General features: G+C 38.1%; 52 protein-coding genes and 1 riboswitch (1 of these 53 cut by a window edge). Of the genes, 37 read left to right on the top strand and 15 right to left on the bottom strand.

All coding sequences use genetic code 11. The features are described 5' to 3' along the window. On the bottom strand, positions 1-1039 hold the 5' portion of the coding sequence (locus BM015_RS13030) for a Gfo/Idh/MocA family protein (protein WP_090659081.1). 518 nt of this gene lie to the left of the window's left edge; the window shows 1039 of its 1557 coding nt (coding positions 1-1039); its start codon is at positions 1037-1039; its stop codon lies beyond the left edge, outside the window. A gap of 108 nt (positions 1040-1147) precedes the next feature. Beyond that, entirely contained in the window at positions 1148-2149 is a 1002-nt protein-coding gene (locus BM015_RS13035) for an alpha/beta hydrolase family protein (protein WP_090659083.1), read from the bottom strand. Between the two features lie 87 nt (positions 2150-2236). Here BM015_RS13035 and BM015_RS13040 point away from each other — a divergent pair, with 87 nt between their 5' ends. The 3 genes from BM015_RS13040 (at position 2237) to BM015_RS13050 (ending at position 4301) form a co-directional block, all read left to right on the top strand. After that, complete coding sequence (locus BM015_RS13040) at positions 2237-2827, top strand: peptidylprolyl isomerase (protein WP_090659085.1); 591 nt, start codon at positions 2237-2239, stop codon at positions 2825-2827. A gap of 42 nt (positions 2828-2869) precedes the next feature. Further along, positions 2870-3409: an NADPH-dependent FMN reductase gene (locus BM015_RS13045; protein WP_177191902.1), complete on the top strand. Its 540-nt coding sequence runs from the start codon at positions 2870-2872 to the stop codon at positions 3407-3409. 64 nt (positions 3410-3473) lie between these two features. Next, entirely contained in the window at positions 3474-4301 is an 828-nt protein-coding gene (locus tag BM015_RS13050) for an SMP-30/gluconolactonase/LRE family protein (protein ID WP_090659086.1), read from the top strand. An 84-nt stretch (positions 4302-4385) separates the two neighbouring features. Here BM015_RS13050 and BM015_RS13055 read toward each other — a convergent pair whose 3' ends face one another. Then, entirely contained in the window at positions 4386-4811 is a 426-nt protein-coding gene (locus BM015_RS13055) for a hypothetical protein (protein ID WP_090659088.1), read from the bottom strand. Positions 4812-5322: 511 nt separating this feature from the next. On the opposite strand from BM015_RS13055, the gene BM015_RS13060 reads away from it, so the two are divergent. From BM015_RS13060 to proC, 6 genes are all read left to right on the top strand, one after another. Next, positions 5323-6111, top strand: a complete 789-nt coding sequence (locus BM015_RS13060; protein ID WP_090659090.1) for a PhzF family phenazine biosynthesis protein — start codon at positions 5323-5325, stop codon at positions 6109-6111. A gap of 4 nt (positions 6112-6115) precedes the next feature. Further along, the gene (gene rnhA, locus BM015_RS13065) at positions 6116-6595 is read left to right on the top strand and encodes a ribonuclease HI (RefSeq protein ID WP_090659092.1); all 480 of its coding nucleotides are present in this window, start codon (positions 6116-6118) and stop codon (positions 6593-6595) included. Positions 6596-6683: 88 nt separating this feature from the next. After that, entirely contained in the window at positions 6684-7994 is a 1311-nt protein-coding gene (locus BM015_RS13070) for an aspartate kinase (RefSeq protein ID WP_245751409.1), read from the top strand. A gap of 135 nt (positions 7995-8129) precedes the next feature. After that, positions 8130-9149 (top strand): glutamine synthetase beta-grasp domain-containing protein, encoded by a 1020-nt coding sequence (locus tag BM015_RS13075; protein WP_090659096.1) that lies wholly within the window; start codon positions 8130-8132, stop codon positions 9147-9149. 147 nt (positions 9150-9296) lie between these two features. Beyond that, the gene (locus tag BM015_RS13080; RefSeq protein WP_090659099.1) at positions 9297-11489 is read left to right on the top strand and encodes a glutamine synthetase III family protein; all 2193 of its coding nucleotides are present in this window, start codon (positions 9297-9299) and stop codon (positions 11487-11489) included. A 159-nt stretch (positions 11490-11648) separates the two neighbouring features. Continuing rightward, positions 11649-12449 carry a pyrroline-5-carboxylate reductase gene (gene proC, locus BM015_RS13085; RefSeq protein WP_090659102.1) on the top strand — a complete coding sequence of 267 codons (801 nt, stop codon included), beginning with the start codon at positions 11649-11651 and terminating at the stop codon, positions 12447-12449. On the opposite strand, the gene BM015_RS13090 is transcribed toward proC, so the two are convergent. The 3 genes from BM015_RS13090 to BM015_RS13100 form a co-directional block, all read right to left on the bottom strand. After that, a complete protein-coding gene (locus tag BM015_RS13090; RefSeq protein ID WP_090659103.1) occupies positions 12450-13379 on the bottom strand; it encodes an NAD-dependent epimerase/dehydratase family protein in 930 nt (309 codons plus the stop codon). It abuts the gene before it with no gap. Between the two features lie 29 nt (positions 13380-13408). Continuing rightward, complete coding sequence (locus tag BM015_RS13095) at positions 13409-14794, bottom strand: patatin-like phospholipase family protein (protein WP_090659105.1); 1386 nt, start codon at positions 14792-14794, stop codon at positions 13409-13411. Positions 14795-14911: 117 nt separating this feature from the next. Further along, positions 14912-16075 (bottom strand): cystathionine gamma-synthase, encoded by a 1164-nt coding sequence (locus tag BM015_RS13100; RefSeq protein WP_090659107.1) that lies wholly within the window; start codon positions 16073-16075, stop codon positions 14912-14914. Positions 16076-16437: 362 nt separating this feature from the next. On the opposite strand from BM015_RS13100, the gene BM015_RS13105 reads away from it, so the two are divergent. Continuing rightward, on the top strand, positions 16438-16902 hold the full coding sequence (locus tag BM015_RS13105) for a hypothetical protein (RefSeq protein WP_143075859.1): 465 nt from the start codon (positions 16438-16440) through the stop codon (positions 16900-16902). A 77-nt stretch (positions 16903-16979) separates the two neighbouring features. Here BM015_RS13105 and BM015_RS13110 read toward each other — a convergent pair whose 3' ends face one another. The 6 genes from BM015_RS13110 to BM015_RS13135 form a co-directional block, all read right to left on the bottom strand. Beyond that, on the bottom strand, positions 16980-17567 hold the full coding sequence (locus tag BM015_RS13110) for an acyl carrier protein phosphodiesterase (protein ID WP_090659111.1): 588 nt from the start codon (positions 17565-17567) through the stop codon (positions 16980-16982). Position 17568: 1 nt separating this feature from the next. Next, the gene (locus tag BM015_RS13115; protein ID WP_090659113.1) at positions 17569-19002 is read right to left on the bottom strand and encodes an alpha/beta hydrolase family protein; all 1434 of its coding nucleotides are present in this window, start codon (positions 19000-19002) and stop codon (positions 17569-17571) included. A 2-nt stretch (positions 19003-19004) separates the two neighbouring features. Next, complete coding sequence (locus BM015_RS13120) at positions 19005-19664, bottom strand: SdpI family protein (protein WP_090659115.1); 660 nt, start codon at positions 19662-19664, stop codon at positions 19005-19007. 1 nt (position 19665) lies between these two features. Then, positions 19666-19932 carry an autorepressor SdpR family transcription factor gene (locus BM015_RS13125; RefSeq protein WP_090659118.1) on the bottom strand — a complete coding sequence of 89 codons (267 nt, stop codon included), beginning with the start codon at positions 19930-19932 and terminating at the stop codon, positions 19666-19668. Between the two features lie 135 nt (positions 19933-20067). Next, positions 20068-21045 (bottom strand): Gfo/Idh/MocA family protein, encoded by a 978-nt coding sequence (locus tag BM015_RS13130; RefSeq protein ID WP_090659120.1) that lies wholly within the window; start codon positions 21043-21045, stop codon positions 20068-20070. A gap of 22 nt (positions 21046-21067) precedes the next feature. Further along, positions 21068-22549, bottom strand: coding sequence for an alpha-amylase (locus BM015_RS13135; RefSeq protein ID WP_090659121.1), 1482 nt, complete (start codon positions 22547-22549; stop codon positions 21068-21070). A gap of 140 nt (positions 22550-22689) precedes the next feature. Between BM015_RS13135 and BM015_RS13140 the strand changes: the two genes are divergently transcribed. From BM015_RS13140 to BM015_RS13160, 5 genes are all read left to right on the top strand, one after another. After that, positions 22690-23154, top strand: a complete 465-nt coding sequence (locus BM015_RS13140; RefSeq protein ID WP_090659123.1) for a hypothetical protein — start codon at positions 22690-22692, stop codon at positions 23152-23154. 71 nt (positions 23155-23225) lie between these two features. Next, the gene (gene ku, locus BM015_RS13145; RefSeq protein ID WP_090659125.1) at positions 23226-23999 is read left to right on the top strand and encodes a non-homologous end joining protein Ku; all 774 of its coding nucleotides are present in this window, start codon (positions 23226-23228) and stop codon (positions 23997-23999) included. Between the two features lie 100 nt (positions 24000-24099). Then, a riboswitch (SAM riboswitch) is annotated at positions 24100-24213 on the top strand. Between the two features lie 427 nt (positions 24214-24640). Further along, entirely contained in the window at positions 24641-25948 is a 1308-nt protein-coding gene (locus BM015_RS13150) for an O-acetylhomoserine aminocarboxypropyltransferase/cysteine synthase family protein (protein WP_090659127.1), read from the top strand. A 118-nt stretch (positions 25949-26066) separates the two neighbouring features. Then, on the top strand, positions 26067-27113 hold the full coding sequence (locus BM015_RS13155; RefSeq protein ID WP_090659213.1) for a homoserine O-acetyltransferase family protein: 1047 nt from the start codon (positions 26067-26069) through the stop codon (positions 27111-27113). Between the two features lie 187 nt (positions 27114-27300). Continuing rightward, entirely contained in the window at positions 27301-28578 is a 1278-nt protein-coding gene (locus BM015_RS13160; RefSeq protein ID WP_090659129.1) for a homoserine dehydrogenase, read from the top strand. 12 nt (positions 28579-28590) lie between these two features. Here the strand turns inward: BM015_RS13160 and BM015_RS13165 are convergent, their stop codons facing one another. After that, positions 28591-30204, bottom strand: a complete 1614-nt coding sequence (locus BM015_RS13165) for an energy transducer TonB (RefSeq protein WP_177191903.1) — start codon at positions 30202-30204, stop codon at positions 28591-28593. Between the two features lie 471 nt (positions 30205-30675). On the opposite strand from BM015_RS13165, the gene dnaA reads away from it, so the two are divergent. Next, positions 30676-32121: a chromosomal replication initiator protein DnaA gene (dnaA, locus tag BM015_RS13170; protein WP_245751411.1), complete on the top strand. Its 1446-nt coding sequence runs from the start codon at positions 30676-30678 to the stop codon at positions 32119-32121. Between the two features lie 83 nt (positions 32122-32204). Here dnaA and BM015_RS13175 read toward each other — a convergent pair whose 3' ends face one another. Further along, on the bottom strand, positions 32205-32669 hold the full coding sequence (locus tag BM015_RS13175; protein ID WP_090659133.1) for a GNAT family N-acetyltransferase: 465 nt from the start codon (positions 32667-32669) through the stop codon (positions 32205-32207). Continuing rightward, positions 32656-33252, bottom strand: coding sequence for a pseudouridine synthase (locus BM015_RS13180; protein WP_090659135.1), 597 nt, complete (start codon positions 33250-33252; stop codon positions 32656-32658). Before BM015_RS13180 ends, BM015_RS13175 begins: the two co-directional genes overlap by 14 nt. A gap of 296 nt (positions 33253-33548) precedes the next feature. On the opposite strand from BM015_RS13180, the gene lpxD reads away from it, so the two are divergent. From lpxD to BM015_RS13285, 21 genes are all read left to right on the top strand, one after another. Beyond that, positions 33549-34517 (top strand): UDP-3-O-(3-hydroxymyristoyl)glucosamine N-acyltransferase, encoded by a 969-nt coding sequence (gene lpxD / locus BM015_RS13185; RefSeq protein ID WP_090659137.1) that lies wholly within the window; start codon positions 33549-33551, stop codon positions 34515-34517. A gap of 92 nt (positions 34518-34609) precedes the next feature. Next, on the top strand, positions 34610-34945 hold the full coding sequence (locus BM015_RS13190; RefSeq protein WP_090659141.1) for a hypothetical protein: 336 nt from the start codon (positions 34610-34612) through the stop codon (positions 34943-34945). Between the two features lie 69 nt (positions 34946-35014). Continuing rightward, positions 35015-37423: a TonB-dependent receptor gene (locus BM015_RS13195; protein WP_090659143.1), complete on the top strand. Its 2409-nt coding sequence runs from the start codon at positions 35015-35017 to the stop codon at positions 37421-37423. 148 nt (positions 37424-37571) lie between these two features. After that, positions 37572-39041 carry a RapZ C-terminal domain-containing protein gene (locus BM015_RS13200; protein ID WP_090659145.1) on the top strand — a complete coding sequence of 490 codons (1470 nt, stop codon included), beginning with the start codon at positions 37572-37574 and terminating at the stop codon, positions 39039-39041. Next, the gene (locus BM015_RS13205; protein WP_090659147.1) at positions 39038-39754 is read left to right on the top strand and encodes a nucleotidyltransferase family protein; all 717 of its coding nucleotides are present in this window, start codon (positions 39038-39040) and stop codon (positions 39752-39754) included. Before BM015_RS13200 ends, BM015_RS13205 begins: the two co-directional genes overlap by 4 nt. Before the next feature lie 199 nt (positions 39755-39953). Continuing rightward, on the top strand, positions 39954-42401 hold the full coding sequence (locus BM015_RS13210; RefSeq protein WP_090659149.1) for an SLBB domain-containing protein: 2448 nt from the start codon (positions 39954-39956) through the stop codon (positions 42399-42401). 31 nt (positions 42402-42432) lie between these two features. After that, entirely contained in the window at positions 42433-43479 is a 1047-nt protein-coding gene (locus tag BM015_RS13215; RefSeq protein ID WP_090659151.1) for a Wzz/FepE/Etk N-terminal domain-containing protein, read from the top strand. A 17-nt stretch (positions 43480-43496) separates the two neighbouring features. Then, positions 43497-44513: a UDP-N-acetylglucosamine 4,6-dehydratase (inverting) gene (gene pseB / locus BM015_RS13220; protein ID WP_090659153.1), complete on the top strand. Its 1017-nt coding sequence runs from the start codon at positions 43497-43499 to the stop codon at positions 44511-44513. Between the two features lie 5 nt (positions 44514-44518). Beyond that, positions 44519-45673: a UDP-4-amino-4,6-dideoxy-N-acetyl-beta-L-altrosamine transaminase gene (pseC, locus tag BM015_RS13225; RefSeq protein ID WP_090659155.1), complete on the top strand. Its 1155-nt coding sequence runs from the start codon at positions 44519-44521 to the stop codon at positions 45671-45673. Next, the gene (pseF, locus tag BM015_RS13230; protein WP_090659157.1) at positions 45670-46359 is read left to right on the top strand and encodes a pseudaminic acid cytidylyltransferase; all 690 of its coding nucleotides are present in this window, start codon (positions 45670-45672) and stop codon (positions 46357-46359) included. Before pseC ends, pseF begins: the two co-directional genes overlap by 4 nt. Before the next feature lie 72 nt (positions 46360-46431). Beyond that, entirely contained in the window at positions 46432-47262 is an 831-nt protein-coding gene (locus BM015_RS13235) for an HpcH/HpaI aldolase/citrate lyase family protein (protein ID WP_090659160.1), read from the top strand. Next, the gene (locus tag BM015_RS13240) at positions 47249-47719 is read left to right on the top strand and encodes a MaoC family dehydratase (RefSeq protein WP_090659162.1); all 471 of its coding nucleotides are present in this window, start codon (positions 47249-47251) and stop codon (positions 47717-47719) included. Before BM015_RS13235 ends, BM015_RS13240 begins: the two co-directional genes overlap by 14 nt. Next, the gene (locus BM015_RS13245; protein WP_218148496.1) at positions 47706-48599 is read left to right on the top strand and encodes an HpcH/HpaI aldolase/citrate lyase family protein; all 894 of its coding nucleotides are present in this window, start codon (positions 47706-47708) and stop codon (positions 48597-48599) included. The genes BM015_RS13240 and BM015_RS13245 overlap by 14 nt, the downstream gene beginning before the upstream one ends. After that, complete coding sequence (locus tag BM015_RS13250; protein WP_090659164.1) at positions 48596-49252, top strand: PglD-related sugar-binding protein; 657 nt, start codon at positions 48596-48598, stop codon at positions 49250-49252. Before BM015_RS13245 ends, BM015_RS13250 begins: the two co-directional genes overlap by 4 nt. Continuing rightward, entirely contained in the window at positions 49252-50277 is a 1026-nt protein-coding gene (locus BM015_RS13255) for a hypothetical protein (RefSeq protein ID WP_090659167.1), read from the top strand. Before BM015_RS13250 ends, BM015_RS13255 begins: the two co-directional genes overlap by 1 nt. 10 nt (positions 50278-50287) lie before the next feature. Then, positions 50288-51316 (top strand): pseudaminic acid synthase, encoded by a 1029-nt coding sequence (pseI, locus tag BM015_RS13260; protein ID WP_090659169.1) that lies wholly within the window; start codon positions 50288-50290, stop codon positions 51314-51316. 102 nt (positions 51317-51418) lie between these two features. Further along, entirely contained in the window at positions 51419-52498 is a 1080-nt protein-coding gene (locus BM015_RS13265) for a hypothetical protein (protein WP_090659171.1), read from the top strand. Between the two features lie 81 nt (positions 52499-52579). Beyond that, positions 52580-54052 (top strand): oligosaccharide flippase family protein, encoded by a 1473-nt coding sequence (locus tag BM015_RS13270; protein WP_090659173.1) that lies wholly within the window; start codon positions 52580-52582, stop codon positions 54050-54052. A gap of 34 nt (positions 54053-54086) precedes the next feature. Continuing rightward, positions 54087-54911 (top strand): hypothetical protein, encoded by an 825-nt coding sequence (locus BM015_RS13275; RefSeq protein WP_090659175.1) that lies wholly within the window; start codon positions 54087-54089, stop codon positions 54909-54911. A gap of 111 nt (positions 54912-55022) precedes the next feature. Then, positions 55023-55850 carry a hypothetical protein gene (locus BM015_RS13280; RefSeq protein WP_143075860.1) on the top strand — a complete coding sequence of 276 codons (828 nt, stop codon included), beginning with the start codon at positions 55023-55025 and terminating at the stop codon, positions 55848-55850. 28 nt (positions 55851-55878) lie between these two features. Beyond that, positions 55879-57618, top strand: a complete 1740-nt coding sequence (locus BM015_RS13285) for a DUF4091 domain-containing protein (RefSeq protein WP_090659180.1) — start codon at positions 55879-55881, stop codon at positions 57616-57618. Positions 57619-57671 lie beyond the last annotated feature (53 nt).

Genomic DNA, 57671 nt, shown 5'->3' on the forward strand with positions numbered 1-57671 from the left:
GATACGGCACAGCGCCATTGAATGCACATACATGGCTGCGGCATGGAATAACGGTTGTGGGCGATGTTAACTTCAATGCATTAAACACCGTCCATAAACTATAATGCCCCATATCAGCCATGGAGCCACCCCCGAAATCGTACCAGCCGCGAAATACCATGTGCGTATAATCATGGCTGTAATCACGCATGGCTTCAGGACCAAGCCAGAGGTCCCAGTTAAAGCCATCGGGTATAGGTTGTTTATCTTTTGGGAGATCAGGATACTGCGGCCACACAGGGCGGTTGGTCCAGTTATGCACTTCAGTAAGCGTGCCAATAGCGCCGGCATTTATCCATGCCATCACAGTCTCCATCGAGCCATTGGAATCCCAGGGTATGAAATGTGTAATTACATTGCTGTTGCGTGCCATTTCAATCACCTTCTTTCCTTCCACCAGCCTGTTTGAAATAGGCTTATGCATCAGCACATGCTTACCACGTTTTATGGCTGCCATTGCCAGTACGCCATGCAAATGATCGGGCGTCATTATCTTAACAGCATCAATATCTTTTTCTTTGTCAAGCAGTTCACGTGCATCTTCATAAGCAGTACAGGCATTGTATTTCCATTCACTGTGCACGTTAGCATAATAACTATCAACAATTGATTTCCCGTTTTCCCTTCCACCCGGAATAATGTTATCGCCGCCCGGCTCCCAATTGTTATTCTTTAATGTTCCCCTGATAGCATCCCGCAGGTAAGTAGTACCCCAGTCGCGGTAACCAACAGCATAACGGTTGGGGTCGCAAACGGCCGTTACCTGAATCTGCGGCACTTCAAGTAAAGGCAATAATTCCCTTATGCCCTGCGTGCCGATGCCGATGTAAGCAAGCGTTATTTTATCACTTGGGGCGATATATCCTTTGCCTAATACATGCCTTGGCACAATGGTGAAAGCAGTGGCGGCAGTGGCTGTGATTGAAACAAAATCGCGACGGCTAAGGGTTCTTTTTTTTGCAGCATTGTTCGTCGGATTTTCATGAATGTTCTTTTTCATATAGCTTGATTGACGTTAGAAGAGGCAATAAAATTAAAAGATAAGCTGAAGTAATTGCAGGAATAATTTCGGTTAAAGTATGTATCAGAATGCCACAACTATTTCGTTTCAGCCTCTCTCCTTTACCGTTTGCACAATCTCTTTTATTATTTTATCAACATGGAATATAATGCTGTTATGGGCGCATTTCAGTTCAATCTTATCGGGGTTGCCGTAAATATCATTTAATAAATACTGGCATTTTGTATCAACCGCTTCATCGTATAAACTAATAAACTGCTTTATATATTTTGCCTTGCAGTTATGGCCAAGATAATATTGATCTGTTATAGCCCATGCTTTATTCAATTGATCTTCATCAATGCCTTTTTCAATAAATGACCGCTTTATATATTTTGTAAAAATGCTTTGCCAGGTAAGCGTTCCAAGCTTTGCCGCCGTTATAATGGGGAAATAAAAATCAACGGCCTCAACATTTGTTGCAAGTCCTGCCTGGAAACCGCCACTGCTCATGCCTATTATACCAATATTGCGATATTGATTCCTGAAATGATGAATAAGAAACCTTATTTCGGCAACAAACTGCCGGAAATTCATAATGGTTAAAAAAATATGCGGGCTTATAAATAATTCACCTGAATAAAGATTGGCAGGCGTTCTTTGCTGGTGAAAAGGTTTTATTAAAAGGCAACTGTCAATGCCATTGCTTAAAAACTGCCGGCAGATTTTTGACTCAAAATCAAGGTTCTTTCTTGCCCATCCCGGTGCAAATAACAATAAAGTATCATTGCTTTTGCAGTTTGAGAACAGCTTAAAAAATGCAGTATTATTTTCGGGCCAGTTTGTTGCTGCAGGCGAAGGATAAGAAAAGAACGCTTCATTATTTGCTGCATGCAGCTTAGTAATGTTATCATCAGAAGGTGCATTGAGCGTTGTATAAAAAAGTTCAGGTTGATTGAAAAAAGGCTGAACGGAGTTATAAAATTCATCAATGCTGAATTGCCTGTTATCAAAAACATCCTGCGGCAGTGTAACAGAGCACTTTCTTTTTATTGTGAAATAATCATAAACCCGATCTGCCAGGGGATATAGTTTTGAAGCAATGCCCATTATTCGTTTGACAATTTTTTTGTTTGTTTTGATGCATATTATTTTAAGAACTTCGTCTTTATTGATTAAGCGAATAAATATGCAAGCATGTTGAATTGCAGGAACCTCCTGATTATTTTTATTGTTTTTATAGCAGCCTGCAAGAGCGCTGAAAATAAAAACCCTCATATTGAAATCTCAACAAAGTTCGGAGATATAGAAGTAGAGCTTTATCCTGAACAGGCGCCTGAAACGGTAAAAGCTTTTTTGCGCTATGTGGATTCAGGTTATTATACAAATTCAGCTTTTTATCGTGTATTAAGAGATGATGAGCAGCCAAGCAATGCGCCAAAATCTGAATTGATACAAGGCGGCTTATGGAAAACAAATTATAAGCTTTCAGCAGGCCTGCCAGGCATTAAGCATGAAACAACCACACAAACAAAAATTCTGCATAAGAATGGCGTTATATCAATGGCAAGGCTTGAGCCCGGAACAGCGAATACAGAATTTTTTATTTGCGTTGGCGATCAGCCGGGTTTCGATTATGGTGGCGCCAACAATGCAGACGGGCAGGGCTATGCCGCTTTTGGCAAAGTGGTGAAAGGCATGAATGTAGTATATAACATTTATGATGCACCGGAAAGCGATGGCGAGTTTGATCCGTTGATCTATATTTTTAAAATAAAAAGATTATAAAGATGCAACGCCTAATAACCATTGCATCTTTTCATTCATAAAATGTATATAAAGAAAAACATCTTTGCTATTATTGGCAGCGCCAGTAAAAATTCTTCCAATTTAAAACTCGTACAAAAAATTGCGGCGCTTACCGCTGATGAGTTTACTATAAATATTTTTGAAAACTTAGCAGCGTTACCGCATTTCAATCCCGAATTATCCATTGAAAACACACCTCAGGTAATTATTGATTTTCGCAATGCTGTTCAGCAGGCTAATGGCATTATCATCTGCACGCCTGAATATATTTTCAGCATCCCGTCAGGCTTAAAGAATGCTATTGAATGGTGCGTTTCTACAACTGTTTTCTCAAAAAAACCGGCAGGGTTAATTACGGCTTCCGCATCCGGGATAAAAGGGCACGAAGAGCTTAAATTAATTATGCGCACACTTGAAACAATTTTCCATAACGATACCACTTTGCTTATAAATGGTATAAAAGCAAAAGTTGATAACAATGGAAATATAAAAGATGAACAAACCAATACAGCTCTGCAAACTTTTACTAATGCCTTTATAAAGCTTGTTAACAATAATTAAGGGTAAAAATGCTTTGCCACATGGCTGAGCTATTATATTTTTATCGTTCAATAAAACAGCTATTATGAAAATCTTGTACACCGTAATCTTCTTTTGTTTTTGTTTGCTGAATACAACATTTGCGCAGCACAAGCTCACAAAGCTTTGGGAAACCGATTCTTCATTAAAAGTGCCGGAGAGCGTTTTGCTTGACAGGGATAATAAGGTTTTATACGTATCAAATATCGATGGCACTGATCCCTGGGGCGCAGATGGCAAAGGGTCTGTTGGAAAGGTTGGGCTTGATGGGAAAATAATTGCAGCAGACTGGGTAACCGGCTTAAACTCTCCCAAAGGCCTCGGTCTGCATAAAGGCAAATTATATGTTGCCGATCTGTCAAACATAGTTGTAATTGACACTAAAAAAGAGGCCATTGAAACCATCATAAAAGTTGACGGCGCAGGTGGCCTGAACGACATCTCCGTTGGAGACGATGGTGTGATTTGGGTATCGGATTCTAAAAATAAAAAAATATTCAGGGTTGAAAATGAGAAAGCAAGTGTTTATCTCGAAGACCTTAAGGGCCCCAATGGCGTGTTAATGCATAATAAAACGCTTTACATTTTAGATAACGGCGGTGCCTACAAAGTAAATGATGATAAAACACTAACCCTGCTTGCCGAGGGAATGGAAGGTGGAACTGATGGTATTGAAAATACTGGCGGCAGCGACTTTATTGTTTCTTGCTGGGCAGGCGCAATATGGTATGTTAGCCCCGGCAATAAACAGTTATTGCTTGATACCAGGGAAGAAAAAAAGAATACGGCAGATCTTACTTATGATGCAGACAGCAAGATTGTATATGTGCCAACTTTTTGGCGAAACAGCATAGCAGCTTACCAGCTCGACTAAATAAAACAGCCACGAATACACAGTTGAATTATTATCTATCCAATTGGTATTCGTGGCTGTTCACTTTTAATAACTCAGAAGTCCTTAGCTTATCAGCTTATCATGGCTAAAAAGATAGGGTATAAAAAAGGCTGCAAGGCATCCAATTATTACCTGCGTGCCCACTACCATAAATTTAAAATCTCCGGGAGCGCTGCCCATTATTGATTGCCGCGCCATAATTCCTAAAAAGAAAATGATCACCGTAACCAGCACTACCACCATCCTGTAAAAAGCAATTCCCTTCTTAAGATTGTGTACAAAAAGGTAAAACATCCAGCCGCATGCTATTAGCTGGCAGATGGAACCAAAGACAATCACGGTCACATCCAGGCCATTGAATTCATAAAATTGTGTAATGCTTCTGTAAGCAAGTACAAATAAAGTATTGGCAACACACGCAGTAAGGCCCGCAAACAAACCGCTCAGGATGCCGCGGGAAAAATCGGTTTGGGAATACTCGTAATTCATATAGCAAGTTTTAGATTAACAGTACAAGGTAGTAAACTTGCCGGGCAATTTCAAAAGGTTTTTTGCAGGTTAAAGAATGGCTTGATTATCAAAAAATAGCAAAGATTGATGGATGGTTTTTTAGCAGAAAACTGTTCGTTTTGCAGTAAACTACATTAGGTTATGAATCCGAAAAACATTTAAGGGCTTAAATTCGTTTATTTATATTCAGCAAAAAAAGGGTGACCGCATCCCGCTGGCCACCCTGATTTAACCCTGCTGCAAATCTTAAATATTGTGAGTTAATTACTGCGTGTTTTATAAATAGACCTTGTATTTTCCGCAAGGTTTAATCAGTTTAAAAAAAATTTTTTACCGGCCTGCTTCCTTCAAACCCATTTTGTTTTCTCTTATTTAGAATGCAATTTTGCCAAGAGCAAGAAAGCCTGTAATGATTTTGCCGGTAAAACATTTTTACCATACAGAGAAGTTTTTTATTGGACATCTATCTCGCTTATAAGAAAAATAACAGATGAAACTACCTATATATATTGTTGATGCTTTTACCGGCAAGCTGTTTGGCGGCAACCCGGCGGCTGTTTGCCCGTTGCAGGAATGGCTGCCTGAAACAGTAATGCAAAACCTTGCCGCTGAGAATAATCTTTCAGAAACCGCATTCATTGTTCAGGAAGGTGATCATTTTCGCATTCGTTGGTTTACACCTTCAACAGAAGTAAAACTTTGCGGCCACGCCACGCTGGCAAGCGCTCATATATTTTATACTGAACTCGGTTATTCAAAACCTGAAATACATTTTGAAAGTTTAAGTGGCTTATTAAAAGTAATGCACCAAGCTGAAAAAGTTTACACGCTTGATTTTCCTGCTAATCCCCCCGAACCAATTACTAAAATTCCGGAAGGCTTGTTTGAAGGGCTTAAAATTGAAAATGCAACAGTTTTTAAAACCTCATTTGATTATATGGTTTTAATGCCGGACCAGCGCAGCATAGAAAACCTGCAACCTGATTTCGCCAGCCTTGCCAAAGTAAAAGCCAGGGGCGTTGTTACAACGGCCAAAGGAGACGATGTAGATTTTGTATCGCGGTGTTTTTACCCGCAAAGCGGTATTAATGAAGATCCTGTTACCGGTTCTGCACATACAATCATGGTTCCTTATTGGTCAAAAGAATTGGGCAAAACAACATTATCTGCCGTCCAGCTTTCAAAACGAAAAGGTTTCCTTGAATGTGAATTGAAAGAAAACCGCGTGTTAATGAGCGGCCAGGCCGTTACGTATCTTAAAGGAGAATACACCATTTAGTATTATGCCCGAAAAACAATTAATTATTTATACTGATGGGGCCGCCAGGGGCAATCCTGGGCGAGGTGGCTACGGCGCTATTTTAATGTGGGGCAATAAACAAAAAGAGTTGTCTGCCGGTTACCGGCTTACCACTAATAACCGCATGGAATTGATGGCTGTTATCGTTGCCTTAAAGGCACTAACAAAGGAGGGGCTGAATATTCTTATTTATACCGACAGCCAGTATGTTTTAAATTCAGTTGAGAAAAAATGGCTTGATGGCTGGGTCAGGACCAATTTTAAAGGCGGCAAAAAAAATAAAGACCTCTGGATGGAATATTATCATCTCGCCAAAAAACATTCTATAAAATTTGTTTGGGTAAAAGGCCATGCCGATAATATCCACAATAACCGTTGCGATGAATTAGCTACTGCCGCTGCCGATGGCAACAACTTGCTTATTGATGAAGGCTATGAACAACTGCAAAACAAACTTCTGTAACAGTTTACCCATTAATTTTGCGCACTTTTAAAACCAGTTTATAAAAAAATGAACCTTACTATCAGGTTCAGGAGATGTTATGAAAATTATGAAATTCGGCGGTACCAGCGTAGGTACGCCACAGCGTATGAACCAGGTGCTTCAGCTAATTACGGCTGATGATAAACCTAAAATAGTTGTGCTGAGCGCTTTAAGCGGAACAACGAATGCCTTGGTTAATATTAGTAACGCTATTGCAGAAGGCTATCGCGGCGAAGCAGCTAAAAAAATTGAAGAACTGGAGGCGCATTACCGAAAGTTTGTTGATACGCTGGTTTCTACGGAAGAAGGAAAGAAGAAAGCGAACGCTATCGTTTCCGAGCATTTCGAGTTTTTAAATATTATTCTTAAAATATCGTTCAGCGAAGCTTTAAACAAAGATATTCTTGCACAGGGCGAATTGCTCAGTACTAAATTATTCAGCGTTTACCTTGAAGAGATAAATGAAGATCACATACTGCTGCCTGCACTTGAATTTATGAGTATAGATGCGCAGGGCGAGCCTCAAATTGGCAGCATTAAAGTGAAACTTAGCCAGTTATTACAGCATTATCCTGATACAAAGTTGTTTGTAACCCAGGGTTACATCTGCCGCAATTCAAGGGGTGAAGTTGATAATTTGAAACGAGGCGGCAGCGATTATACCGCATCACTCATTGCCGCAGCTTTAAATGCAGAAGTTTGCGAAATATGGACAGACATCAGCGGCTTGCATAATAATGACCCGCGCATTGTGGACAAAACCGTTGCAGTAGAATACCTGAGTTTTGACGAAGCGGCTGAACTGGCTTATTTCGGGGCGAAAATCCTGCATCCAGCCTGTATTTGGCCTGCACGTTCGTATAATATCCCGGTTAAATTATTAAATACAATGGAGCCGCAAGCTCCGGGAACAACCATTAACCAGGATGCAATGAGCGTGGGTGTGAAAGCTGTCGCAGCCAAAGATGGTATTATTGCCATTAAAATCAAGAGCAGCCGTATGTTGCTGGCTTATGGCTTTTTAAGAAGGATATTTGAGGTATTTGAAAAATACAAAACGTCTATTGATATGATTACCACTTCAGAAGTGGCAGTTTCTGTTACCATTGACGATTCCACCCATCTTCAGCAAATTATAAAAGAACTGGAGCCGTTGGGAACAGTCGAAACTGATACAGATCAAACCATTATATCAATTGTTGGTAATGAAATAGCCCAATCTGAAGACATATTAAAAAAATTATTTAATTCGCTTGATTCAATACCGGTAAGAATGGTAAGTTATGGGGGAAGCCATCATAATATTTCGTTACTTATTGCTTCAGATTATAAGAAACAAGCCCTGCAATCAATAAACGCAGGGGTTTTCGGGTTATAAATCTGAAAAACTAACGATTGCTGTTAACATATAAATAAAAATTAAATGTTTTATTTTTTAATGATTTTTCATAAAATTTAAAGAAATAAATATTTTTTTATTTTATTTCTTTTCTTTTGCAAAAATTTACTACTTATGGCAGCAACAAAACTCGAGTACATCTGGCTTGATGGTTACAAGCCCACCCAAAGCCTGCGCAGCAAAACAAAAATTGAAAAAGATTTTAGCGGTAACCTTGAAGACTTACCGTTATGGAGCTTCGATGGTTCTTCCACGGAGCAGGCTCCGGGCGGCGCTTCTGACTGTTTATTGAAACCAGTTTTTATGGTGAAAGACCCGCAGCGTAAAGATGCTTATCTTGTTATGTGCGAGGTACTTAATGCAGATGGCACTCCTCATGAATCTAACGGGCGCGCTACCATAGAAGATGATGATAATGATTTCTGGTTTGGTTTTGAGCAGGAATATTTCCTCTGGAACCCCGAAACCAGCAAACCGCTTGGTTTTCCGGCAAGCGGTTATCCCCGACCGCAAGGCCCTTATTACTGTTCTGTTGGGGCAGCCAATGCATTTGGCCGCGATATTGTTGAAGAACATTTGGATGCCTGTCTTGAAGCGGGTTTAAATGTTGAAGGCATTAATGCGGAAGTTGCTGCCGGCCAGTGGGAATTCCAGATTTTTGCCAAAGGTGCTAAAGAAGCCGGCGATCAAATTTGGATTGGCAGATATTTAATGGAACGGATTGGTGAAAAATACGGCGTTTCAGTAAACTGGCATTGTAAACCGCTTGGCGCATTAGACTGGAATGGTTCGGGCATGCATGCTAACTTCTCTAACAGCACGTTGAGAGATGCAGGAAGCAAAGAAATATTTGATAAGATTTGTGAAGGTTTCCGTCCCGTGGTTAAAGAACACATTGCAGTTTATGGCGCTGATAACCATTTGCGTTTAACAGGCAAACATGAAACAGCCAGCATCCACGATTTTAGCTACGGCGTTTCCGACCGCGGTGCATCTATCCGCATTCCTGTAATGGTGCCTGCAAAAGGATGGAGAGGTTACTTAGAAGACCGTCGTCCGAATTCTGCCGCCGATCCATATAAAGTGGCAGCACGCATCATTAAAACGGTTAAAGCTGCAGAAGCCGGCATATAATAACTATTATATACAATAATTAAAAACCCGGTATAAGCCGGGTTTTTAATTTGTAAAAAAATAGAACTTAAATATAATATGTATAATAAAGCCTCCTTCTTACAGAAAATTTCAGTTTTTTTGTTTAAAACTTAAAAAAATATCAATATGTCTTTACGATTCGATGCCGTTAATAAGCTTAGCGGGGATGCAGAGCATGTTTCAGTGAATAGCTCAGGTAAAATAAGCGCCATATTTGGCGAAAACGTTTTTACGCTTAAAACGGCCCGCGAATTTTTAAGCAATGAAGCATATAAAAGCCTTTCTTCCAGCATAAAAGATTCAAAAAGAATAGACCGTTCTGTTGCCAATCAAATTGCAACAGGCATGCGTGCCTGGGCCGAAAGCAAAGGCGTAACACATTTCACGCACTGGTTTCAACCTTTAAGCGGCACAACAGCCGAAAAACATGATTCCTTTTTTACATTGAAAAGTGATGGGATGCCTATTGAAGAATTTGACAGCGCGGCGCTTATTCAGCAGGAACCAGATGCATCTTCGTTTCCAAGCGGCGGTTTAAGGGCCACTTTTGAAGCCCGCGGTTATACGGCCTGGGATCCCTCATCTCCTGCGTTTATCATGGAAATTGGCCATGGCAAAACGCTTTGTATTCCCACTATATTTGTTTCCTATACCGGCGAATCACTTGACTATAAAGCGCCTTTGCTAAAAGCGCTTGAGGCTTTAAATAAATCCGCCGTTGATGTTTGTAATTTCTTTGATAAAAATATTTCCCGCGTTACGGCTACGCTTGGCTGGGAACAGGAGTATTTTGTAATTGATGAAGGCCTCGCCAATGCCCGTCCGGATATTATTTTAACCGGCAGAACGGTTTTTGGTGCTTCACCTGCAAAAGGCCAGCAACTGGAAGATCATTATTTTGGTTCTATACCGGAAAGGGTTTACGCTTTTATGCGCGACTATGAAATGGAAGCTTATAAACTAGGCATCCCGCTAAGGGCAAGGCATAACGAGGTAGCGCCTTCACAATACGAATGTGCCCCGATATTTGAAGACGTAAACCTTGCTGTTGATCATAACACGCTCTTAATGGATATTTTAGACCGTGTGGCCCGAAGGCATAACCTGCGTGTGCTGATGCATGAAAAACCTTTTGCAGGCATAAACGGCAGTGGTAAACATAATAACTGGAGCATGGCAACAGATACCGGTGTTAATTTATTAGCGCCAGGCAAAACGCCAAAAACCAATCTTATGTTCCTCACATTTTTCGTGAACACCATTAAGGCGGTGCATGATTATGCTGATGTTTTACGGGCTGCCATTGCTTCAGCATCTAATGATCACAGGCTTGGCGCCAACGAAGCGCCACCCGCAATCCTTTCGGTGTTTATCGGCGATTATCTTACCAATGTTTTGAATGATATTGAAACAAGGGTGGGTGAAAAATTTGATGAGCAGGATGAAGCTATCCTGAAATTAGACCTGCACCGCAGCATCCCTGAACTGATGCTGGACAATACCGACCGCAACCGCACTTCGCCCTTTGCATTTACCGGCAATAAATTTGAGTTTCGTGCCGTAGGTTCTTCCGCAAACTGCGCTAACGCAATGATTGCCTTAAATACTATTATGGCTGAAACGTTGAAACAGTTTAAGAAAGATGTGGATGCGCTGATGGATAAAGGCGATAAAAAAGAAATTGCCATTATGCACATCATTCAAAAATATATTGCAGAAAGCAAGAATATTTTGTTTGAAGGCGATAACTACAGCCAGGAATGGCACCATGAGGCAGAGCGCCGCGGTTTATCAAACACACCTACAACGCCGCTGGCGCTTGATGCAATGGTGAGCGATAAAGCAAAAGAATTATTTGAAAGCAATAAAGTTTACACGCATTCTGAAATTGAGGCGCGCCATGAAATTGAACTGGAAAAGTATATAAAGAAAGTGCAGATTGAAGCAAGGGTTATGGGTGATCTGGCACTTAATCATATTATACCTTCAGTTGTAAAATACCAGAATGTATTAATTGAAAATATCCGTGGTTTGAAAGAAGCCGGTTTACCAGAATCTGCTTATGCCAGCCAGTTGGAAATATTGAAGCGCATATCCGGTCATTTGCAGGAAGTATATACAAAAGTGAAAGACCTGATTGAGCACAGAAAGATAGCAAACAACATGACCGATACACGAACAAAAGCTATTGCTTATTGCAGCGATGTAAAGGAGAAGTTTTTTGATGGCATCCGTTACCATGCAGATAAATTGGAAACATTGGTGAATGATGATAACTGGACATTGCCGAAGTACAGGGAATTATTATTTTTAAGATAGCATTTAAATAAAGGCCGCTCAAAAAACTGAAGCGGCTTTTATTTTAGCCTTTCAGCTGAATAGTATTAATATTGCTGAAGTGGTGCGACGCAACCGTGATGCCACAAGGAACTCTTGCTGATGCCCCAAATTATATAAGTACTTACACAATTACAATTTATGAAAGACAGGATTGCAATTATAGGCGGAGGCAACCTCGGTTCTGCCATTGCCGAAGGACTCATAAGCAGCAGGTTTGCAAAACCGCAGCATATTATTCTTACGAAAAGGAATATTGACACATTGCGTTCACTGGAAGAACGCGGTGTAATGGTAAGCAGCAATAATAAAGATGCAGCGCGTTATGCAAAATGGATCATTCTTGCTGTAAAGCCTTTCCAGGTAAAAGATATACTGGAACAGTTGAAGGATGACCTTGACCCGCTTAAGCACCAGATTGTAAGCGTAATGACCGGCGTGTGGATTAAAGACATCCAGGAAATATTAGGCACAGAGTTTACAGTTTTTCGTGCCATGCCTAATACAGCCATTGCCATCAGGCAGAGTATAACCTGTATATGCAGTCACGGCGCTAATGAAGATCAGTCGCAGTTTATTGCAGAATTGTTCAGCCAGTTGGGCAAGGTTGTTTTTATTGAAGAAAAGTTAATGGATGCCGCTACGGTGCTTGGCGCCTGCGGCACTGCATACGCTATGCGCTACATACGCGCTAACATACAAGGTGGTATTGAAATTGGGTTTGATGCCAAAACCGCATCATTGATTGCCGCACAAACGGTTAAAGGCGCCGCAGAATTATTGCTTACGCAGCATACGCATCCTGAGCAAGAGATTGATAAAGTTACAACGCCCAAAGGCTGTACCATTGCGGGTTTGAATGAAATGGAACACCAGGGTTTCAGTTCATCTTTAATTAAAGGCGTGGTTACAAGCTATAAAAAGATTGTGAACGATATGTAGCTATTGACTTTTCATCCACTCAATAGTTCCTTGTATTCCTTTTTTGTAAGGAGTGGGTTTATAATTAAAAGCCTTCTCAAACTTAGATGAATCAAAAATGTAATCATATTCATTTTGATACAACATCTCTTTTAACTCCCGCATCAGAGAATTAAACAAAGCGGCAATTGCAATAACAAACTTTGGTATGGTTTGAATTTTATGCGGCATGCCTGTTTCGTCTGCAATCATGCTTATAAAATCAATTGATGATAATGCAGGTCGTGCTGTTGGCAAATGCCATGTTTGCCCAAAAGCTTCTTCGTGCTGCGATAAAATATATAAAGCTTCGGCTGCATCTTTTGTATAAGTATAAGAATGCAGCGGTTTTGCGGAAGCCATTACCTGCGGTGTTTTATTATGAAGCAGTTTATCAAACGCCAAAATACCTATAACACTTTTTGCACCGGCGCCAGGGCCATAAAAATCTGCGGCCCGTGCAATGAGCGCCTTAATGCTGCCCGTTTTCATTTCATTCAACAGTGTGGTTGCGATGGCAGCGCGAACCTGGCCTTTTTTACTCACGGGTTTAAATGGCGTTTCTTCCGTCATGGGGCCGCTTACCTTTCCATACATATAAACATTATCAAAAAATATAAGCTTTGCATTAGTTGCTTTGCAGGCATTAATAACATGCTGCATAATCTTTGGCCATTGTTTACGCCACACTTCAATTTTATATTCAAGGCCGATTAACAGATAAACAATACCCGAGCCTTCAACTGCTTTTAAAACCTGTTCATAATTGGTTGCGTCAGCCGCTATTGTTTCAACGCCATCAACAGGTTTTGGGCTTCTTGATACTAACCTTACCCTTTCATTATATTGTAACAATATTGGTAGTAATTCGCTGGCAATGCTGCCGTTTGCACCGAGTATGGTGTGTAACATATAGCTCTATATTATCATTTTTACAATATTCATTGCCGCATAACTTCTATAAGCTGATTGATCATGTTACTTAAAACACTGTGTTGCTCATCGCTGCTCATTTCATCCAATGGACTTTCCGGATCATTCACAAACTGAATGGCGCTAAAAGGGTTTTTTTCATTGTCAATGCGTGAAACTGATACCGGAAAAATACGCACATTTTGATTTTCTGCTTCCTTCATAAAATAATTAAGCTCATTGGTTGTAATGAAATTTGAGCTAATAAAGTTTGGGCTTACGAGGCAAATGGCAAGCCTTGTTTGAGACAGGGCATTCTTTATAGCATCGTGCCAGTAAGTACCGGGAATAATTTCCTTATCATCCCAAACCTTTATACCATGAAATGCTTCGACAGGTGCCAGCATGAGCTGCAGTTTGTTGAACCATTCCTCATCTTTATGGCTATAACTTATAAAAACCTGGTGGCGGCCGGTTGTTTGCCGGTTAAATTTTTGTAACAGCGCAATATTTCTTTCGCGGGCCATATCCAGTCCGTAAGCGTTCTTATTGGATGGCGCAATATTTTCTATTCTTATAAACCTGTTTAAATCGTTATGGCATAAAGCAAGCATTCTTTCCATATCTCTTTCGCCGGCGAGTATTAAGGACTTTATGCGTTCATTGGAAATATTGAAATCTTCTGCCTGTTGTTCACCGCAATTTATTTCAACGATAATACTGGCAGGCATTTGCTGCAAGCTAAAGGCATCGGTGCCTGCGGCTGCCGATTGTATCATAGAAGTTATAAATTTTGGAAAGCTCTTATGAATGTTGTCTGAAAGCCCTGCACTGTTTTTCAAAACAACTACCGGGGCGCCATTGCTTTCTGCCGCTGCCACCCATCCCGGGCTTTCTGATGCTATACCACCATCCACCAGCAGCATATTTTCAACCGCTACAGGCGCAAATGCGGGTGGTATGGCTGTTGCAATAATTAGCAGCTCAGCAACTTTCCAGCGGGGATGTGTGTCTTTGTTAATGCTAAGCAGTTGTTGCCTGTTTAAGTCAAGCGCCAGTGTGCTATAAGGAATAGGCAGATTTGCGAGTTCAGGATTATCACCAACAAAATCTTTTAATAAACTTTCATAATCCGGGTGATGATAAATAGCATAGGGGTACCGAAAGAAAGCCAGGTATTTATTCCAAACCCGTTTACGCAGATACTTTTTAATGGGGTTGGCTAAAACTTTTTCTTCAACTTCTTCTGGAGATAAGCCCAGGCAAAAAAGCATACCGATAACAGAGCCCATGCTGCTTGCTGAAATACCGCTTATGACGTAGCCGGCTTTTAAAAGCGCCTTGTATGCGCCTATATAGCTATAGCATCGCACGCCACCACTACTACAAAGCAGATGTACCTGTTTGCCTGGCATATTGCTACATTTTTATTGTGCATAAATGTAACAGATATGCTGCTTACATCAAAAAGCCAATTCGGTGCCTATGTATTTCACAAGGATGTGAAGTGTGTTGTATTTTATATTAATTTATCAACCAATAGCCTGGCTCAAATCTTCAATCAAATCATCTGCATCTTCAATCCCAATGCTTAAACGGATGAGCGAATCTTTCAAGCCATTCTTTATTCTTTCTTCCTTCGGTATGGAAGCATGCGTCATTGTTGCTGGATGATTGATTAAACTTTCAACGCCGCCAAGGCTTTCTGCCAACGCTATAATTTTAGTTGAAGTAACAACGCGTTTTAATTCTGCCGCACTTTCATCTTTCAGTTCAAAACTTATCATACCGCCAAAACCACGCATTTGTTTTTTAGCAATTGCATGGTTTGGATGATCTTCAAAACCAGGCCAGTAAACTTTTGCCACTTTTGGATGGATCCGTAAATACTTTGCAATTTTTTCCCCGTTCTCACAATGCCGCTGCATACGTACATGCAAAGTTTTTATGCCACGCAAAACAAGAAAACAATCCTGCGGGCCTGGCACCGCCCCACTGCTTTTCTGAATAAAATATAAATCATCGCGCAATTGTTTATCATTCATAACCAAACATCCTTGCACAACATCACTGTGGCCACCGAGGTATTTTGTTGATGAATGCATTACGATATCTGCGCCGAGGTCAAGCGGGTTTTGCAGGTAAGGAGAAGCAAAAGTGTTATCAACGCAAACCAATAATTTATGCTGCTTTGCCAGTTGGGTAACGGCAGCAATGTCAACGATATTCATCAACGGGTTGGTTGGCGTTTCTATCCAGATGAGCTTTGTATTAGATGTTATAGCATCGCTTACATTTTTAATATCCTGCTGATTGATGTATAAAAACTTAATCCCGAATTTTTCAAACAGTTTCGAGAACAGACGGTATGTGCCGCCATACATATCGTTAGATGCAATTACTTCATCACCCGGGTTTAATAGCCGTATTACAGCATCTGTTGCCGAAACGCCGCTGCTAAAAGCCAAACCATATTTACCATTTTCAATTTGTGCACAGGCATTTTCCAATGCAGTTCTTGTTGGGTTACCGGCACGTGAATAATCATAACCTTTATGTGTATCGGGTGCAGACTGAACATAAGTGGATGTTTGATAAACAGGCGTCATTATGGCGCCGGTGGAAGGATCTGGCTCAACACCAGCATGTATGAATTTTGTACCCAACCCTTTGTATGATTTTGCTTCATTACTCATAAAATCTCTTTATTGAATTGTTTATAATCGAGCTTTTGCTTTAAAACTATTTTCTTATTGTTTGCAAAGATTACAAAAACTGGCTCATATTGAGATTGTCTTCAACCGTTCATCATTGCTTTAACACAACTTAACAAAAGCATATTGCCGCAGGCTTATGCAATCATATTTATTTCAGTGGTTAAAAATCCGGTTTTAGTTGCCTGTTTTTTTATTTAGGGAATGTAACATGAATGATTGCATGATATTTAACTGTCTTTAACAAACCAGTGGTGTATAATGCTTTGCATGCGCTTATTGCTCCGCCTACATTCGATTATCAAAATCAAAATAAAGTTTCAAAAAAATAAAAATTAAATACTATGAAAAAGATCTTGGTTTCATGTGCAAGCGGATTATTATTAGCATTGTCAGTGGCAGCCGCACCGGGCTCAAAAATTGTTGAACAATTTAAAAAAACATTTCCCAATGCAGTGAATGTAAAATGGAATGAAGCAGAAGGTGGCTACTTTGTAAGCTTTTATGAGAATGGCAATTTTGAAAAAATATTGTACAATAAAAAAGGAGCATTTATGCGCTCATGGAAATATTCTGATGGAAAGGATTTGCCAACAAACATTGTAATGACGTTGAATAAAAAAGTAAGTTCAGGCACTATAAAAGGCGTAACGGAAACTACCAGCGGCAACAGTACTTCTTACGAAGTAAAAGTTGAAAAAAACGATAAATTATATTGTTTGAATATAGCTGCAAACGGAACAGTAACCGGCGAGGAAGAATTTACTAATGCCAATGCAAATAAACCGGTAAATACTGCTAAAAATTAATTCAATATATATACACAAAACAAATGGCTGCATAAATAACAATGCAGCCATTTTTGTATTATAACATGAGTAAATTATCAGCTCAATCTTTTCAATTCGTTATAGGCAAACTGTTTAACCGCTGGAAAAAATTCATTATAACATTCCTGCAATTCTTCATAGTTTTTTTCAAAAGCAGCAAATACTTCAGCGCTGTTATCAAGATATTTCGCACGGCGCGCCAGCCCTCCAAAGCTCTTTTCTATTCCATGTAAAGTTTGATAATTATATAACCAGTTATCGCCTTTCATATAAGGAAAAATACGGGCAAATTTTTCCGGAAGGGCATTACTGTTTTCTTCAAGAATTTTATAAACAAACTGTGAGAATTGCAAGAGGCCTTCATCTTCAAACTCATTCTTGTCCCGCGCAAGAAAATGATCATACACAATGTCAATAAAAGCGCCTGCATATAAGCCAACTGCAGGTTTAAAAAATTGCTTTGCCGCTTTTGTTACCGGGTGCTCATCGGTAAATGTGTCTATGTTGCGATGAAGCATTATGCCTTTTTGAATTGCTTCATTGAACTCAAACCGCTTTTTACCTTTCACAAAATCACTTATCATATTGCCCACTAATATTTCGGGCTGATGAAAGGAAAGCCAGGCATGGGCGAGATAGTTCATTCTATTTCACATTTTGATTAAGCCATGTTGTAATTGCCTGCAATGCAACAGGGGAAATTGTTTCTTCCAGTTTTCCATATTCAGCAACTGTGCAGGTTTTGCAGGCCTGGAATAAATGATTAAGGCCGGGCAATTCTTTTACCTGGAATTTTTTTGTTTTACCACTGATTAATGCATTTTGTATTGCGGGCAAATTCTGGCTTGCTACAACCTGTATGTCTTTACTGCCGTTTAACGCAAGCACTTTCACTTTCTTTAATTTAGTTAGGTAAGGCTGCGGATCAAATTGTATAAAATATTTAAACCAGGGCGTGGATGCCATTGCTATTTGTTCCTTAATATATTGCCTGTTATCATCAGGTGTTTTAAAGCCAAGTTTATGAAGGTCTGTTGTATCAATTTTCGCCTGCCAGTTAGTTAATATCGGCAAAGCATTATTTAACGCCGAGGTCGTATCAGGCGCGTTCATTATTACAGGCATCAATTGTTTATACAGTGATTTAAAGTTTTCTGAAAATGAAGCATTCATTCCTGCAGAACGCATAATGGCTGCATTCTGCTCTGCCATCAAATCAATGATTTTTACGCCCGGCGCTGCAAGCAAAACCATAAACTTTACATCCTTTCTCGCAGATGCAACTATTGGCGCAATCATGCCGCCTTCACTGTGGCCAAGCAGGCCAATCTTTTTATCATTTACTTCAGGCCTTGATCTTAGATAGTCAAGCGAAGCGTTTACATCTTTTGCAAAGTCTGCTGAAGTGGAAGCTGCAAAATTGCCGGTGCTGTTACCTATGCCGCGGTCATCAACCCGCAACACAACAAAACCATCACGGGTAAGCGCATCAGCCAATACAGCAAAAGGTTTATGGCCAAATATTGTTTCATCGCGGTCTTGTTGCCCGGAACCTGTAATCAATACTATAGCGGGAAACTTTTTGCCGTTTTGCGGAATGGTGATGGTTCCACCATATTGCAAACCATTCTTTGTATAAACCACTTCTTCGCTCCTGTATGGGAATGGTGGTTTTGGTGTTTGCGGACGAAGAACCACGGGTGGCGGCGGCACTACGCCCCTGTGAAAATCAAGCGGTACATTGGCCACCTGTGTAAAGGTGCCGGAAAGCGTTGTATCATTCAGCAGCTTACCTGTATAACTTACTTTATATTTACTGATAGTAAAAGTAAGCAGCTCATTTCCCGAAGCGTCTTTGGTTATTAAAACGGTATCGCATTTAATGCCAATAGCTTTTTGATCGGGGCTGTCAAAGGTAGCCGTATAGGTTTCATCCGGTTGCAGCTTTACGTGCAATATAAGCCTGATGTCTCCAGCCACTTTAAGCGTTGCGCTCCACATACCTGAAAAATTTGCCTGGGCAGTTAGCCTGTTAATTGCAAAAAAACTTATGGCAATTATTAAGAGCTTTAGTTTCATACTTATAATTTGTTTGTTTGATTCTTGTAAATTCTGTACGAATAAATTACCGGAATAATAATTATTGCAGCCATAATTACTGCGCTTACATACAAGGCCGAATCACCGGCAAATATAAAAGCCGTAAGGGCTATACATAAGCCGCCAAAAAACCAAAGTTTACCTGCTAACCTGTGTGTGCGGCGCCAGTTATCTTCACTCTCCAGCGTCCAGGGCAGGCGCATGCCGGCAAAATAATTAGGTTTTATATTGTACATATTGCTTCCAATCAATGCAAATAATAAGCCCATTGCAATAAAAACAAATTTCATTATTACAGATGGATCGTTGTGCATGCTTGCATAAATAACCATCATGGAAATGGCTGAAAGATAAGCACACACATATAAACCCATTCTTTGCATGCGGTCTTTATTCAGGGATGCCGTTTTTTTGGGATCGATCCTGTAAATATTGCTCACGATTAAATACACGCCTGCGTTAATAATAATCAATGCAACAATAATGCGCTGGAAACTTTCACGGCTGCTATAACCATCCGCATTGCCATGTATATCAAAATGCGTGGGAACTGTTGCAGGAATTTTATTCCATACAACAGCAAGGTAAACGGCAGGCGCAAGCAATACCAGCCAGATGATGTTGCGTAGCAGTGTCTTCATACTATTTATTCTTTTTAGGTTTAAACTGTAAAAGCCATTTTACAATTTCATCCATTACCGTTGTGTTTAATGAATAATAAATAAACTGGCCTTCTTTTTTGGTGGTTACCAGCTTCGCCTGCTTCAGTAAATCAAGATGATGCGAAATACTGGGAAATGAAATATTGAAATTCTCTGCTATTTCGCCCGCCGTAAGGTCATTTTTCTGCAACATTTCGAGTATCTGCCGGCGGGTTGCATCATTCAAAGCTTTAAATACAATATTCATTTAAACGTTTGTATATTTAGACAAATATCTAAATATTTTCAGGTAAATAAAAAACATAATGGATAACTGCCGGTCTAATGCTTTTAAGCGGTAAAACAGATCAGGTGGTTTCATAAAGCGCCTGGCCAGTAATATTCATTCATCATGAGGATAAACAATGCCAAGCTGTGAACGCACATCGTCCATGATTTTCACAACATCAAGGCTTGCATTATGCGGAATAATCCTGCTTTCAATTTTATTGTTGCGCAGGCATTTAATAACATCTTCTATTTCATACTGAAAGCCCCTGCCCTGCCACGAAGGGTAATGTTCCTGCGTTGGTGCATTAATAATATGAACATCAATTCTTTCGGGATGCTCAGTCCAGGGCCTTTTTACACGTATCGTTCCTTTGCTGCCATAAATCCATGCATTGTTTTGTGTTTGTGTAATGATGGAAGATTCAAGCATAGCATATTTCCCGTCATCATATTTGAGCGTAACACCACAGGTTTCATCAATATGTGATTCGTTTACTTTTCCGCAGGCAAATATTTTATCAGGATTACCCAATAAAAGATAACTCAAATAAATAGTGTAAACACCCACATCAAGCAAAGAACCTCCGCCCAGCTCAGGATTGAAAAAGCGGTTGGTTTTATCCTTCTCTGCTATAAAACTCATATCGGCATGCACATGCAATATTTCACCTATCGTTTTTGACTGGATGGCATTAAAAAGAAATTGAAAGCTTGGAAGAAAACGTGTCCACAAACCTTCCATTAAAAAAGTATTATGTTTTCTGGATGCTTCAATAAGCCCGCTCACCTGTTTCCCATTTATAGCAAGCGGCTTCTCGCATAAAACCGGTATTTTATTTTCAAGGCAAAACAGCGCCTGGTCGTAATGCAATGGATGCGGTGTTGCAATATAAACCGCATCAGGCCTTTGCGTTAATAGATCATTTATATCCTTTATTGCAAAGCCCGCATGCTGATGTGCAAACTCTTTTGCATGCGCATATGTGTGGCCCAGCACAGCGCCCACCTCACATTTCTCATCTTTGACATATTGTAAGTCGTTTACAAATTCCCTGGCAATATTTCCAGGGCCGATTATTCCCCATTTCATAGATTATATTTCCGTTGATATTTTATTTTATGGATTCAAGCGCTTCTTCTTTAATCCATATACTTATGCTACGCGATTTTACCGGAAAAATTGCTGCGCCATCAGCGTTTGTAACAACGGCATCTGCAAAGCTTCCCGTTACATCAATAAATTTTCTGTTCCCATTCAGGCCGCTTAAATTCATTTCTTTAAACCCATCATCGCCGTTTGATAACACCACCACAAAACCTGCATTGCGGTTTTGTTCTGTGCCCGAAACAAACCAGCTTATGCAATTGGGATGATCGAAATAATCATGCTGTTCGCCTTCAAACAAATTCTTTCGTATCATCAGCATTTTATACAAATTGGGAACGGGTGCAAGATGTATATCATTGCCATTCACATTATAGGAAGCGCCATAATAACTTGGATGAAATACGCAGGGAATACCTTCCTGCCGCAATAATATTAAGGCGTTAGCATGTGGCTTAAACCAGTAATCAACAAAAGATTCCAGCGCCTGCGCGGGTTGTGTATCGTGGTTATCAACAAACGTTACAGCACTTTGCGAACGTGTTTGCAATAAAGTGTTATTAAATATACCGGCCAGGTTAAAATCTTTGCCCTGCCTGGATGCATCAAAAAAATTACGATGGAGCGGTACATCAAAAAGCTGCACCCGGTTTTCCATTACATCAAGATATTCGTGCAGGTATTTTAGATCGCTGCTCCAGTATTCGGCAACGGTAAAAAAATCTTTCTGAAATGTTTCTTTAAGATAATCGAGCCATTCTTTATAAAATCGCGCCGAAATATGTTTTACCGCATCCAGGCGCAGGCTATCTATATAGCAGGTTTCAATAAACCATTTGCCCCAGTATTTCAGTTCAGCGGTAACATTAGGGTTTCTGAATTCTATATCAGCGCCAAGCAGGTAATCAAAATTGCCAAACTCATCCCCCACCACATCATCCCATAAATCACCATAACCATTGATGATTTTGTAAATACATTTTTCATTGTCGCTGGAACATTCATCTATGCCGGTAAACGCATGAAAATCCCAAACAAATTCAGAATATTTTTTATTACGCCCGGGGAAATAATATTTTGTATTAATATCTTTTTCAAATGGCTCTGAAATAACTTTATTGCGATCCTGGTAATCTACCTTTATAACATTCACTCTTTCGGTTTCGTCAGCGCCGTTTTTATGGTTAAGCACAATATCGCCCATGGCGCCCAGGTTATGTTTGTGTAAAGTTTTTACCGCATTAATAAACTGCTTTTTAGTTCCATACCTGGTTTTCACCGAACCTTTTTGGTCAAATTCACCAAGATCAAAAAGATCGTAAACGTCGTAACCCACGCCGTCTGCGCCGGCAGATGATTTATATGGAGGCGGAAGCCATACATCTGAAATCCCTAACCATTCGAGATGATGCGCCTGCTCCATCACCTGCTTCCACAGCTTCCCTTTTGGATAATACCAATGGAAAAACTGAAAAATTGTCTTTCGCATATAATTGAGATAAATTAAGTAATTTTAGTTCCCTTCGGCAGTCTGGAAAAAGTTCTGAGAATTTAATCATTTGCTAAAATCATACCATTAGTACGGGCATATAATTTGCGGCATTTGTTAAACAATTAAAAGCGAGTGTTATGGTATTTGTGACGGTTACTCCAAATGAAGCAGCGCATTATTCTTACATCTGCATGCGCTTAAAAAACATGGTAAACAAAATGTGCGAAGCCCGCAAAACCCTTGAAGCTGCGGCTAATGCCAGCTTTGACAAACCATTTGCAAAGTGCATGTATATGCTAACATCAGAATCACTGCAGTGTGAGAATGAAATACGCGCCCACATTGATTCTATGATATGTAACGACAATGAAGACGAGCATCATACTGAGAACAAAAAACTAATGCCTGTGAAAAAAATTTCAAGCGTTGAAAGCGTTTGCGATTTCTTTGAAGAAGTTTATTTAAAATCATACAGGAAATTATTGAGGGATAAAAAATTCGGCGCTTCACTTAAAAGCCTTATACGAAACCATCTGCAGCAATTTACAGCAAGCCTTATGCAAATGCGTTTGTTTAACGATGTAAAAACAATGTCTTATTAAATTTATTGGGGGAAGTCTTCCCCATTTCAAATATCAGGCACAATATTTTCACCGATATCGAAAAAAATAATATGAGATCTTTATGGAGCGGCTCAATAAGTTTTGGGCTTGTAAATATTCCCATTAAATTATACAGTGCCATACAATCCGGCAGCCTCGACCTGGACATGCTTGACAAAAAAGATCATTCAAACATCCAGTTTAAAAGAGTGAATGAAAAAACAGGAAAAGAAGTTGCCTGGGATAATATTGTAAAAGGTTATAAAGTAGATAACCAATATGTGATACTAACTGATGAGGATTTTAAAAAAGCCAGCCCGGAAAAAACAAAAACAATCGACATAACTGAATTTGTAAAAGTGGAAGAAGTTTCACCCATTTACTATGATTCCGCATATTATATAGAGCCTGAAAAAAATGGCGCTAAAGCTTATGTATTATTGCGCGATTCACTTGTAAAAGCAAAAAAAGCGGCAATAGGCAGTTTTGTTTTGCGCAATAAAGAAAACCTTTGTCTTATATCGCCCTCAGAAAATATATTAGTGTTGCATAAAATCCGTTTTGCAGAAGAAGTAAGAAGCACGGAAGATATAAAAGTGCCCGATTCAAAAGTGAGCACCGCCGAAATAAATATGGCCATAAAACTGATTGATCAGCTTAGCAGCAAATTTGATATATCGGATTTTAAAGACACTTATACAGAAACTTTGCTGAAGTTTATAAAAGCAAAGGCCAAGGGCAAAAAATTTACAACACCAAAAATGCGTGTAGTGCATTCGGGAGCAAAAGACCTTATGTCTGAATTGAAAGCAAGCCTTTCGCATACAAAACGCAAAGCATCGTAACAATCAATTGCCCGCATTAATTCATATTTCCAACACTTTCATAACAAAATAAATTACACTGGTCTTTCAAAGCTTTATACATTTGCACCCGGTTCTTTATAACTTATCAAGAAAGGCAGAGGGATTGGCCCGATGAAGCCTTAGCAACCACTCCGGCTTATGCCGGAAAAAGGTGCCAACTCCAACTCCAATTTAAAATTGGGAGAGATAAGTCAGGATTAATGCTCATAAAATATCTTCAACAATATTCAAAGCGCTTCTGACTTGTCCGGAAGCGCTTTTTGTTTTATTCCAGGAAGTTTTAAAGAATTATGTATGCAATGTTTGCAAAAACCTATTGTGTAAAGCCGTGAATTAAACAGCTTAACAATGAATTAAAAATTTTTTAAGTGACAAACAAAAATCTCAAGTACATTTGCAGTGCATTTTTACACAGCATGTTACAAAAACAGCAAAATATTAATACTATCATTACTGCACAAGCTACCGTGTGCATTTGTTGTATTTGTTGTTGTATGCCGCAAGGCATAACTATATAACCCCCTCGCCGGGCTTCGCCCGTTTTTTATTGAAAATTCCTCTCTCACAAAACAAGCAAAAGCTTAAGCATTTATTAATTCCTTATACAAAAAAAACTTTTTATGAGTTATCGTTTTGAAACACTTCAATTACATGCCGGCCAGCAAATTGATCCCACTACAAAATCACGTGCTGTGCCCATTTACCAAACCACTTCTTTTGGATTTGACAATACCGAACATGCTGCCAACCTTTTTGGCTTAAAACAATTCGGCAATATTTATACGCGTATCATGAATCCTACAACGGATGTATTGGAACAGCGTATTGCTGCATTGGAAGGTGGTACTGCGGGCCTTGCTGTTGCCTCAGGCCAGGCATCACAATTTATTGCGCTTAACAATATTTTACAGGCGGGCGACAATTTTGTTTCCACCTCTTATTTGTATGGCGGCACTTACAACCAGTTTAAAGTTTCTTTTAAAAGGCTGGGCATTGAAGCACGTTTCGCCGATAGCGATGACCCCGAAAATTTTGTAAAGCATATTGATAAAAACACAAAAGCTATTTACCTGGAAACAGTAGGCAATCCACGCTTAAACGTGCCTGACTTTGAAAAATTTGCAGCCATAGCAAAAGAATATGATGTGCCCTTGGTGGTTGATAATACATTCGGCGCTGCTGGTTATTTATTCAGGCCGATTGAGCTTGGTGCAAACGTAGTAGTAGCTGCTGCAACCAAATGGATTGGCGGTCATGGCACCAGCATAGGCGGCGTAATTGTTGATGGCGGTAATTATAACTGGGGCAATGGAAAGTTCCCCCAATTCTCAGAGCCAAGCGAAGGTTATCATGGTTTAAATTTCTGGGAAACTTTTGGCGAAGGCAATCCACTCGGGTTACCCAATATTGCTTTCGCTATTCGGGCAAGGGTTGAAGGTTTAAGAGATTTTGGCCCGGCGCTCAGCCCGTTTAATTCGTTTTTGTTTTTGCAGGGTGTAGAAACTTTAAGCCTGCGCGTAGAACGCACTGTTGAAAATACTTTGGCATTGGCGCAGTGGCTCGAACAGCATCCTAATGTTGAATTTGTTTGGTACCCCGGTTTGGAAAGCAGCCCTTATAATGCTCTGGCAAAAAAATACTTGCCGAAAGGCGCCGGCGGCGTTCTTCAGTTTGGTATAAAAGGTGGCATTGAAAATGGCAGCAAGTTTATTAATTCATTAAAACTTACCAGCCATCTTGCAAACATGGGCGATGCAAAAACCCTGGCCATTCACCCGGCATCTACTACGCATGAACAGTTAACAGAAGAAGAAAGGGCATCAGCAGGTGTGCTGCCAAACCTGGTGCGCATAAGTGTGGGCATAGAACATATTGAGGATATTAAAGCAGATTTTGAACAGGCTTTCGAAGCTGTTTTTTCTAAATAGTTGTGTTGTAATTTTTATATGAAAGTTTAATGTTCACGGTTTAAAATGTTCACAAGTTTACAGCGCTTAATCAACCTGTGAACTTGTGAACTTCGTGAATAACTACAAAAAAAAGAAAGTGTCAAAAACGTTTACCTGTAATAAACCATTTAAACTGGAAAGCGGCGCCGTATTAAATGGCTTTCATCTTGCTTATACCACGCATGGAAAATTGAATGCAGACAAGAGCAATGTGGTTTGGATATTCCATGCATTAACAGCCAACAGCGATCCTGCTGAATGGTGGGGCGGTCTCGTGGGCAACGATAAATTCTTCGACCCAAAAAAATATTTTATTGTTTGTGTAAATATGCCCGGCAGTTGCTACGGCAGCATCAATGCATTTGATATAAACCCGGCAACTAATAATTCCTGGTATCATGCATTTCCCTGGTTTACCACGAGAGACATGGTGCGCACTTATCGGCATTTAAAAAATCACTTAGGTATTTCTAAAATTCATATCGGCATTGGCGGCAGCATGGGCGGCCAGCAATTACTGGAGTGGAGTATAGAAGAACCGGAACTGTTTCAATATATCATTCCTATTGCTACTAATGCATTTCATTCAGCCTGGGGTGTGGCATTTAATGCATCGCAACGTTTTGCAATTGAAAATGATGCTACCTGGAAAGAACACCATGTAGACGCAGGATTGGAAGGCATGAAAACTGCGCGTTCAATCGCTTTGCTTTCTTACAGGAGTTATGATACTTATAAACTCACACAAAAAATAACATCGGATAATTTGAACAGCAGGGAACGCAGTTCAGAAAGCTATCAGCAATACCAGGGCGAAAAATTGGCTAAACGCTTTAATGCATTTAGCTATTATTTTTTAAGCAAGGGAATGGATAACCATAATGTTGGCCGGGGCCGTGAAAGCACAGTTAAGGCACTGGAACAAATTAAAGCAAAGGCTTTGGTTATCGGTATTTCAAGTGACTTACTTTTTCCGCCAACAGAGCAGGAATTTATAGCGGCGCATGTGCCTTATGCAGAATTCAGGGAAATACATTCGCCTTATGGGCACGATGGGTTTTTATTGGAGTATGAACAGATAGAAGAAGCCATTAAAACATTTTTGTATAATAAGGTAGAAGAAGAAGCATTGGTAACTGTGTAATTAATGGTTAACCGATATCATTTATTTAAGGCTTATTTTTTTAAATAAACAATAATCAATGCTCAATATCCAATAATCATTTTTACTGAATTGCAATTGAACATTGATTATTGTTTTGTTGAATATTGAATATTTTCTTAAATAAACCACATTGAACGAATAATAAATAACAACTAATAATTTATATATGGGCAAGGCAATTAATAACAACGGAAAATATCATAAGAAACTAACGATAGGCTTATTTGGTTTTGGTGTGGTAGGTGAAGGTTTATACAAAGCGCTTCAGCAAACATCTTCTTTAAATGCGACTATAAAAAAGGTTTGTATTAAACATCCGGGCAAAAAAAGAAATGCACCGGAAGAATTGTTTACAACTGATAAAGATGAATTATTGAACGATGAAGAAATAAATGTAATTGTTGAAGTGATAAATGAAAGCGAACCGGCTTTTGAAATTGTTTCAACAGCTTTATTAAACGGCAAACATGCCGTAAGCGCCAGTAAAAAAATGATAGCGGAACATCTCCCCAAGTTATTAGAACTGCAAAAACAAACCGGTAAATCGTTTTTATGCGAAGCTGCAGCCTGTGCTTCCATCCCCGTTATAAGAAACCTGGAAGAATATTACGATAACGATTTGTTGCATTCATTAAAAGCAATCGTAAATGGTTCTACCAATTTTATTCTTACAAAAATGTTTGAAGAAAGCCTGAGCTTTAAAGATGCATTATTGCTGGCACAGCAGTTAGGTTTTGCAGAAAGTGATCCTACATTAGATGTGGATGGATGGGATGCTGTAAACAAATGGGCCATTTTATTAACACATGCGTATGGTATAGTTGAACATCCGGATAATATTGTTTTCAGCGGCATTCAGAATATACAATCAGGCGATGCATTAGTGGCTAAGGAAAAACATTACGACATTAAGCTCGTAGCGCAGGCAAAGAAATTATTAAATGGAAAAGTGGCTGCGTTTGTATTGCCACAGTTTGTAAAAGCAGATGATCATTTATCATTTGTAAAAAATGAATATAACGGCGTTGTTCTTGAAAGCTCTTTTGCCGATAAACAATTTTTTTATGGCAAAGGCGCCGGCAGTTTTCCCACGGCTTCTGCCGTGCTGAGCGACATATCTGCATTGCGCTATAATTACAGGTATGAATATAAAAAATTATACCACCATATTGTTCCTGAATTAAGCGAAGATTTTTATGTCAAAGCTTATGTAAGCTTCGATGACTGGCAATATATTCCCAAAGAAAAATTTGAATGGATTGAAGAATGGCATGCTGAAGCAGAACGCAAATATCTCGTTGGCGTTTTGCCTTTCACTGAACTAAAAAATAATAACTGGTGGAGGGAAAATAATACTTCGCTGATCTTATCGCCCGAACCGGTTATTGAAGATGTGGAAATAAGAAGATTAAAGAAGAAGAGTTTGGAACTGGCGGGTATTTAATACCTGCCATTATTAATTAGAAACCACAAAAACAATAGTTTGTTTTTGACGGTATTTTACATTTTTCCCGTCCCTGATAGCAGGCATCCATTTAGGCATTTTTTTCATAACACGCACTGCTTCTTCTGCTGTTCCGTAACCGGGATCGTTTTCTGCTTTCACTTCAGAAATGTTTCCTGTTTCATCAACTAAAAAGCTAACGGTAACGCTATATTTTCCTTTAGGTGCTCCGTTATTGGCAGGAACCATGCTGTTCAAATTACGGGTAATATACATTAACCAATTACCCGGAAACTTAGCCTCAACCTGCACAACACTATAAACGCCTGATGTGTCTATGTATTTTGCAGGATCATTTTCTTTTACTAAATCTTCATTATAAATTAAATAACTAACATGAAACGAGTCATTTTTCAAAGTATCAATTAGCATGTTTAGTTTCAGATTAACATTGTGCATTACTTTTTCCGCATTCATATAATATGGATAAAGGTTTATTATATGCGAGAAATAATAATCCATCTTATTTATTTGCCGCTTCGTTAAATTAGAATAATAAACCGAATTCACAATGTAACCGGATGTATCAACAGTTAATCCAATGTTTCCGGTTATTTTAAGAAAAGAACTTTTTTCGTTTTTTGAAAAAGCCGCACTAAAATAAGATGTAACAGGAGACTTAAATCTTTTAAAATAAGGATCTTTTGCCAAGCGGAATTTGATTAAAGAATCATACAAAACGCTTTTTATTATATCAAAAAACAATTTATCATTATCATTTGTATTCTTTGCATTCGCTTCAATAAACGGCGTTTCATTATTCACCAGGAAATTCACCAACTTATTTTCTGCATTCAATCCATTAGGCGCTAATTCGAACACAAAATTTGTATGATAAAACTGATCAATTTTTGCCAGGTTTGATGGAGTTAAACTAAACTGGAAATCTGTTACTGTTGGAATAAAGCCATTATTGAACTGAGTTCTATTAGGCTTAGGTTTTCCTTTCTTATAAACCAAAGAAAAAAACAACCGCTTTTCAGGCACCTTATTATAACAATTAAAAACACCTTCTTTTAAACCATCTTCCACAGTGCCTTCAATTATAAAGCTCTTTTTTCCATAATAAAATTCGGGCAACTGGTTCTGCAAATCCACAACAAATTTACCATTACCATCTTTTAGCACCGTATCACCTTTTTCATTTATAATGAATATTGGAGTAAAATCTGATTCACTTTTACAATTAAATATGCCAGTTGTTTTTCCTTCTAAATCATAAAAAAACCAATTCCCACTCATGTTGTTGTCTAAAAATTGGCCCTTTATCAGTTTAGTTCCATCCTTCGCATAAAAATTAAAATTCCCTTCTTTTAGGCCATTATTATTATAATATCCTCGCATTTCCAATTGGCCATTTATATAATAATCTTCAACAATTCCTTTATAAAAAATTGATTTCTCTTTGTTCAATGTACATACCCTGTAATATTCCGCAACGGGTTTTTCACATATTGACCAATACTCATCAAAATAAATCGTATCCTTTTTTTCCTGGGAGATTGCAGTGCAGCAATACAAAAGTGATATTGCAAATAAGAGCCAGGGCTTGCGTTTTATGAACATGAATGCAGTTATTATAGTTGGCATTAAAAACTGAAATTCGTGAAAAATTTTAAATCGCTGGTAAATTCAAAACTTTGTTTCCATAACAATTTATCAACAGAATTTTTCATCAAACTTAAGCTGCGTAAGGCTTTCAGAAAAAAGGTTCATAAACAAAAAAATCATGAACCTTTTTTATATTAAAAATTTCCTCTTTACTACATAATTTTTATCAAAAAAACAAAGGGAAATTTTTTTTTAATCGCATTAAAAAAACATCAACATGCTGATGTTATTCATTTATAAATATTTGTGTTTCTAAAATTCTTTTTTGCGTGACTGAAGTAAAAAGAATGCGCTTAAAAAAATTTTTTTTTCAACATATTAGTTTTGATATTCGTCCTCCTGTCCCCAAAGAAATTCCGTTATGAAAATCATGGAACTTTTTTTGGGATTTTTTATCAGTTGAATAGAATCTACTAACTCAAATTAATGTTTGAAATTGCTATGAATAAAACCGCAGATAAAGTATGGGAAAATTGTTTAAAGATTATAAAAGATATAGTAGAGTGGCAGCATTTTAAAACATGGTTTGAACCAATCAACCCTCTCGAATTAAATGGCAATGTTTTATTAATTGAAGTTCCAAGCCAATTCTTTTTTGAGTACCTTGAAGAGCATTATGTAACACTTCTTGCAAAAACACTTAAACGTGAGCTTGGTAAAACTGCAAGACTTGAATATCGCATCTTGGTTGACAGCGGCAGTAAAGGAAAGAATGGCAGTATGGATGTGCCTGCCGGTAATATAAAATTTTATAACAATAACGAAATGAGCTTTCCTCTTGTAATAAATGATGAGGTTAAAAACCCTTTCGTCATTCCGGGTATAAAGAAAATGCAGATTGACCCGCAGCTCAATCCTGCTTATGTATTCGATTCATTTATTGAAGGTGATTGTAACCGTGTGGCGCGCCGTGCAGGCAAAACTGTTGCTGAGAAACCCGGGGCAAGTTCATTTAACCCGTTGGTTATATATGGCGGTGTGGGTTTAGGTAAAACGCATCTTGGCCAGTCAATAGGCAATGAAGTAAAACGCCTGCACCCGCACAAGATTGTTTTATATGTGAGCAGTGAAAAATTTATTAACCAGTTCCAGGATCACAGCCGCAATAATGCCATCAACGATTTTATTCATTTTTACCAGTTGATAGATGTTTTAATAATTGATGATGTGCAGTTCTTTGCCAAAGCTGAAAAATCGCAGGATGCACTCTTTGCTATCTTCAATCATTTACATCAAAGCGGCAAACAACTGGTGCTTACATCTGATAAACCTCCGAAAGATCTTGATGGCATGCAGGAACGTTTACTAAGCCGCTTTCGCTGGGGTTTAAGCGCCGATTTGCAGGTGCCCGATTATGAAACACGCATTGAAATTCTTGAGCGTAAAATGAAAAATGACGGGCTTGAATTGCCAAAGGATGTTGTAAAATATGTAGCTTATAATATCAGTAATAATGTACGCGAACTGGAAGGCGCTATGATTTCTTTGCTGGCCCAGTCTTCACTTAATAAAAGAGAAATAGACCTTGACCTGGCAAAGAAAGTATTGCGCAATTTTATACGCACCAGCAGCAAAGAAATTACTATTGATGCCATTCAGAAAATGGTTTGTGAATTCTTTGCAGTGCCTTATGATAAATTGCTGCAGAAAACACGTAAACGTGAAATTGTACAGGCAAGGCAAATAACCATGTACCTTGCAAAAGCTTTTACTAAAAACTCCTTAAAAACTATTGGCGAACATTTTGGTGGCAGAGATCATACAACCGTTATACACAGCTGCCAGACTGTAAAAGACCTCATGGATACAGATAGCTTGTTCCGCGAGAACGTTGTAGAACTTACGCAAAAGGTTCAGCTTGCTGCTATGTAAGCTGAAGAAATAATTCTTATGACAACTAAAGCAACCTACAAAAAGGCGTCCTGAATTTCAATACTCAGGGCGCCTTTTCGTTTTCATTCATTTTCCATATTCTTATAAACATCCGGATTATGCCGCATCATAAACCGGTAAACATAATCATCCGGCACTTTAGTCCATCCAACCTGCTCATATAAACCATGGGCGTCTTTTGTAGTGAGCAGCCACCTTCTTAAATTCTGCAGTTCAGGATGTGCCTGAATTATTTTCATCAGCCACTTTGATAATCCTTTGCCTCTGTATTCGTTTATAATAAACACATCAGCTAAATAGGCAAACGTAGCTTTGTCGGTTATTAATCTTGCAAACCCAATTTGCACATCGTTATAAAACAAACCAAAGCATAAAGAATTTTTAATTGCTTTTTCTATAACATGCATAGGAACACCTTGCGCCCAATACGATTCTTTTGAAAGAAACTGGTGTATAACATTAACATCAAGTTTGGAAACATCTGTTGTTATCCAATACATTTCATCACGCACTTCATACACTTCCATGAAACAGTTTTTTATAAATTGATTTTTGAGAAAGCTCTATCATTGTACCAAGCTTCATATCATTTAAAGTAATGTCTTCAATGCGATGGCGGATTAAACGGAGTGTTGGAAAACCAACCTTTGCCGTCATTTTTCTTACCTGCCTGTTCTTGCCTTCGCGTAAAATTATTTTTATCCATGATGTTGGAATGTTTGCACGATAGCGAACGGGCGGCACACGTTCAGCAACTGCAGGCGCTTCATCAAATATAGTTACATCGCTTGTTTTTGTTTGATGCAAAGAAGATTTTATATTGATCTGTAATCCTTGCTGCATCAGCATTACAGCATCATCAGTTATTTTTCCATCAACCTGCACCCAGTATTCCCTTTCATGTTCAAATGCAGGGTTTAATAACCGGTGATTAAGTTTTGCATCGTTAGTTAATATTAATAACCCTTCGCTGTCTTCATCTAACCTGCCAACAGGATAAACGTTTTTTGGAACAGTAAAATAATCAGCCAGTGTTTTTTTATTATCAATTGATGAAGTGAATTGAGATAAGGTTTTATATGGCTTATATATGATGAAGTAGCGAAACATAATAATAATAAAAAATCCCCCGACTTATCGGGGGACCTTGTATATATATGGGTTAGTAAGTAACTGGGAAAATAAATTTCCCGACACAATATTAGATATAGTTTTTACTTGCACAAAAAAATTTTCAAACAATTTTATGCACAATTTTTTTTATTGATGTGAATTGCTTTAAATAAAAAACAAAAATCAAAAATCAAAAAGTAAATTTTCAAAGCTTAAAATCAATTTATAAAACTTATAAACATGCAGTAAGCCATATACTACAACTTAACTTTGCTGCATTAAATATTAATTCAATGAAGTTTCTTCAACCTGTTTCTTTACATGAGATTGCAGAACTGATAAATGCTGAAATAGTTGGCAACGCTGCATCGCAGGCTTATGGTATAAATGAAATACATAAAGTGGAAGAAGGCGATCTATGTTTTGTTGATCATCCAAAATATTATGAAGCAAGTTTAAACAGCGCAGCAACACACATTATTATTAATACAAAAAATGTAACCGTACCAGCCGGAAAAAATTTACTTGTTACCGAAGAACCGTTTGAAGCCTATTTAAAAATCGTAAATCATTTCCGGCCACTGAATCCCACAAAAGAATTGCAAAATAAAAATGCAGTTATAGGTAAAGACACAGTTATAATGCCGAATGTATTTATTGGTAAAGATGTAAAGATTGGCAATAACTGTGTTATTTATCCGAATGTTACTTTAATGGATTATACAGAGATTGGCAATAATGTTATTATTCAATCCGGAACAGTAATAGGCAGCGATGCTTTTTATTACAACACAAAAAAGAACCGTGAAGTTTGGTATAAGAAAATGCAGAGTTGTGGCAATGTTATTATAGAAGATAATGTTGAGATTGGTGCCAACTGCACCATAGATAGAGGCGTTACCGCTTCAACACGCATAGGTAAAGGAACAAAGATGGATAACCTTGTGCATATTGGCCATGATACAAATGTTGGCTGCAATTGTTTATTTGCTGCACAGGTGGGCATTGCAGGCGCCTCTGTAATTAAAGATGGCGTTGTGCTTTGGGGGCAGGTTGGCGTAAGTAAAACATTAACCATTGGTGAAAATGCAGTGGTGTTTGCACAAAGCGGCGTTCCTTCTTCACTTGATGGCAATAAAATTTATTTTGGCACACCTGCAATTGATGCTCAATCCAAACGCAAAGAACTTGTTTGGGTAAAACGCATTCCTGAAATGTGGGAGAAACTGAAAGCGCTTACAGAAAATAAATCAAACAGCTAATGTTCATTGCATAACGCTGTTAAAGAAATTTAACCATAATTAAAATTTGCAACAATGTTGTAATTTTTACAAGTTGCTTTACTTTTGCTGCGATGAATTTATTGCGTGCATCATATTTCAAAAAAACAAGTGCAATCATTTTTCTTGCGCTGCTTGTGCTGGTGTATGCGGTAAAGGCTTTACACACACATGAAATTTCTTTAGCCTGCCATCATCATCAGTCAGATAACAGCGACACAGATGTAAAAGCAGATTTTTCATGCAGTATCTGCGATTTTCAACTTGCAAAAGACAGTGATGCTTTTATAAACAGGATTGAAATTATAATACCTGAATATCGAATCACTGCTTTTTATCACTATTTCCTGCCTGCATATAATTCCATTGTTGAAAGTTCATCCGGAACAGACCCTCCATTTTTTGCTTAAGTATTTTTTTGATTAACAATTTTAATTATCAGGGTTGATCCCATTAATCAATCTTTTAAAACTTAAGCAATGGGCTATTTAAAATACAAGCTACTATATACAATATTATTATTAAGTGCATTCTCGTATTGCAACGCTCAAAAAACAACTTCGCTTCACGGAAAAATCACCGATGCTAAAACCGGCGCTCCTTTGCCGGGCGCATCTATCCTTATTCATGATATAAATAAAGGTGTTGTTTCCAAACAGGATGGCGCCTACCAGGTAAACAATATTCCACCAGGCAAGTACCTGGTTGAAGTTTCTTACATTGGCTTTTCCACTAATGCCCAAATGATTGATTTAAGGAACTCCCTTCAAAAAGATTTTTTATTAAATGAAACAGCAGTTGAAAATGAAACCGTAACTGTAACGGGCGTTTCATCAGCCACATTAATTAAACAAAACCCGCAGCCGGTAACTGTTATTAAACGACAGGATTTGGTAAATACTACTGCTACTAATTCTATTGATGTACTGACCAAACTGGTGCCGGGTGTAAATGCTGTTACAACCGGGCCTGCTATTTCAAAACCATTTATACGCGGCCTGGGTTATAATCGCGTACTGACTATTAATGATAACGTTCCGCAGGAAGGCCAGCAATGGGGCGATGAGCATGGAATTGAAATTGATGATTACAGCGTGCAGCGTGTTGAAGTATTGAAAGGGCCTGCATCTCTAATGTATGGCAGCGATGCATTAGCGGGCGTTATCAATATTCAATCGCAGGTGCCGGCGCCGGAAGGAACAATCAAGGCAAACTTCTTAAGTGAATATCAAACTAATAATGCATTACGCGGTTTTTATGGCAACATCGCCGGCACAAAAAATGGTTTTAGCTGGAATGCTTACGGCTCGTATAAAGGCGCACAGGATTATAAGAATAAGTATGATGACTATGTTTTCAATTCAAAATTTTACAATAAGAATTTTGGCGGCATGATTGGTTATCGCGGCAACTGGGGATACAGCCATTTGCTTGTGAGCAATTTCGATCAGCATATTGGTATGGTTGAAGGAGATCGCAATGAAACTACCGGGCAATTTATAAAAACATTGCCCGGCGGCGAAGAAGCTATTGCAACGAATGATGATTTTAAAACAACATCAATGGAAACTCCTTTCCAGCACATTCGTCATTTTAAAGTTACAGGCGATAATAATTTTAAAGTTGGTGCAAGCAATGTGGATGTTGTTGTTGGCTATCAGCATAACCAGCGGCAGGAGTTTGGCAATCCTGATGATGCATCAACACCGGATGCATGGTTCAATCTTCAAACCGTTAATTACGCTGTGCGCTGGCATTTGCCTTATAATAATAACTGGCGCACCAGCTTTGGCGTAACAGGCATGTATCAAACCAATGAAAATAAAGCAGAAGAAGTTTTGATACCGGATTATAATTTATTTGATATTGGCGGTTTTGTTTTCACCCAATACACAAAAGATAAACTAACCTTAAGCGGCGGCATAAGATATGACACAAGGCATGCTGTTGGCGATGCCATGCAGGAAGATGGGGAAACTAAATTTGCAGCCTTTAATAAAAACTTTTCAAATATTTCGGGCAGTGCGGGCGTGAGTTATGAAGTATCAAAAACGCTTGCATTAAAAGCCAATATTGCGCGTGGTTTCAGGGCGCCGAATTTTGCAGAGCTGTCAAGCAATGGCGCACATGAAGGCACAAACCGTTATGAAGTAGGTAACCCTGATTTAAAATCTGAAACGAGTTTGCAGGGAGATGCAGGTATTGAACTCACCACGGAACATGTTTCGCTTGATGCAAGTTTATTTTACAACCACATCAGCAATTTTATTTTCTATGAACGCATGCAAAACACTTCAGGCGGCGATTCTTTAATTGTTGATCCCGAAAGCGGCGATGAACTGCAGGTATTTAAATTTGCGCAGCAAACAGCTCATTTATACGGCGCGGAATTCAGTCTCGACATACATCCCCATCCTTTAGACTGGCTGCATTTCAAGAATACATTTTCTTATACACGCGGGCAATTTTCAAAAGCAATCGACGGATCTGATAATATTCCTTTTGTGCCGTCTGCACGCTTAATTACTTCGCTTGCCGTTGATGTTTTGCGCAAAGGCAATTTCATCCGCAACATTACTGCAGGCATTGAAAGCGACTATAATTTTGCGCAGAACGATCCCTTCACCGGTTATAATACAGAAACGGCAACGCCGGGTTACTGGCTAATAGGCGCACATATTTCAGCAGACATTACCAGTAAAGGCCAAACTATATGCACCCTTAGCATTACAGGTGAAAACCTTGGTGATATTGCTTATCAAAATAATTTAAGCCGCTTTAAATATCTCGCTGCTAATAATGTAACAGGCAGGCAAGGGGTGTTTAATATGGGCAGGAATTTTGGCATCAAGCTAAATGTGCCGCTGAGTTTTTTAATAAGTAATTAGTTCTTTTATGATTTAGTTCCGGGCCGTGCAATGATCTATATTTGCCGGCCTTTTTTCAACAAGAAAACAATACATTTTCTAAATTCATAACATCATTTTCTTAACAAATTTTAAGGTTACTTTTACCGGCCTAAAAAAAGGCGTGCCAATGAAAATAATAATTGATAAGGTACAGGAATTGTGTGAAACCCGTATCAAACAATCGCCGGAACGCATTGAACAATTGCCGCGCAGTGGCAGCGACAGGATTTATTTTCGTATTTTTTACAGCGACAAAACTTACATCGCCACCTATAATCTTAATATAAAAGAGAACAAAACTTTTATAGCATTCAGCGAGCATTTCAGAAATAAACAACTGCCCGTTCCTGAAATTTATTTTGTAAATGAAGATATAACTATCTATATACAAGAAGACCTCGGCACAGTTTGCCTGCTTGATATTTTAGAAAAAGATGGTTTCAGCAATTATGTTTTTGATTTATATAAAGAAAGCCTGAAACAATTGGCGCATCTGCAAATTGCGGGTGATAAAAACCTTGACTATGATATATGCTTAACGGCAAAAGAATTTGGCAAACAAGCTATTTTAAGCGACCTGTTATATTTTAAATATTATTTTCTCGACACACTTCAATTGCCTTATGATAAACAGGCAATGCTGGATGATTTTGAAGCGTTGGCAACTTATCTTACCAAAACGGAATATAAATATTTTATGTTCCGCGATTTTCAAAGCCGTAATATTATTATTAATAATGATGAAGTTCATTTCATAGATTTCCAGGGTGGCATGAAAGGCGCCCTTCAGTATGATGTTGCAAGTTTGTTATGGCAGGCAAAAGCAAACCTGAGCGATGAATGGAAAGAACAACTGCTGAAATATTATCTTGACGTTATTGATGAATTGCTTTTAAAACCTATTGACAGGCAGGTTTTTGTTGGTCAATACAATGGCTATGTTTTGATACGCATGCTGCAGGTGCTGGGCGCTTATGGTTTCAGAGGTTTGTTTGAACGCAAGGCGCATTTTTTAACCAGCATCCCGATAGCTTTAAAAAACCTTAAAAACTTTCTGCAAAACAGTCATGTGGGCATTATTACAACAGAGCTAAGCCGCATGCTCGATGCCATAACATCGCAGGAAATTATAACCAATTTTGAACCGTTCCAGGCAGATGAGCATACGCCGCTTGTGGTAACAATTAATAGCTTTTCTTATAAAAAAGGAATCCCTCAGGATGAAAGCGGCAATGGCGGCGGCTTTGTGTTTGATTGCCGTGGCCTGTTGAATCCCGGCAGGTTTGAAGAATATAAAACGCTTACAGGCCAGCATAAAAAAGTTACCGATTTTCTTGAGCAAAGAACACGCATGAATGAATTTCTGAATGGCGTATATGATGTGGTTGATATTTCGGTAGAGGATTTTATTAAGCGCGGGTTCAGTAACCTTATGATAAATTTCGGATGCACCGGTGGACAGCACCGCAGTGTGTATGCTGCAGAGCAAACTGCCAAACATCTTGTTGCAAAGTATAAGGTAAAAGTGCTGGTTACCCATTTAAATGAATGTAACTGGGTAAAAGAAATTTCAACCAAACAAACGGAGATTGCATGAAGGCAATGTTGCTCGCAGCCGGTTTCGGCACAAGGCTAAAACCATTTACAGAACATCATCCCAAAGCACTGGCAGAAGTAAATGGCAAGTCTTTATTACAGCATAATATTGAATACCTGCAGCAATTTGACATTAATGATGTAGTGGTGAATGTGCATCATTTTGCAGAACAAATCGTTCAGGCCATAAAAAATAAGAATGGATGGGGAAGCCGTGTGAGCGTCTCAGATGAAACAGATGCTATACTTGAAACCGGCGGCGGCTTAAGAAGAGCTGCCCCATTTTTTAAAGATGAAGAAGACTTTATTTTAATGAATGTTGATGTGCTTACAGATTTACATCTGGATGAGATGATAGCTTTTCATAAAAAAAATAAACCGCTGGCAACATTGGCAACCACCAACCGCGAAACGTCGCGATATTTTCTATTTAATGAAGCGGGTATTTTATGCGGGTGGAAAAACATAAAGACCGGTGAAGAAAAAATTATGCGGCATGAAAATAATTTAAACCAGGAGGCTTTTAGCGGCTTACATATCATCAGCACAAAAATATTTCCATTGATGAAGCAGCCCGAAATAAAATTTTCTATGGTTGATGTGTACTTATCCTTATGCACCAGCCATTCAATTCTTTCTTATAATCATTCCGGTTCAAAATTTATAGATGTGGGCAAGCCTGAGAGCCTGCAAAAAGCCCAAACGCTCTTTTAAGAGTGATTTCAAATTAGTTAAAGATTTTAACGGAAAAGCAAACAACCCTAAAATTGCTATATTTGCGGCCATATTTTTTGAATTTTATTAATGAGCCCTCAATTTTATAAATAAGAACCTTCTCCAACTTGAAGGTTTTTTTATTTTAGTGTGACTCAGGGGGCGAAGCCATATATTTACATCAGAACATTATAGCATAATGTATAAAAAATCAATACTCCGGCTATTAAGCCTGGCTCTATTTTTTTTATGTATTGCATTTACTGCGCAAAGCCAGGATTTATTGCGGGGCGCAGACTTAAGCACGGTTAAAGTAGATAAACTGTCTGACGCTGACATTTTAAAACTTAAAAAGCAATTGGATGCTTCGGGCTTAACGCAACAGCAGGCGGAACAACTGGCCATTTCAAAAGGGATGTCGGTAAGCGAAGTCCAAAAATTGCGTTCGAGATTATTGCAACTAAGTACAACAACGCCAAACAATAATCAACAAAAAATTCAGCCTGACACCCAGCTTTCACAGAATTTACAGGATACAACTATTAATCAATATCTTGATACAATAGCTCACAAACCATTAATCGACCCCCGCATTTTTGGCGCAGAGCTTTTTAATAATCCAACATTAAACTTTCAGCCAAACATACCGGTTGCAACGCCGGTTAATTATATCATTGGCCCCAACGACCAGCTTAACATTAATGTGTATGGGGTTCAGGAAACAAGCATACAATTAAATGTTTCGCCTGAAGGAAATATCCTTATTCCAAATGTTGGACAGGTGCAGGTGGCAGGTTTAAGTATAGAAGATGCTACACAAAAAATAAGCAACTTAATGGGCCGCACTGCTTATTCAACACTGCGTTCCGGCGGCTCAAGACTCAGTATAACAGTTGGCCAGATAAAAAGTATAAGCATTACTGTAATCGGCAGCAATAAGCCTGGTAATTATACAGTGCCTTCATTGGCCACAGCTTTTAATGCATTGTTTGTAGCAGGCGGCCCGGCAGAATTTGGCAGCTTCAGGAACATAGAGCTGATCAGAAATAATAAATTGTATAGAACGATAGACCTTTATCGTTTTCTCGTTAATGGCGATGCAAGTGATAACATAACCCTGCAAAACAACGATGTAATAAGAATCCCAACTTATAAAACAAAGGTTATTATTGATGGCTATGTAAAACGCCCCGGCATTTTTGAAATGCTGCCCGGCGAAACAATGAGCAACCTGCTTACTTATGCTTCTGGTTTTACAGACAGCGCTTATAAAGCATCTGTAAAAATCGTTCAGTTTACAGGAAGGGAACTTGGCGTAAAAGATGTGAGCGCAGCCAATTTTAATTCCTATCAAATGCAGGGAGGCGACAGCGTAATTGTAAGCAGGATATTAAACAGGTTTGCTAACAGGATTACACTCACAGGCGCTGTTTTCAGGGAAGGTATTTATGAACTGACAGATGGAATGACGTTAAGGGATTTAATTAATAAAGCTGATGGTTTGCGTGAAGATGCATTTACGCAGCGTGCGCAGATATTCCGTTTGAAACCGGACTTCACAAAAGAAATGTTATCCTTTAACCCGGCTGATACAATGGAGCAAAGAGCCATCCTGCTTAAAAGGGAAGACTCCGTGGTTATCAATTCCATTTTTGATTTAAGGGATGATTACTATGTTTCTGTTTTAGGCGAGGTGAGAAATCCCGGGTATTATGATTTTCGCGACAGTCTTTCTTTAAAAGATGTTATCCTTCAGGCCGGCGGCTTTACCGATGCAGCCTTTCCGCAGCGCATAGAAGTTGCACGGTTAATAAGAAGGGATTCATTAACGGCGCAGGATGTGAGGGCGAGCACCATTATAGAAGTAAATAATATAAATGATATTTCTGCCGCAAATAATAATATTTACCTGCAGCCATCGGATGTGGTAACCATAAAAAGGAAGCCGGGTTACCTGGCGTTCCAGTCGGTAACGGTTTCAGGCCAGTTACAATATCCCGGGCCTTATGTTTTGGAAAAACGTGAAGAACGTGTAAGCGATCTTATAAAACGTGCCGGAGGGTTTACACCAGAAGCTTATCTTGATGGCGCCTATATAAAACGGTATAATTTTAATGACCAGGCAGCACAGGCAAGGCAGCAGGCCATTTCCAATATCCAGCAGCAAATTGATGATTCAACTATTATGCAGCAACAGCAAACTGCACAAAAACAGTCAGACCAGCTTCCCTTGGATATAAAAGAAATATTATCAAAACCCGGATCGCCGGACGATATAGTGCTGATGCCCGGCGATGAATTTATTGTTCCAAAGTATAATGCAGAGGTTAGGATAAGCGGTAGCGTATTGTTTCCTACACAGATACCATATAATAAGCGATACAGCGTGAATGATTATATTTCTGCTGCTGGTGGCGTTGCAATAAATGGTAAGAAAAGCAAAACTTATGTGGTATATGCTAATGGCAAAGCCGCTGCAAAGCGAGGGTTTTTATTTTTCAAGAGTACTCCTGAAGTAAGACCGGGGGCAGAAATAATTGTGCCGATGAAGGAAGAAAGGCAGAAACTATCACCGGGTGAGTTTATAGGCATCGCCAGTGCCTTGGCTTCGCTGGCTGGGGTGGTGATAGCGATATTAAGGAACTGATTACAATAATTGAGATTAATAATTTTTCAGGATGTTAGATAAAGAATCCGTTTCATTCAGGGATATTATCAATCAAATAATTACTACTGTAAAATATTTGTTTTCAAAGTGGTTGCTAATTGGAATAATAGCAATTGCAGGTGCTGCAATTGGCATTACATATGCAATTACTTCAACACCTACCTATAGTGCAACTTTAAATTTTGTTTTATCCTCACCTACAGCTTCTTCAAATGGCTTAATGGGGCTTGCAAGCCAGTTTGGGCTTAATTTAGGAACTGATAACAATAATGTTTTTTCGGGAGATAATATAATTGCTTTAATGCAGTCCCGGAGGATGGTTCAAAAAGCCCTGTTTTTAAAACCTGAGAATGCAAGCAAGCCGCTTTTGGATATTTATATAAAAAATAAAAATCTGGATGAGGTCTGGCAACAAAATGAAAGAACAAAAGGCGCTTACCCCTATCCCGATGATCCTGCTAAAATGACGGGGATTCAGGATAGCTTATTCAAGATCATTTACAATGACATCCAGGAAAACATGCTTGATGTTTCAAAACCGGATAATAGCCAAAGCATTTACCAAATTACGACTACATCGCCTAATGATACTCTTTCTTATTACCTTACGAAATACCTTGTTGATGCAACTTCATCATTTTATATTGATACCAAAACGAGTGTTGCCAAGCAGAACCTGGATATGTTAATGAAAGAAGCAGACAGCCTAAAAATTATTTTAGGAGGCACTATTACTTCAGCCGCATCACAAACAGACCTCACCTTTAATCTGAACCCTGCCTACCAGGTACAGCGATCACCTGCACAACAAAGCCAAGTTAGTGCTTCTGCGTTAGGGCAGGCTTACGGCCAGGTTTTACAAAACCTCGAATTGGCCAAAATCGCCTTGCAAAAAGAAACACCCCTGTACCAGATAATAGACGAACCAACCCTGCCTTTAAGCACAGACAAACCAAGTAAGCTTATATCAATTATAGTAGGCGGCTTCTTAGGAGGATTTTTAGCCTGTTGCTATTTAATAGCAGCAAAGGCTTATAAAATATTTAAATCAGCCTGATTTTTATTTAAAATATTATGATAGACTTAAGTAATAAAAGCATCCTCATTACCGGCGGTACCGGTTCCTTTGGAAAAGCCTTTGTAAAAAAAATTTTGAACAAATGGCCAGACATTAAAAGACTTGTTATCTATTCAAGAGATGAGCAGAAGCAGTACCAGATGGGAATGGAATATCCTCATCAAAAATACCCGCAGGTAAGATTCTTTATTGGTGATGTAAGAGATTTTGAAAGATTGAAAAGGGCCTTAAAAGGCATAGATTATGTAATTCATGCAGCAGCTATGAAACATGTACCTATTGCCGAGTATAACCCCATGGAGTGCGTGAAAACAAATATTCTCGGTGCAGAAAATATCATCAATGCATGCCTTGAAACAAGCGTTGAAAAAGTGGTAGCCTTGTCAACGGATAAAGCTGCGGCACCTATCAATTTATACGGCGCTACAAAACTGGCTTCAGATAAATTATTCATTGCGGCCAATAATATAAGAGGTACAAATCCTATAAAATTTTCTGTAGTAAGATATGGTAATGTTATGGGTTCAAATGGTTCTGTAATCCCATTTTTTCTCCAAAAAAGGAAAGAAGGCGTATTACCAATTACAGATCCCAATATGACGAGATTTAATATTTCGCTTGATGAAGGTGTTGATATGGTTTTGCATGCGTTGGAGACAGCATGGGGCGGCGAATTATTTGTGCCCAAAATTCCTTCTTACAAAATAACAGATGTTGCAGAGGCTATAGGGCCTAACTGCAAACATGAAATAGTGGGCATACGCCCGGGCGAAAAAATTCATGAGGAAATGATAACAGCTTCTGATTCTTTCTCAACGTATGACCTGGGTAAATACTATGCTATTCTTCCCCAGTTACCCAAGTGGAATATAGCTGACTTTATGAACTTTTTTAAGGCTGTAAAAGTGCCACAAGGCTTTTACTATAATTCAGGTGAAAACAATGAATGGTTAAGCGTTGATAAAATCAGGCAATTAATTAAGCAGCATGTTGATACCAATTTTAAAGTTTAGAGTATATGCAGCAGGCAATACCTTACGGTAAGCAATTTATTTCGGAAGAAGATATAAGGGCTGTTACAGAAACCCTCAAGAGTGATTTTCTTACCCAGGGCCCAAAGATTAATGAGTTTGAAGAAAAATTTGCAGCATATATAGGTTGCGATTATGCAGTAGCTGTTGCAAATGGCACGGCAGCATTACATTTATCTGCATTAGCATTAAATGTAAACAGCCAATCAAAAGTCATTACTACCCCAATAACATTTGCCGCTTCGGCAAACTGTGTGCGTTACTGTGGTGGTGAAGCTGTATTTGTTGATATTGATGCTTCAACAGCATTGATTGATATAAATAAAATAAAAGCTTTACTTAACGCTTCTCCAAAAGGAACTTATGAAGGCATAATTCCTGTTGACTTTGCAGGCCTTCCCGTTAATCTCGAAGCGTTGCACCAGCTTGCTAATGAATATGGTTTATGGATTATTGAAGATGCATGTCATGCCCCCGGCGGTTACTTTATTGATAGCAAAGGAGTGAAACAAAATTGTGGAAATGGAGTATATGCTGATCTTGCAATTTTTTCATTTCATCCTGTAAAGCATATTGCCTGTGGTGAGGGAGGAATGATTACAACAAATAATAAGGCTTTATATGAAAGTCTTTTATTGTTGCGAACACATGGCATTACAAAAGACCATTCTTTGCTGCATGAAAACCATGGCGGCTGGTATTATGAAATGCAGGAGTTAGGATATAACTACCGCCTATCAGATATTAATGCGGCGCTTGGCATATCACAGCTCAAACGTGCAGATGAAGGCCTGGAGAAAAGAAAAGCCATTGCAAAAAAATATGATGAAGCCTTTGCCAACTCAAGCATTAAAATAATAAAACCCGCAGAAGGCTTCAACCATGCTTATCATTTATATGTAATACAGGTTGAAGACAGAAAAGGATTATACGATCATTTAAGACGACATAACATTTTTGCACAGGTACATTACATCCCCATTCCCATGCAGCCCTATTATAAACAATTGGGCTATAATGCAGAACATTACCCGAATGCCAATGATTATTACGAAAAATGTTTAAGCATCCCCATGTACCCCACCTTAACAGGCCAGGAGCAGAATTTCGTAATACAAACTATACTGGAATTTAATAAATGAGCAACATTGCCATTATACCCGCACGGGGTGGCAGTAAAAGAATCCCCAAAAAGAATATAAAAGGCTTTTTAGGCAAGCCTGTTATCGCCTATTCAATTGAAGCTGCTTTGTTAAGCGGTTTGTTTGAAGAAGTGATGGTTTCTACGGATGATGAAGAAATAGCAGCCGTTGCTAAACAATATGGGGCTACAGTCCCCTTTATGCGTTCGCAAAAAAATGCAGACGATTTTGCTACCTTGAATGATGTGATAGAAGAGGTTTTAGGATCATACAATAATGAAGGAAAAAAATTTAACAATGGATGCTGCATACTTTCTACTGCGCCATTTGTAACCACAGAAAAATTAAAAGAAGCATATAACCTGTTGTTACAAAAAAAGTTTGATTCCGTTCGCCCAATAGTAAAATTCAGTTACCCTATACAGCGGGCATTTAAGCTTTCACCAAACAACAGCTTGCAAATGTTTTATCCGGAACATCTCAAAACACGTTCACAAGACCTTGAGCCGGCCTACCATGATGCAGGCCAGTTTTATTGGTTCAGAACTGACAAGATCCTTACCGGCACAAACAAGGGAGGATTAATAATAAGCGAAACCGAGGCCCAGGATATTGATACGATTGAAGACTGGGAATTGGCTGAACTTAAATTAAGCATGCTAAGAAACCTTTTTAGAGAAGGATGACAATAATTTACAATACCGTTGAAAAATCCTTGCGTTTATAAAAAAAGCCAGGCTTATAAACAAGCATTTTAAATGGAAAGCTACTTTTTTATACCGGCAGCTAACGAGGCTTTTGTAAAAAACATCAGCAGGCTCTCTGCCGATTATTTTGTATTTGATTTTGAAGATTCAATCAACATAAGCAATATAGATAAGGCTATTGCTCTTACAAGTAAAATAAATATTTCTGATAATTTTTTTGCAAGGTTTTATTGGAATACGCATGAGCCTGAATTTTCATCTGCCAGTTTGAAAAAAATACTCCAGCTCGGATTTAAAAATTTCTTTATTCCTAAATTCAGAACGACAGAAGACCTTGATACGATTTATAACTTATTAAAATCAACCCCTTCATTCAACCAGTTTAAGATAGTTTTATTGATTGAAAACGCACAGGCCTTATGTTCTGTTGACAACATTCTTAAAATATATCAACCCTTTGCAGTTGCCTTTGGCAGCCATGATTATTGTGCAGAAACAGGCATGCTTCATACAGCCGATAATATACAGTGGGCAAGAAATTATTTGCTAAATTTTGGAAAGGCGGCATCTGTTCGCTGCATAGATGTGGCATCAATGAATATTAAAGATAAACCCGCATTTAAAGAAGAATGCACTGATGCGTTTAATAAAGGTTTTGATGGGAAGGTGCTGATACATCCTATGCAGCTTGAAGTTTTTAATAATACAAAATACTATACCGATGAAGAGCTTGAAGTGGCGCTAAAGGTGAGAGATATTTTAAAACAAAAAGGCGGCATAGCAAATTTTTCCATTGCTAATATTGATGGCTTGGTTATAGAAAAGCCGCACCTGAACCGCTATTTAAAAATATTGAAAATGGCAAATTATGACACCGTCTAACCTGGGTAATTATTACGAAGCCTTTGAAACGGGGGCAGTGATTAAACACCAGCTCTCTAAAACAATTTTCGAAAGCGATAATAATTTGTTCAGTCTTTTAACAATGAACCATCATCCTGTGCATCTTAATACAGATTATTGTAAAGATGAAAAATATGGAACTATACTGGTGGTTGGCACTTTGGTATTCAGCCTTGTAGTGGGCATAACAGTACCGGATATTAGTGGCAAGGCGATAGCCAATTTAAACTATGAAAATATAGATCACCTTGCGCCTGTTTTTATCGGCGACACCATTTATGCCCAAACTGAAATTCTTGAAAAAAGAGATTCCCGCTCTAACCTCGCCGCTGGTATTATTAAAGTGGAAACAATAGCATATAACCAACATGACAAACCTGTTCTGCGGTTTAGAAGAAATGTACTTATAAAAAAACAACCGAATGCCGGAAAATGATTATATCATGCGAAGCCTCATGTTTGTGCCTGCACACAATGAGAAACTTCTGCAAAGCGCCTCGCAAAAAGATGTGGATGTCTTATTGCTCGATCTTGAAGATTCAGTACAGCCTACAGATAATAAGGCAATAGCAAGAAAAAATATTAAACAAAGGGTTAGTGAAAATTTCTTTGGGGATAAGCTTATTTTCCCAAGAGTTAATGACAGGGAAAGCGGCCAGCTATTAAAAGATGTAACTGAGCTTACAATTCCAGGCATACATGGCTTTGTATATCCTAAATCAAAAAGTGCCGAAGATGTTTATTTTTTTGATAAACTGCTGGAGACTATTGAATATGAAAAAGGCCTGCCTATAGGCACTTATAAAATAATCCCTTTAATAGAAACAACCGCAGCCGTATTAAATGCCGAACAAATCTGCAAAGCATCGCCAAGGGTAATTGCCATTGCCTATGGCTGTGAAGATTTTATTGCAGATTTAGGCGGCATTCACGACCGCGATGGTAAAAGCCTCTTTACGCCCCGCGCCATTATTGCAATGGCTGCAAAAGCATCGAACGTAATTCCCATTGATACGGTTCATATCAACGTGCATGACCTGCAGGAACTTGAAGAAAACCTCAGGCTCGCCAAAATATTAGGGTTTGAAGGCATGCTGGTTTTAAACCCGATAGAACTTCCTCTGGTGCATCAATATTTCACTCCCACTGAGGAAGAATTTGAAAATGCCAAAACGCTATTGCAGCTTGCAGCGGAAGCTCAGAAAGATGGTAAAGGCGTTGCTGTAATTAATGGAAAATTTATAGGCCCTCCCATGATTATTGCAGCTAAAAAAGTAATAAGCAGATATGAAAGAATAAAACAAAGACAGGTATGAAAAAACTTATAATAATCGGCGGTTATGGCAACGGCTCGGTGGTGCAATCTACAGTTGAAGATATAAATTCAATAAAACCCACATGGCAATTATTAGGCTTTCTTAATGATAAGGAAGAAGGGCCTATAAACGGTTACCCTGTGCTCGGTAAGATCAATAAAGAATCGGTTCAGAAATATCTTGATGATGATAATGTGTACTTTTTTTATACCCTGATTTCTGTAAAGCTTAACTACAAATTCCTGTCCAAGCTTTTAGATCTTGAAATACCCGAGCAGCGTTTTGCAACTATCATACATCCTACCGCAGTTATTTCCAAATTCGCAAAAATAGGCTATGGCGTATCTATCCAGCCTTTTGTATCAGTTGGCCCCAATACGGTTATAGGCAACCATGTTCAGGTATATGCACAGGCATTGATAGGGCACGGTGCAAAACTTGACAATTATAGTTATGTAGCCAACAATGCCTGCATTGGTGCAGATGTGCATTTGCACGAAGGCGCATATATTGGTACTAATGCCACCACCCTTGAATTTATAAAACTGGGAAAGTGGTCGCTTACAGGCATAGGTTCAGTCGTTTTGAAAGATGTGCCGGATTACGCAAAGGTTGTAGGTAACCCCGCACGTGTAATAGGCAAAGTAGAATAATGGCCACATCAACTTATCTCTTCAGGTTTGATGCAGGCGCACAACATGGCTTGGGCCATTTTTCAAGAAGTATTGCCATTGCAAAACAACTTTTAAACAATAAGCCCGATGCAGAGATCATTATCCTATCTGCTGCTACTGCTTATATGAGAGAAAAAAAAAACGAGCTTCCTTTCAGAACAATTTTGGTTGATGAAATAAATGAAAATATAGTTTTAAACTATGTGAAGAACATCAGGCCTGGTGTTCTTTTTTTTGATAAGCTGGAAGAGTTAAATAAAAATACTATTACAGCTTTGCAGGATTACACAAAGCTAATTTTGTTTCATAATTACAGCAGGTATGTCACCTGGGCCGATGTTATAATTATGCCGGCAGCACATATAGATATAAATGACCTGCGGTTTCAACACGTTCCTGATAAAGGGCCTGCTAAAATATATGCCGGGCCGGATTATGTAGTTATGAATGAGGCCGCATTGCAGCTGAGGCCTTTATTTAAAATAAGAAATAAAGCCAATACTGTCGCAGTTACTACAGGAGGATCTGATCCCAAAGGCGTAATGATTTCATTGCTTGAAAAAATTGATTTTAAAAAATTTAATGATATAAATTTTATTTTTTTTATTGGAGATGATTTTCTTCACAAAGAAAAACTTAACAATTATACCAATATCACCAATGCGAAATTTCTTCCCTTTGATATGAAAGCTATTACAACGTGCGATATAGTTATCTCCACTTTTGGTGTAACCACATACGAATTACTATACACGGGCATGCCGGTAATTAGTGTGGGCCATGCAGCCACAAATGCAAAAGGCAGTAAATATTTAGCAGCCAACTACAATTGCATTTTGGACATTGGCCATATAGATGATATTAAAGAAAATGAATTGAACAGCGCTATTAACTTGCTGATACAGGATGCTGATACGAGGGTAAGGCTTCACCAGACAGGCAGGAACCTGATTGACGGCAAAGGCGCTGAACGCGTATGCGATATTATTATGCAACAAAATTAAATAGAGGAATATGCAGATTAGTGAATTAACCTGTAACAATAATAAAGCCTATATAATAGCTGAACTATCAGCCAATCATAATAATGATTTTGATCTTGCCGTTAAAACTATTGAAGCGATGGCGGCTGCAGGCGCCGATGCTGTAAAGGTGCAAACATTTAAACCGGAGTCGCTTTCACTTAATGTAAACAATGAATTTTTCGGGCCAAAAAAGGATGGGTTATGGAAAGGCTACCGTCCTTACGATTTATATGTTCAGGCTATGATGCCGTGGGAATGGCAACCGAAACTGAAAGTAATTGCAGAACGGCTGGGCATGGAATTTTTTTCTTCGCCTTTTGATAAAGAAGCTGTTGATTTTTTGGCCGCAATGGATGTTCCTGCCTATAAAATCGCATCGCTCGAAATAACAGATATTTCCCTAATAAGCCATGCGGCTTCAAAAAGTAAGCCTATCATTATTTCAACCGGCGCAGCAGGCATAACTGATATTGATCTTGCAGTAGGCGCCTGCAGACAGGCTGGCAACAATGAAATTACTTTATTAAAATGTACTTCAGAATATCCTGCACCTGTGGAAATGGCAAACCTTGCTACCATACCACATTTAAAACAAACCTTTAATGTTGAGGCAGGTGTTTCAGATCACACCATGGGCTCAACAGTACCGGTAGTTGCTGTAACTCTTGGCGGCCGGATGGTTGAAAAGCATTTCATCTTGTCAAGAGATTTGGGTGGACCGGATGCGGCATTTTCTATGGAACCTGATGAATTTGCAGCTATGGTTAAAGCTGTTCATGAAGCAGAGGCTGCTATCGGAAAAATAGATTATGAACTTACGGAGAAAAATAAATTAAGAAGAAGATCGCTTTTTGTAACAAAAGATATAAAAGCAGGTGAATTATTAACCAGTTCAAATATAGCGCCACTAAGGCCGGGCTTTGGTTTACATCCTTCCTGTTATTCAAAAGTTATTGGTAAAAAAGCAAAAGAAGATATTGCAGCAGGCACACCGCTAAGCTGGCAATTGCTGGCTTAATATCTCGTTTTATATTTACATATAAATAATTCTTATAAATTTGAAGCGAGGGAGCCCCATACTATTTTACTAACATTAAAACTAGCTGAAACGGTAGTTGACATGAAATACTTTCTTGCCTTTTTACAAATATTGTTTTTTTGCATTGGCTGCAGCAAAAAAGAAAGCATGTTGGTGAATGATGAAGGTGAAATTTTCAGTTTTAAGGCAATTCAACTTGATTCTGCTGTAGAGGTTGGGAATATATACCAATCACAAAATTTTGCAGCTTTTACTGATATAGCTAATTACAATGGCACTTGGTATGTTGTATTTAGAATTGGCACCTCCCATGTTGGCGGTGAAAACGGGCAAATTAAGATAATGACAAGTAAAGACGGTATTGAATGGCATGTCAAGGATAATATTATAGAAGAAAGGCGTGATTTAAGAGGCCCACATCTTACTGTAGATTCTGCTAATGATGATCTGTACCTGAATTATTTTAGTAGAAATGCATTGCGAAGCGGAAAATTTGATATAGTAAATTATATCTCTAAGCTAAACAAAAGTACCAGCAGTTGGCTACCTGCGCGGGCAATTCAGTATGAAAATTCATACAATACCAGATACATTTTTTGGCGGTATACTTATCACAAAGGCCGAATGTATTCTATTGCTTACAGAAGCCCTTTAGGAGACGAAAAAGAGAAAAACCTCGGGTTATTCAACAGTGGTGGCGATTTTTATACTTACCAATTTTCAGGGCCTATAAATGTTAAAGGGCGGTACACAGAAACTACCCTGAGAATAACTGAAACAGACAGCATGTATTTTATACCCAGAACAGAAACTGTAAACACACCAATTGGCATTTCAATTCCTTCTTATAACATTGTAAAATGGGATAAAAATCCCTTTTCCTCTATATTAGAGTCTCCTAATTTTTTATTCTATAAAAATAAGTTACTTGTTACAGCCAGAGATTCAAAACGGAGCACCTTCAAACTATTTTCGTATGATATCGAAACAAAAAAAGTTCAAAAAACCTATACCTTTCCAGCAGGCAACGAAACAGGATATGGAGGTATGAGTTTTAATCCTTCTAATCCCGATGAACTTTGGATTTCATATTATTCCATAACAAATACCCAAAGTCTTATAAAACTTGCTAAGATAAATCTGCTCAAATTTTTAAAGTGATTGCTTTTCCCATGTAACAAAATGCAGCTACAAGGTAATATATGATTATTAATACAGTTGCAGCAAAACAACTTACATGCAATGCATGCCTTAACGAAAAACAACATTAAAACAAGTTTAAAAAGTGGCTTTAAAAATAAAAATATCAGGTTTATTATTTTCCGGTATTTTATTTATGCCCTACAATTTGGCAACTCACTTTTAATTGCCAGGAACCTGGGACCATACTTTATGGGGCACCTGGGATTCGCAATGTTGATCATCCAGTACGTTACACAAATTAATCTTGGAATTCCAAATGCCCTTAATGTAAAACTGTCGAGCTATGAAGGAAAAGATTACGAGAAACAAAAAGTGTTCCTGGGTAATTCAGTACTTTTCATGTCGCTGCATTCTCTCGTTATCCTTATGCTGGCGGCAAGCTGCTTTTTCGCAGAAATCCCAATATTTGATAAGTACAACTTTTATGCTTATTTAATTATAGTGGTTTCAAATGCAGTTGCTCAAAATTTTGATTTACTTTTTATCCATGTATTTCGTGTAAAGAATTTATTAAAGCCTATAACTCTTTATCAGTCGGTAACACCTCTATTAAATTTTCTGGCTTGCATTTTCTTTAAGCAACAACAGCTATTATATGCAATTTTAATCTCACAGCTTTTTAGTTACGTTCTTTGTCTTATTATTTTTCTTCTTAAAACACCCATTAAATTAAACCTTAAACCAAATATTGCTGTATTTAAAGAGCTTATAAAAACCGGCAGCGCATTAATGCTTTACAGCGCTAGTTTTTATTTTATAATGATCGTTACCCGAACATTTGTAAGCTATTACTACAACGTTAGTGAATTAGGTTATTTTTCTTTTGCATTAAGCTTTGCACAGGCTTCATTTTTGGCTCTTGATACAATTACATTTTTAATTATGCCTAAAATGATTAACCGATTTAAACATGCTGAAGGTGGAAAAGCACTTGAAAAAATGCAATACATTAAGGATAATTATACTCTTATTTCCTACCTGCTGATTTTTTTTACCATACTTATATTTCCAATAATACTATACTTTGTACCTAACTACGCTAATTCTTTCAAATCGTTTGCACTATTATCGTTATGCGAGGCATTACTTTCAGGAAATTTCGGAATATCTGTTTTATTTATCTCGCATGGCAAAGAAAGGCTGCTTGGTAAAATAGCGCTGTTCTCATTTCTTTTAAATCTGCTGCTGGTATGGATTATTAGCTACAATACTTCTGCTTTTTATTTCATTTGTTTTGCGCCTATTGGTACCTATATCGTTTATACAGCCCTGCTTGGATATTTTTATAATGTTGCGTTTTTAAACAAAAGAAGTATCAAGAGCCTGTTTTCAAATTTTGATACACGCCTGGTATTACCGGCATTATTGCTAAGTGTTGCAGTAATTACAGACAATGTTATTCTGCAAATAACAGCCTATGCGTTAGTATTACTTTTTAATTGGAAAAGGATGAAAGGAATCGCAGGCATAGCCAGCAAGCTAATTCACAACCCTGCAGTTTTCAAAATTTAGGCTGCTATTGTTTAACAGCTAATGCAATAAGAATATGGTATTATTACACGTTGGCACACACAAAACTGCAAGCACTTTTTTGCAGTATAACTATTTTCCAGCCCTCAAAGGCATACACTACTTTCATGGAGAAACGGCCGTATCAGAATTATTAAAAAGCAATGCTATACCAGGCGAAGATGTTTTGTTATCCAATGAAGGGTTTACTGGTGTGGCCTGGAATTCTTTATGGAAAGATGGAGTTAGCAATGATTTTCATTGGATAGATTCCTTTGAAAAAAGAATAAGCAACCTGCATAGATTATTTCCTGAGGCCAGCATCATGATTTTTTTTCGAAAACATGGAGATCTTCTTATATCCATGTACAAGCAATATGTACAGGAAGGAGGGATACTTAAGTTTGATGAATTTTATAATGAAACAGGTGTTATTAGAAATCAAGACCTTAATTACACAGACAGAATCAATAAATTATGCAGCTTATTTAAAAATGTATATGTGTTTTCTTACGAAGATTTTAAAAAACAAGGTATAAAGTTGTTAGATAATTTTTTGGAAAAAGAAATAAACTGGACAAGAGAAGCAAATAGTAACGCTGGTGAAAAGTTTTCAAATAAAAGTATCACAGGCAGTAAAGTTGAGATATTAAGAAAAACTAATAAGATATATAATAAGTTTCCATTTTCTGTAAGAAAAGCACTTGGCTATTTAAAATGCAGCCCGCGGCATATTTTGCAAAATACTTTATCATTTTGGCAACCCAAAGATCCTGCATCTTTCAAAAAAATGAATGATCAAATTAATACAATGTTGCAGGATGATTGGCAATATGTTGAAAGAATGAAAATTAGTTATTAATAATTTTAACTACTGCCACAGCATCTTTACATGAGTCTCCTCGTAAATATTTTTGTTTGCTCCAAACCGCTTCAATACTTTAATTCCCGCAACCTGCCAAAAAACGAAACTTTGAAAAACATACTCATAATAGAAAATAGATTTAAAGGAGCCTATGAATTTTATGAAAATGTAAAAAAATATGATGCCAGTTGGAGCAAGGTTCATTATGCTACCAATCGCCTGCAGATTCTTTCGTTATGCATTCTTAAATATAAGGCCGTAAACTTTTACTATTACCTTGATTTTATGCTGATGGATGGGTTACTATTATATGCAGTGCCCTGTAAAAATATATATGTGTATGAGGAAGGCATTAGTGCATACAGAAAAAATATTTTTAAGAAAACTGCCGCATATAGGCGAAGGATAAGAAATGTGCTTGGGCTTTCAGAATATCCGGGATTTCATCCAAAAGTTAAAGGTATATACGTTTATAACCATCAGCGGTACCTTGATACTTTTCATACTTTCAGCTATATAAAAGAATTAAATCCCTTGTCCTTTAATGTTCCTTTCATTGAAATGATAAGAAACGATCTTCATCTAGCATTAAAAATTTTTTGCTTTAATGATAACCAGGTTTTTTATGGTGTGCGGAATAAAAATGTGCTTTTGTATATTACCTCTTGGCCACTCAACGAAAGCTTTTTTGCTACTACAAATATTGATGAGTACGATTATTGCATTATAAAACCGCACCCGCACATTAAAGAATTACAATTGCCTGATGGCTGGAGAAATAATAAGACAATAATTATCGAATCTGTCATACTGGTTGAATTTTTGATTAAAATATTAACAGATAAAAATAATACGCTCACTATTTATCATCATAATTCATCTTCTGTTATGTATTTAACCAACCAGCCGGCAATTAAACAGGTAATAAATATTTAAAACCACGCTGTGCTAAACTTAATATATAATGAACCAGCAATTAATTTTATCTGTAGTTATTTCTTTTTTAACATTGTGCTGTAATGATGTAAATTCTCAAAACCCAGGACTTGAAAAGTTTGGTGATATAACTTCAATATCACAGCCTAATCAGCAAAGCTGGCAGCAAATGAAGAATAACTTTTCGTTTTCTCCTGTAGACATCAATACCCCAACAAATTATAATCGTTCTCCTGTTATTAACGATAAAAAACAAATTACCACTGAGGGATGGGCAGGTGAAACTGTAAATGTAAAGTTTGTAGTAAGCAGTAAAACAGATATTAACAGTTTAAAAGTAACTGCAAGCAATCTTGTATCATCAAATGGCGCTGCATCGATCGATGCCAAAAACATTTCTGTTGGATATATTTATTATGTGCTTGCTGATAATTCTGCAGGGGTATGTAAGAAAAAAGAGGGTGTAACTTATAAAACCCTGATTGTTCCGGATATTATTGATTTTACATCTGCTGCTTCTTTCGTAAAAAGCAATACAAACCGCCCTGTTTGGATCAGCATTAAAATACCCTTCAATGCAACTGCTGGCAATTATACTACCCGGATCACCGCTAATGCAGAAAATAATATTTCCTCCTCTGTAAATATTTTGCTGACTATAAATAAGAACCGGTTGCCGGCAAATGCAAACAAAAATTTCTTCCTGAACCTGTGGCAATATCCAATTGCTGAGGCTGAATATTACAATGTAAAGCCTTGGTCTGAAGAACATTTCAATTTGATGAAGCCGGCAATGACAAGATTAAAAGATGCGGGGCAAAAGGTAATAACAACAAGTTTCTTTTGGGATCTTTATAATGCCAAGCTCAGAAGCGCAGATGATATGATGATTAAAGTAGTGAAAACTACAGATGGTAAATGGAAATATGATTTTACCAACTTTGATAAATGGGTAGAATTTATGATGGGCATAGGTATTAATCAGCAAATTGAATGCTTTGGAATAGCACCGCTTAATGCACGCAGCTATTATTTAGATGAAAAAGACAATAAAATAAAATTCTTTTCAGAGAGTGTTAATGGCAAAATGTATGTTCCGTTCTGGCAATCTTATCTGTTAGCATTTGAACAACATTTGAAAGAAAAAAACTGGTTTAATATCACTACGCTTGGGATAGATGAAAAAAAGCATGATGTTTTAGCAGGCCTTATTCAATTTATTAAAGGCATTAATAAAGATTGGAAGATTTCTTTCACGGGGCAATATTTTCCCGACCTGCAGAACAATATTTATGATTATTCGCTTAATTCAAATCAGCAAATACCCGCAAGTAGCTTGGCCGCACGTAAGAATAAAGGATTTATTACAACCTATTACACCGCATGCTGGGAAGTCTTTCCCAACGTATTTACAATATCTTCTCATGCTGATGCCACGTGGCTTGCATGGAATGCAGCTTACCGCAATCTGGATGGCTACCTGCGTTGGGCTTACGACTATTTTAACAAAAAAATTCTAATTGACACAAGGGCTGGTTTAGCAAGCGGGGACAATATTTTAATATACCCTCACGACTATAGTTCCATAAGGTTTGAAATGCTAAAAGACGGCATTGAGGACTTCTTAAAAATACAAATAAAGCAAAAACAAAGAAATTTCTCATCCCAGTTTAACAGCACTCTATCCCAATTTGATTTCAAAAAAGTTAGCGTTTTAAAAAATAGGAACTTACAAATAAATAACGCACGTCAGTTACTGAATAAATAGATTCCTTTTGCAGGATATTTCATTACAGCAACATTCGCCATCAATGAAGGTTT

Origin of the sequence: Parafilimonas terrae, assembly GCF_900115755.1 — a bacterium.
In the GTDB taxonomy this organism is placed as follows: domain Bacteria; phylum Bacteroidota; class Bacteroidia; order Chitinophagales; family Chitinophagaceae; genus Parafilimonas; species Parafilimonas terrae.

Excerpts from the sequence above, each read along its gene's own strand:
- BM015_RS13035 (WP_090659083.1), bottom strand. The coding sequence starts at position 2,149 with ATGGGCATTGCTTCAAAACTATATCCCCTGGCAGATCGGGTTTATGAT.
- BM015_RS13040 (WP_090659085.1), top strand. The coding sequence starts at position 2,237 with ATGTTGAATTGCAGGAACCTCCTGATTATTTTTATTGTTTTTATAGCA.
- BM015_RS13045 (WP_177191902.1), top strand. The coding sequence starts at position 2,870 with ATGTATATAAAGAAAAACATCTTTGCTATTATTGGCAGCGCCAGTAAA.
- BM015_RS13050 (WP_090659086.1), top strand. The coding sequence starts at position 3,474 with ATGAAAATCTTGTACACCGTAATCTTCTTTTGTTTTTGTTTGCTGAAT.
- BM015_RS13055 (WP_090659088.1), bottom strand. The coding sequence starts at position 4,811 with ATGAATTACGAGTATTCCCAAACCGATTTTTCCCGCGGCATCCTGAGC.
- BM015_RS13060 (WP_090659090.1), top strand. The coding sequence starts at position 5,323 with ATGAAACTACCTATATATATTGTTGATGCTTTTACCGGCAAGCTGTTT.
- rnhA (WP_090659092.1), top strand. The coding sequence starts at position 6,116 with ATGCCCGAAAAACAATTAATTATTTATACTGATGGGGCCGCCAGGGGC.
- BM015_RS13070 (WP_245751409.1), top strand. The coding sequence starts at position 6,684 with ATGAAATTCGGCGGTACCAGCGTAGGTACGCCACAGCGTATGAACCAG.
- BM015_RS13075 (WP_090659096.1), top strand. The coding sequence starts at position 8,130 with ATGGCAGCAACAAAACTCGAGTACATCTGGCTTGATGGTTACAAGCCC.
- BM015_RS13080 (WP_090659099.1), top strand. The coding sequence starts at position 9,297 with ATGTCTTTACGATTCGATGCCGTTAATAAGCTTAGCGGGGATGCAGAG.
- proC (WP_090659102.1), top strand. The coding sequence starts at position 11,649 with ATGAAAGACAGGATTGCAATTATAGGCGGAGGCAACCTCGGTTCTGCC.
- BM015_RS13090 (WP_090659103.1), bottom strand. The coding sequence starts at position 13,379 with ATGTTACACACCATACTCGGTGCAAACGGCAGCATTGCCAGCGAATTA.
- BM015_RS13095 (WP_090659105.1), bottom strand. The coding sequence starts at position 14,794 with ATGCCAGGCAAACAGGTACATCTGCTTTGTAGTAGTGGTGGCGTGCGA.
- BM015_RS13100 (WP_090659107.1), bottom strand. The coding sequence starts at position 16,075 with ATGAGTAATGAAGCAAAATCATACAAAGGGTTGGGTACAAAATTCATA.
- BM015_RS13105 (WP_143075859.1), top strand. The coding sequence starts at position 16,438 with ATGAAAAAGATCTTGGTTTCATGTGCAAGCGGATTATTATTAGCATTG.
- BM015_RS13110 (WP_090659111.1), bottom strand. The coding sequence starts at position 17,567 with ATGAACTATCTCGCCCATGCCTGGCTTTCCTTTCATCAGCCCGAAATA.
- BM015_RS13115 (WP_090659113.1), bottom strand. The coding sequence starts at position 19,002 with ATGAAACTAAAGCTCTTAATAATTGCCATAAGTTTTTTTGCAATTAAC.
- BM015_RS13120 (WP_090659115.1), bottom strand. The coding sequence starts at position 19,664 with ATGAAGACACTGCTACGCAACATCATCTGGCTGGTATTGCTTGCGCCT.
- BM015_RS13125 (WP_090659118.1), bottom strand. The coding sequence starts at position 19,932 with ATGAATATTGTATTTAAAGCTTTGAATGATGCAACCCGCCGGCAGATA.
- BM015_RS13130 (WP_090659120.1), bottom strand. The coding sequence starts at position 21,045 with ATGAAATGGGGAATAATCGGCCCTGGAAATATTGCCAGGGAATTTGTA.
- BM015_RS13135 (WP_090659121.1), bottom strand. The coding sequence starts at position 22,549 with ATGCGAAAGACAATTTTTCAGTTTTTCCATTGGTATTATCCAAAAGGG.
- BM015_RS13140 (WP_090659123.1), top strand. The coding sequence starts at position 22,690 with ATGGTATTTGTGACGGTTACTCCAAATGAAGCAGCGCATTATTCTTAC.
- ku (WP_090659125.1), top strand. The coding sequence starts at position 23,226 with ATGAGATCTTTATGGAGCGGCTCAATAAGTTTTGGGCTTGTAAATATT.
- BM015_RS13150 (WP_090659127.1), top strand. The coding sequence starts at position 24,641 with ATGAGTTATCGTTTTGAAACACTTCAATTACATGCCGGCCAGCAAATT.
- BM015_RS13160 (WP_090659129.1), top strand. The coding sequence starts at position 27,301 with ATGGGCAAGGCAATTAATAACAACGGAAAATATCATAAGAAACTAACG.
- BM015_RS13165 (WP_177191903.1), bottom strand. The coding sequence starts at position 30,204 with ATGTTCATAAAACGCAAGCCCTGGCTCTTATTTGCAATATCACTTTTG.
- dnaA (WP_245751411.1), top strand. The coding sequence starts at position 30,676 with ATGTTTGAAATTGCTATGAATAAAACCGCAGATAAAGTATGGGAAAAT.
- BM015_RS13175 (WP_090659133.1), bottom strand. The coding sequence starts at position 32,669 with ATGGAAGTGTATGAAGTGCGTGATGAAATGTATTGGATAACAACAGAT.
- BM015_RS13180 (WP_090659135.1), bottom strand. The coding sequence starts at position 33,252 with ATGTTTCGCTACTTCATCATATATAAGCCATATAAAACCTTATCTCAA.
- lpxD (WP_090659137.1), top strand. The coding sequence starts at position 33,549 with ATGAAGTTTCTTCAACCTGTTTCTTTACATGAGATTGCAGAACTGATA.
- BM015_RS13190 (WP_090659141.1), top strand. The coding sequence starts at position 34,610 with ATGAATTTATTGCGTGCATCATATTTCAAAAAAACAAGTGCAATCATT.
- BM015_RS13195 (WP_090659143.1), top strand. The coding sequence starts at position 35,015 with ATGGGCTATTTAAAATACAAGCTACTATATACAATATTATTATTAAGT.
- BM015_RS13200 (WP_090659145.1), top strand. The coding sequence starts at position 37,572 with ATGAAAATAATAATTGATAAGGTACAGGAATTGTGTGAAACCCGTATC.
- BM015_RS13205 (WP_090659147.1), top strand. The coding sequence starts at position 39,038 with ATGAAGGCAATGTTGCTCGCAGCCGGTTTCGGCACAAGGCTAAAACCA.
- BM015_RS13210 (WP_090659149.1), top strand. The coding sequence starts at position 39,954 with ATGTATAAAAAATCAATACTCCGGCTATTAAGCCTGGCTCTATTTTTT.
- BM015_RS13215 (WP_090659151.1), top strand. The coding sequence starts at position 42,433 with ATGTTAGATAAAGAATCCGTTTCATTCAGGGATATTATCAATCAAATA.
- pseB (WP_090659153.1), top strand. The coding sequence starts at position 43,497 with ATGATAGACTTAAGTAATAAAAGCATCCTCATTACCGGCGGTACCGGT.
- pseC (WP_090659155.1), top strand. The coding sequence starts at position 44,519 with ATGCAGCAGGCAATACCTTACGGTAAGCAATTTATTTCGGAAGAAGAT.
- pseF (WP_090659157.1), top strand. The coding sequence starts at position 45,670 with ATGAGCAACATTGCCATTATACCCGCACGGGGTGGCAGTAAAAGAATC.
- BM015_RS13235 (WP_090659160.1), top strand. The coding sequence starts at position 46,432 with ATGGAAAGCTACTTTTTTATACCGGCAGCTAACGAGGCTTTTGTAAAA.
- BM015_RS13240 (WP_090659162.1), top strand. The coding sequence starts at position 47,249 with ATGACACCGTCTAACCTGGGTAATTATTACGAAGCCTTTGAAACGGGG.
- BM015_RS13245 (WP_218148496.1), top strand. The coding sequence starts at position 47,706 with ATGCCGGAAAATGATTATATCATGCGAAGCCTCATGTTTGTGCCTGCA.
- BM015_RS13250 (WP_090659164.1), top strand. The coding sequence starts at position 48,596 with ATGAAAAAACTTATAATAATCGGCGGTTATGGCAACGGCTCGGTGGTG.
- BM015_RS13255 (WP_090659167.1), top strand. The coding sequence starts at position 49,252 with ATGGCCACATCAACTTATCTCTTCAGGTTTGATGCAGGCGCACAACAT.
- pseI (WP_090659169.1), top strand. The coding sequence starts at position 50,288 with ATGCAGATTAGTGAATTAACCTGTAACAATAATAAAGCCTATATAATA.
- BM015_RS13265 (WP_090659171.1), top strand. The coding sequence starts at position 51,419 with ATGAAATACTTTCTTGCCTTTTTACAAATATTGTTTTTTTGCATTGGC.
- BM015_RS13270 (WP_090659173.1), top strand. The coding sequence starts at position 52,580 with ATGCATGCCTTAACGAAAAACAACATTAAAACAAGTTTAAAAAGTGGC.
- BM015_RS13275 (WP_090659175.1), top strand. The coding sequence starts at position 54,087 with ATGGTATTATTACACGTTGGCACACACAAAACTGCAAGCACTTTTTTG.
- BM015_RS13285 (WP_090659180.1), top strand. The coding sequence starts at position 55,879 with ATGAACCAGCAATTAATTTTATCTGTAGTTATTTCTTTTTTAACATTG.